Source organism: Rhizobium sp. 21-4511-3d (genome assembly GCF_053522545.1).
This window is the reverse complement of record NZ_JBNWCF010000002.1, coordinates 110,223-165,038: the sequence shown is the minus strand read 5'-3', so window position 1 is coordinate 165,038 and position 54,816 is coordinate 110,223. Positions and strand designations below refer to the sequence as shown.

General features: G+C 62.1%; 58 protein-coding genes and 1 pseudogene (1 of these 59 cut by a window edge). 28 read left to right on the top strand and 31 right to left on the bottom strand.

Translation table 11 applies throughout. From position 1 onward, the window contains the following. Window positions 1–460 carry the start of a pseudouridine-5'-phosphate glycosidase gene (locus ACQZ5H_RS06715; protein WP_112716525.1) on the bottom strand. 467 nt of this gene lie to the left of the window's left edge, so 460 of the gene's 927 nt are visible here — the first part of the coding sequence; the start codon lies at window positions 458–460; the stop codon falls past the left edge of the window. A gap of 30 nt (window positions 461–490) precedes the next feature. Beyond that, complete coding sequence (locus ACQZ5H_RS06710) at window positions 491–1,435, bottom strand: carbohydrate kinase family protein (RefSeq protein WP_449097112.1); 945 nt, start codon at window positions 1,433–1,435, stop codon at window positions 491–493. A 241-nt stretch (window positions 1,436–1,676) separates the two neighbouring features. Between ACQZ5H_RS06710 and recA the strand changes: the two genes are divergently transcribed. The 3 genes from recA (at window position 1,677) to ACQZ5H_RS06695 (ending at window position 6,149) form a co-directional block, all read left to right on the top strand. Further along, the gene (recA, locus tag ACQZ5H_RS06705; RefSeq protein ID WP_112716521.1) at window positions 1,677–2,765 is read left to right on the top strand and encodes a recombinase RecA; all 1,089 of its coding nucleotides are present in this window, start codon (window positions 1,677–1,679) and stop codon (window positions 2,763–2,765) included. 186 nt (window positions 2,766–2,951) lie between these two features. Next, on the top strand, window positions 2,952–5,615 hold the full coding sequence (gene alaS, locus ACQZ5H_RS06700) for an alanine--tRNA ligase (RefSeq protein ID WP_449097111.1): 2,664 nt from the start codon (window positions 2,952–2,954) through the stop codon (window positions 5,613–5,615). 33 nt (window positions 5,616–5,648) lie between these two features. Then, window positions 5,649–6,149: an STM3941 family protein gene (locus ACQZ5H_RS06695; protein WP_449097110.1), complete on the top strand. Its 501-nt coding sequence runs from the start codon at window positions 5,649–5,651 to the stop codon at window positions 6,147–6,149. Window positions 6,150–6,165: 16 nt separating this feature from the next. Here the strand turns inward: ACQZ5H_RS06695 and ACQZ5H_RS06690 are convergent, their stop codons facing one another. Next, window positions 6,166–6,798 carry a LysE family translocator gene (locus ACQZ5H_RS06690; protein ID WP_449097109.1) on the bottom strand — a complete coding sequence of 211 codons (633 nt, stop codon included), beginning with the start codon at window positions 6,796–6,798 and terminating at the stop codon, window positions 6,166–6,168. A 126-nt stretch (window positions 6,799–6,924) separates the two neighbouring features. On the opposite strand from ACQZ5H_RS06690, the gene ACQZ5H_RS06685 reads away from it, so the two are divergent. Further along, window positions 6,925–7,776 carry an AraC family transcriptional regulator gene (locus tag ACQZ5H_RS06685; RefSeq protein WP_449097108.1) on the top strand — a complete coding sequence of 284 codons (852 nt, stop codon included), beginning with the start codon at window positions 6,925–6,927 and terminating at the stop codon, window positions 7,774–7,776. On the opposite strand, the gene ACQZ5H_RS06680 is transcribed toward ACQZ5H_RS06685, so the two are convergent. After that, complete coding sequence (locus ACQZ5H_RS06680) at window positions 7,768–8,403, bottom strand: glutathione S-transferase family protein (RefSeq protein ID WP_449097107.1); 636 nt, start codon at window positions 8,401–8,403, stop codon at window positions 7,768–7,770. The two genes, ACQZ5H_RS06685 and ACQZ5H_RS06680, sit on opposite strands and share 9 nt — an antisense overlap. 87 nt (window positions 8,404–8,490) lie before the next feature. Beyond that, window positions 8,491–8,934: an N-acetyltransferase family protein gene (locus tag ACQZ5H_RS06675; RefSeq protein ID WP_449097106.1), complete on the bottom strand. Its 444-nt coding sequence runs from the start codon at window positions 8,932–8,934 to the stop codon at window positions 8,491–8,493. A 141-nt stretch (window positions 8,935–9,075) separates the two neighbouring features. On the opposite strand from ACQZ5H_RS06675, the gene ACQZ5H_RS06670 reads away from it, so the two are divergent. Beyond that, window positions 9,076–9,669: a hypothetical protein gene (locus tag ACQZ5H_RS06670; protein ID WP_449097105.1), complete on the top strand. Its 594-nt coding sequence runs from the start codon at window positions 9,076–9,078 to the stop codon at window positions 9,667–9,669. Window positions 9,670–9,744: 75 nt separating this feature from the next. Here the strand turns inward: ACQZ5H_RS06670 and ACQZ5H_RS06665 are convergent, their stop codons facing one another. Then, on the bottom strand, window positions 9,745–10,959 hold the full coding sequence (locus ACQZ5H_RS06665; protein ID WP_130278217.1) for an NADP-dependent isocitrate dehydrogenase: 1,215 nt from the start codon (window positions 10,957–10,959) through the stop codon (window positions 9,745–9,747). Window positions 10,960–11,150: 191 nt separating this feature from the next. Here ACQZ5H_RS06665 and ACQZ5H_RS06660 point away from each other — a divergent pair, with 191 nt between their 5' ends. The 6 genes from ACQZ5H_RS06660 to ACQZ5H_RS06635 all read left to right on the top strand — a co-directional run bounded on the left by ACQZ5H_RS06660 (window position 11,151) and on the right by ACQZ5H_RS06635 (window position 18,293). Beyond that, a complete protein-coding gene (locus ACQZ5H_RS06660) occupies window positions 11,151–11,672 on the top strand; it encodes a hypothetical protein (protein WP_112716503.1) in 522 nt (173 codons plus the stop codon). An 87-nt stretch (window positions 11,673–11,759) separates the two neighbouring features. After that, the gene (locus ACQZ5H_RS06655) at window positions 11,760–13,739 is read left to right on the top strand and encodes an FUSC family protein (protein WP_449097104.1); all 1,980 of its coding nucleotides are present in this window, start codon (window positions 11,760–11,762) and stop codon (window positions 13,737–13,739) included. Between the two features lie 56 nt (window positions 13,740–13,795). Next, window positions 13,796–14,626: an RNA methyltransferase gene (locus ACQZ5H_RS06650; protein ID WP_449097103.1), complete on the top strand. Its 831-nt coding sequence runs from the start codon at window positions 13,796–13,798 to the stop codon at window positions 14,624–14,626. Next, window positions 14,607–15,410, top strand: a complete 804-nt coding sequence (gene murI / locus ACQZ5H_RS06645; RefSeq protein WP_449097102.1) for a glutamate racemase — start codon at window positions 14,607–14,609, stop codon at window positions 15,408–15,410. The genes ACQZ5H_RS06650 and murI overlap by 20 nt, the downstream gene beginning before the upstream one ends. Window positions 15,411–15,508: 98 nt before the next feature. Beyond that, window positions 15,509–16,681, top strand: a complete 1,173-nt coding sequence (locus ACQZ5H_RS06640) for an MFS transporter (protein ID WP_354540996.1) — start codon at window positions 15,509–15,511, stop codon at window positions 16,679–16,681. A gap of 97 nt (window positions 16,682–16,778) precedes the next feature. Next, window positions 16,779–18,293 carry a helicase HerA domain-containing protein gene (locus ACQZ5H_RS06635; protein WP_449097101.1) on the top strand — a complete coding sequence of 505 codons (1,515 nt, stop codon included), beginning with the start codon at window positions 16,779–16,781 and terminating at the stop codon, window positions 18,291–18,293. Window positions 18,294–18,302: 9 nt separating this feature from the next. Here the strand turns inward: ACQZ5H_RS06635 and ACQZ5H_RS06630 are convergent, their stop codons facing one another. From ACQZ5H_RS06630 to ACQZ5H_RS06620, 3 genes are all read right to left on the bottom strand, one after another. Further along, window positions 18,303–18,734 carry a TA system VapC family ribonuclease toxin gene (locus ACQZ5H_RS06630; protein WP_449097100.1) on the bottom strand — a complete coding sequence of 144 codons (432 nt, stop codon included), beginning with the start codon at window positions 18,732–18,734 and terminating at the stop codon, window positions 18,303–18,305. Next, complete coding sequence (locus tag ACQZ5H_RS06625) at window positions 18,731–18,958, bottom strand: CopG family transcriptional regulator (RefSeq protein WP_449097099.1); 228 nt, start codon at window positions 18,956–18,958, stop codon at window positions 18,731–18,733. Before ACQZ5H_RS06625 ends, ACQZ5H_RS06630 begins: the two co-directional genes overlap by 4 nt. Before the next feature lie 65 nt (window positions 18,959–19,023). Beyond that, window positions 19,024–19,359: a cupin domain-containing protein gene (locus ACQZ5H_RS06620; protein WP_449097098.1), complete on the bottom strand. Its 336-nt coding sequence runs from the start codon at window positions 19,357–19,359 to the stop codon at window positions 19,024–19,026. A gap of 100 nt (window positions 19,360–19,459) precedes the next feature. Here ACQZ5H_RS06620 and ACQZ5H_RS06615 point away from each other — a divergent pair, with 100 nt between their 5' ends. The 6 genes from ACQZ5H_RS06615 to ACQZ5H_RS06590 all read left to right on the top strand — a co-directional run bounded on the left by ACQZ5H_RS06615 (window position 19,460) and on the right by ACQZ5H_RS06590 (window position 24,316). Further along, window positions 19,460–19,987 (top strand): MarR family winged helix-turn-helix transcriptional regulator, encoded by a 528-nt coding sequence (locus ACQZ5H_RS06615; RefSeq protein ID WP_449097097.1) that lies wholly within the window; start codon window positions 19,460–19,462, stop codon window positions 19,985–19,987. Window positions 19,988–20,185: 198 nt separating this feature from the next. Then, window positions 20,186–20,803, top strand: coding sequence for a 30S ribosomal protein S4 (rpsD, locus tag ACQZ5H_RS06610; RefSeq protein WP_112716485.1), 618 nt, complete (start codon window positions 20,186–20,188; stop codon window positions 20,801–20,803). A 69-nt stretch (window positions 20,804–20,872) separates the two neighbouring features. Then, window positions 20,873–21,802, top strand: a complete 930-nt coding sequence (locus ACQZ5H_RS06605) for a glutaminase (protein ID WP_449097096.1) — start codon at window positions 20,873–20,875, stop codon at window positions 21,800–21,802. A gap of 59 nt (window positions 21,803–21,861) precedes the next feature. Then, window positions 21,862–22,746, top strand: coding sequence for a tRNA 2-thiocytidine(32) synthetase TtcA (ttcA, locus tag ACQZ5H_RS06600; RefSeq protein ID WP_112716481.1), 885 nt, complete (start codon window positions 21,862–21,864; stop codon window positions 22,744–22,746). A gap of 30 nt (window positions 22,747–22,776) precedes the next feature. Further along, window positions 22,777–23,601: an inositol monophosphatase family protein gene (locus ACQZ5H_RS06595; RefSeq protein ID WP_449097095.1), complete on the top strand. Its 825-nt coding sequence runs from the start codon at window positions 22,777–22,779 to the stop codon at window positions 23,599–23,601. Between the two features lie 466 nt (window positions 23,602–24,067). Continuing rightward, window positions 24,068–24,316 carry a DUF982 domain-containing protein gene (locus ACQZ5H_RS06590; RefSeq protein WP_162708680.1) on the top strand — a complete coding sequence of 83 codons (249 nt, stop codon included), beginning with the start codon at window positions 24,068–24,070 and terminating at the stop codon, window positions 24,314–24,316. 36 nt (window positions 24,317–24,352) lie between these two features. Here the strand turns inward: ACQZ5H_RS06590 and ACQZ5H_RS06585 are convergent, their stop codons facing one another. The 4 genes from ACQZ5H_RS06585 to ACQZ5H_RS06570 form a co-directional block, all read right to left on the bottom strand. After that, window positions 24,353–25,633 carry a multidrug effflux MFS transporter gene (locus tag ACQZ5H_RS06585; RefSeq protein ID WP_449097094.1) on the bottom strand — a complete coding sequence of 427 codons (1,281 nt, stop codon included), beginning with the start codon at window positions 25,631–25,633 and terminating at the stop codon, window positions 24,353–24,355. A 36-nt stretch (window positions 25,634–25,669) separates the two neighbouring features. After that, window positions 25,670–26,875: a multidrug effflux MFS transporter gene (locus tag ACQZ5H_RS06580; protein ID WP_112716473.1), complete on the bottom strand. Its 1,206-nt coding sequence runs from the start codon at window positions 26,873–26,875 to the stop codon at window positions 25,670–25,672. A gap of 141 nt (window positions 26,876–27,016) precedes the next feature. Further along, entirely contained in the window at window positions 27,017–27,352 is a 336-nt protein-coding gene (gene grxD / locus ACQZ5H_RS06575; RefSeq protein ID WP_199629554.1) for a Grx4 family monothiol glutaredoxin, read from the bottom strand. A gap of 158 nt (window positions 27,353–27,510) precedes the next feature. Further along, the gene (locus tag ACQZ5H_RS06570) at window positions 27,511–27,735 is read right to left on the bottom strand and encodes a hypothetical protein (RefSeq protein ID WP_112716876.1); all 225 of its coding nucleotides are present in this window, start codon (window positions 27,733–27,735) and stop codon (window positions 27,511–27,513) included. A gap of 156 nt (window positions 27,736–27,891) precedes the next feature. Between ACQZ5H_RS06570 and ACQZ5H_RS06565 the strand changes: the two genes are divergently transcribed. Next, window positions 27,892–29,049 (top strand): hypothetical protein, encoded by a 1,158-nt coding sequence (locus ACQZ5H_RS06565; protein WP_449097093.1) that lies wholly within the window; start codon window positions 27,892–27,894, stop codon window positions 29,047–29,049. On the opposite strand, the gene ACQZ5H_RS06560 is transcribed toward ACQZ5H_RS06565, so the two are convergent. From ACQZ5H_RS06560 to ACQZ5H_RS06540, 5 genes are all read right to left on the bottom strand, one after another. Then, complete coding sequence (locus ACQZ5H_RS06560) at window positions 29,046–30,857, bottom strand: hypothetical protein (protein ID WP_449097092.1); 1,812 nt, start codon at window positions 30,855–30,857, stop codon at window positions 29,046–29,048. The two genes, ACQZ5H_RS06565 and ACQZ5H_RS06560, sit on opposite strands and share 4 nt — an antisense overlap. A 118-nt stretch (window positions 30,858–30,975) precedes the next feature. Further along, window positions 30,976–31,209 (bottom strand): BolA/IbaG family iron-sulfur metabolism protein, encoded by a 234-nt coding sequence (locus ACQZ5H_RS06555; protein WP_037061327.1) that lies wholly within the window; start codon window positions 31,207–31,209, stop codon window positions 30,976–30,978. Between the two features lie 20 nt (window positions 31,210–31,229). Then, window positions 31,230–33,464 (bottom strand): phosphoribosylformylglycinamidine synthase subunit PurL, encoded by a 2,235-nt coding sequence (purL, locus tag ACQZ5H_RS06550; protein WP_449097091.1) that lies wholly within the window; start codon window positions 33,462–33,464, stop codon window positions 31,230–31,232. Window positions 33,465–33,591: 127 nt separating this feature from the next. Continuing rightward, window positions 33,592–34,167, bottom strand: a complete 576-nt coding sequence (locus ACQZ5H_RS06545; protein ID WP_449097090.1) for an acyloxyacyl hydrolase — start codon at window positions 34,165–34,167, stop codon at window positions 33,592–33,594. 131 nt (window positions 34,168–34,298) lie between these two features. Next, complete coding sequence (locus ACQZ5H_RS06540) at window positions 34,299–35,717, bottom strand: aminotransferase-like domain-containing protein (protein WP_449097089.1); 1,419 nt, start codon at window positions 35,715–35,717, stop codon at window positions 34,299–34,301. 80 nt (window positions 35,718–35,797) lie between these two features. Here ACQZ5H_RS06540 and ACQZ5H_RS06535 point away from each other — a divergent pair, with 80 nt between their 5' ends. Further along, entirely contained in the window at window positions 35,798–36,052 is a 255-nt protein-coding gene (locus ACQZ5H_RS06535; protein ID WP_449097318.1) for a DUF1127 domain-containing protein, read from the top strand. Here ACQZ5H_RS06535 and ACQZ5H_RS06530 read toward each other — a convergent pair whose 3' ends face one another. From ACQZ5H_RS06530 to ACQZ5H_RS06500, 7 genes are all read right to left on the bottom strand, one after another. After that, on the bottom strand, window positions 36,053–36,451 hold the full coding sequence (locus tag ACQZ5H_RS06530; protein ID WP_449097088.1) for a hypothetical protein: 399 nt from the start codon (window positions 36,449–36,451) through the stop codon (window positions 36,053–36,055). 47 nt (window positions 36,452–36,498) lie between these two features. Next, window positions 36,499–37,170 (bottom strand): phosphoribosylformylglycinamidine synthase subunit PurQ, encoded by a 672-nt coding sequence (gene purQ, locus ACQZ5H_RS06525; RefSeq protein WP_112716457.1) that lies wholly within the window; start codon window positions 37,168–37,170, stop codon window positions 36,499–36,501. Beyond that, window positions 37,167–37,424, bottom strand: a complete 258-nt coding sequence (locus tag ACQZ5H_RS06520; RefSeq protein WP_199629561.1) for a hypothetical protein — start codon at window positions 37,422–37,424, stop codon at window positions 37,167–37,169. Before ACQZ5H_RS06520 ends, purQ begins: the two co-directional genes overlap by 4 nt. Before the next feature lie 19 nt (window positions 37,425–37,443). Continuing rightward, window positions 37,444–37,686 (bottom strand): phosphoribosylformylglycinamidine synthase subunit PurS, encoded by a 243-nt coding sequence (purS, locus tag ACQZ5H_RS06515; protein ID WP_112716453.1) that lies wholly within the window; start codon window positions 37,684–37,686, stop codon window positions 37,444–37,446. Between the two features lie 17 nt (window positions 37,687–37,703). After that, entirely contained in the window at window positions 37,704–38,468 is a 765-nt protein-coding gene (purC, locus tag ACQZ5H_RS06510) for a phosphoribosylaminoimidazolesuccinocarboxamide synthase (protein WP_112716451.1), read from the bottom strand. A gap of 228 nt (window positions 38,469–38,696) precedes the next feature. Then, window positions 38,697–40,919, bottom strand: coding sequence for a sensor domain-containing protein (locus ACQZ5H_RS06505; protein WP_449097317.1), 2,223 nt, complete (start codon window positions 40,917–40,919; stop codon window positions 38,697–38,699). Window positions 40,920–41,081: 162 nt separating this feature from the next. Beyond that, on the bottom strand, window positions 41,082–41,684 hold the full coding sequence (locus ACQZ5H_RS06500; RefSeq protein WP_449097316.1) for an RBBP9/YdeN family alpha/beta hydrolase: 603 nt from the start codon (window positions 41,682–41,684) through the stop codon (window positions 41,082–41,084). 117 nt (window positions 41,685–41,801) lie between these two features. Here ACQZ5H_RS06500 and ACQZ5H_RS06495 point away from each other — a divergent pair, with 117 nt between their 5' ends. Next, window positions 41,802–42,599 carry a DUF2189 domain-containing protein gene (locus ACQZ5H_RS06495; protein WP_449097087.1) on the top strand — a complete coding sequence of 266 codons (798 nt, stop codon included), beginning with the start codon at window positions 41,802–41,804 and terminating at the stop codon, window positions 42,597–42,599. Window positions 42,600–42,674: 75 nt separating this feature from the next. Next, a pseudogene (locus ACQZ5H_RS06490) lies at window positions 42,675–43,038 on the top strand (low affinity iron permease family protein); the annotation flags it as partial. Window positions 43,039–43,261: 223 nt separating this feature from the next. On the opposite strand, the gene purB reads toward ACQZ5H_RS06490, so the two are convergent. The 4 genes from purB to ACQZ5H_RS06470 all read right to left on the bottom strand — a co-directional run bounded on the left by purB (window position 43,262) and on the right by ACQZ5H_RS06470 (window position 46,984). Continuing rightward, window positions 43,262–44,563, bottom strand: a complete 1,302-nt coding sequence (purB, locus tag ACQZ5H_RS06485) for an adenylosuccinate lyase (protein ID WP_449097086.1) — start codon at window positions 44,561–44,563, stop codon at window positions 43,262–43,264. Window positions 44,564–44,628: 65 nt separating this feature from the next. Further along, a complete protein-coding gene (locus tag ACQZ5H_RS06480; protein WP_199629565.1) occupies window positions 44,629–45,114 on the bottom strand; it encodes a hypothetical protein in 486 nt (161 codons plus the stop codon). 28 nt (window positions 45,115–45,142) lie between these two features. After that, window positions 45,143–45,820, bottom strand: a complete 678-nt coding sequence (rpe, locus tag ACQZ5H_RS06475; protein ID WP_112716439.1) for a ribulose-phosphate 3-epimerase — start codon at window positions 45,818–45,820, stop codon at window positions 45,143–45,145. An 87-nt stretch (window positions 45,821–45,907) separates the two neighbouring features. Further along, window positions 45,908–46,984: a branched-chain amino acid ABC transporter substrate-binding protein gene (locus ACQZ5H_RS06470; protein WP_449097085.1), complete on the bottom strand. Its 1,077-nt coding sequence runs from the start codon at window positions 46,982–46,984 to the stop codon at window positions 45,908–45,910. 171 nt (window positions 46,985–47,155) lie between these two features. On the opposite strand from ACQZ5H_RS06470, the gene ACQZ5H_RS06465 reads away from it, so the two are divergent. From ACQZ5H_RS06465 to ACQZ5H_RS06435, 7 genes are read left to right on the top strand one after another with little or no spacing between them, the layout of a single operon-like run. Then, a complete protein-coding gene (locus ACQZ5H_RS06465; RefSeq protein WP_112716435.1) occupies window positions 47,156–47,650 on the top strand; it encodes a flavin reductase in 495 nt (164 codons plus the stop codon). A gap of 21 nt (window positions 47,651–47,671) precedes the next feature. Further along, window positions 47,672–48,601, top strand: a complete 930-nt coding sequence (locus ACQZ5H_RS06460) for an AAA family ATPase (RefSeq protein ID WP_449097084.1) — start codon at window positions 47,672–47,674, stop codon at window positions 48,599–48,601. Window positions 48,602–48,604: 3 nt separating this feature from the next. After that, complete coding sequence (locus ACQZ5H_RS06455; RefSeq protein WP_449097083.1) at window positions 48,605–49,867, top strand: vWA domain-containing protein; 1,263 nt, start codon at window positions 48,605–48,607, stop codon at window positions 49,865–49,867. After that, window positions 49,864–50,193, top strand: coding sequence for an XdhC family protein (locus tag ACQZ5H_RS06450; RefSeq protein ID WP_130278239.1), 330 nt, complete (start codon window positions 49,864–49,866; stop codon window positions 50,191–50,193). Before ACQZ5H_RS06455 ends, ACQZ5H_RS06450 begins: the two co-directional genes overlap by 4 nt. Beyond that, window positions 50,193–50,900: an XdhC family protein gene (locus ACQZ5H_RS06445; protein ID WP_413709570.1), complete on the top strand. Its 708-nt coding sequence runs from the start codon at window positions 50,193–50,195 to the stop codon at window positions 50,898–50,900. Before ACQZ5H_RS06450 ends, ACQZ5H_RS06445 begins: the two co-directional genes overlap by 1 nt. Beyond that, window positions 50,897–52,531, top strand: coding sequence for an NTP transferase domain-containing protein (locus tag ACQZ5H_RS06440; RefSeq protein ID WP_449097082.1), 1,635 nt, complete (start codon window positions 50,897–50,899; stop codon window positions 52,529–52,531). Before ACQZ5H_RS06445 ends, ACQZ5H_RS06440 begins: the two co-directional genes overlap by 4 nt. Before the next feature lies 1 nt (window position 52,532). After that, a complete protein-coding gene (locus ACQZ5H_RS06435; protein ID WP_449097081.1) occupies window positions 52,533–52,850 on the top strand; it encodes a TfoX/Sxy family protein in 318 nt (105 codons plus the stop codon). On the opposite strand, the gene ACQZ5H_RS06430 is transcribed toward ACQZ5H_RS06435, so the two are convergent. Then, complete coding sequence (locus ACQZ5H_RS06430) at window positions 52,851–53,273, bottom strand: NUDIX domain-containing protein (protein WP_449097080.1); 423 nt, start codon at window positions 53,271–53,273, stop codon at window positions 52,851–52,853. Between the two features lie 6 nt (window positions 53,274–53,279). Next, window positions 53,280–54,770 (bottom strand): DEAD/DEAH box helicase, encoded by a 1,491-nt coding sequence (locus ACQZ5H_RS06425; RefSeq protein WP_112716419.1) that lies wholly within the window; start codon window positions 54,768–54,770, stop codon window positions 53,280–53,282. Between the last annotated feature and the right edge of the window lie 46 nt (window positions 54,771–54,816).

The following is a 54,816-nucleotide window of genomic DNA, read 5'->3' as shown; positions in this document are numbered from 1 at the left end:
GGGCGAGTTCCTGCAGGTCGGCCGAAATATCGAAGCTTTCCTCAGCGCCGCGGTGAACGCCGCCGATGCCGCCTGTCGCAAAGACCTTGATGCCGGCACGCGCCGCGGCAATCATCGTTGCGGCAACGGTCGTCGCACCGGTGCGGCGCTCGGCGATCGAGAAGGCGAGGTCGGCGCGCGACACCTTCATCACGTCCTTTTCCTTGGCGAGCCTTTCGAGCTCCTCCGGCTCCAGGCCGATATGCAGCACACCGTGCATGACCGCGATCGTGGCAGGGATGGCGCCCTGTTCGCGGATGATCGCCTCGACGCTGCGGGCCATCTCGATATTGCCGGGGTAGGGCATGCCATGGGTGATGATGGTCGATTCCAGCGCTACCAGCGGGGCGCCGCGCTGCCTGGCGGCGGCAACTTCCTTCGAATAGGCAATCGGCAGCTGAGGGGAGATCGGTTTCGTCATTGTCTTTTCCAGTTCATCGATAAGCGCGCTTCAATGCAGAATTCTGGCGGCTGGAACAAGTGCCAGCGTGTCGCGGAGCAGTTCCGGCGTCAGATTTTCACTGACAGCAAGCGGTGACTGCACGGTGACAGCGGCGGCGGCGGCACCATGGCGCACGGCCTCTTCCAGCGGCAATCCCTGCATGATGGCGGAAAGCACGCCGGCTGCAAGGGAATCTCCCGCACCGGTGACATCCGCCACCGTTTCGATCGACGGCGGCTGCAGGGCAATCGCACCGCCGCCTGTAAAGGCGATCAGCTCGCGCTGACCGCGGGTGACGATGCCGCCTTTCAGGCCGATGTCACCGAGCAGGGACGCCCATTCGGCGGCATTCTCCGGCCGCTGTCCGGCAAGGGCCGCGGCCTCCGCCTCGTTGAGGAACAGATAATCGATACCTCCGGCCGATGACTTCAGCTTGACGACCTTGGCAGGTGAGATGGCGATGGCGGCAACTGGCTTGCCGAGGCTGTTGGCACGGGCAACGATCGCGGTGATCGTGTCCTCCGGCAGGTTGGCATCGAAGAGGATCAGATCCGTCGCCGCAAAGGCATCGCGCACCCAGCGGATCGCCAGGCGGCGGGGAACGAAGAGGCGGTAGAGATCCATATCGGCGAGTGCGATGACGAGGTTGCCGTCGCGCTCGAGGATCGCGGTATAGCTCGGCGTTTTGCGGTCGAGGAAGACGAAGGGGCGGTCGTTGATCCCGGCGGCATAGGCCGCCTCGGTGACCATTTCGCCGGTCGGGTCACCGCCGCGCGGCGAGATCATCGTGACGTCGAAGCCGAGGCGGGCGAGGTTGCGAGCGGCATTGAAGCCGCCGCCGCCGGCTTCCTCGAACCAGCTGCCGGGATTGCTGGAACCCGGCGCGGTGTCGCCGGAAATGCGGCCGCGGCGATCGACATGGGCGCCGCCGAGAACGAGAATCTTGCGCTTCACCGTGATGCTCCAGCCGCTCTTGTTTTAGCGAATCGTGCCTGCGGGAAATTCTCCGGCTGCCGATGCCCGGACGCGCTAAACCCTTGCTTCACATCGATAAAACAAAAGTAGAACACGTACTGATTTACCTTTTTCTTTCAACCGCTTGAACGCCTCTTGCGAAATGAGAACAAATCACGTACAAAATCGGCATCGGCGGCGACATTGCTAGAGCGGCTTCAATAACCTAAAGGTGGATCGAATGTCACAGAATACATTGCGGCTTGTAGAGGACAAATCGGTGGACAAAAGCAAGGCACTTGAAGCGGCACTCTCTCAGATCGAGCGGTCGTTCGGCAAGGGCTCGATCATGAAACTCGGCGCGAAGGACAGCGTCATCGAGGTCGAAACCGTATCGACGGGTTCTCTCAGTCTCGATATCGCGCTCGGCATCGGCGGTCTCCCGAAGGGTCGTATCATCGAAATTTACGGACCGGAAAGCTCCGGTAAGACGACGCTGGCGCTGCAGACAATCGCGGAAGCCCAGAAGAAGGGCGGCATCTGCGCCTTCGTCGACGCAGAACACGCGCTGGACCCGGTCTATGCACGCAAGCTTGGCGTCGATCTGCAGAACCTCTTGATCTCGCAGCCCGATACCGGTGAGCAGGCGCTCGAAATCACCGACACGCTGGTTCGCTCCGGCGCCGTCGATGTTCTCGTCGTCGACTCGGTCGCAGCGCTGACGCCGCGTGCCGAAATCGAAGGCGAAATGGGCGACAGCCTGCCGGGTCTCCAGGCACGCCTGATGAGCCAGGCGCTGCGCAAGCTGACGGCCTCGATCTCGAAGTCGAACTGCATGGTGATCTTCATCAACCAGATCCGCATGAAGATCGGCGTCATGTTCGGTTCGCCTGAGACGACGACGGGCGGTAACGCGCTGAAGTTCTACGCCTCGGTTCGCCTCGACATCCGCCGTATCGGCGCGGTCAAGGAGCGCGAAGAGGTGATCGGCAACCAGACCCGCGTCAAGGTCGTCAAGAACAAGATGGCGCCTCCCTTCAAGCAGGTCGAATTCGACATCATGTATGGAGAAGGCGTTTCCAAGACCGGCGAGCTCGTCGATCTCGGCGTCAAGGCCGGCATCGTCGAGAAGTCGGGCGCCTGGTTCTCCTATAACAGCCAGCGCCTCGGCCAGGGCCGTGAGAACGCCAAGATCTTCTTGCGCGACAATCCGGATGTTGCCCGCGAGATCGAGACGTCGCTGCGCCAGAATGCCGGCCTGATCGCCGACCGCATTCTGCAGAACGGCGGACCCGATGCCAACGACAGTGACGGTGACGGCGAGCCCTGATCCTTTCCTGACAATTTGAGTGCCAGCCGGCCGCATTCGAGACCCGAATGCGGCCGGTTTCGTTTGCGGATGCCTGTGTGCTCTAAGCTGTCTGACGTTTGCCTGCTGGACAGTGGTTAATGCGGGCGATAAAAGCCACTGGATTTAAAGTTTTGACCTGCCTTGGGCAGCATTGAAGGGCATAGCATGAGCGGTGTGAATGATATCCGGTCGACCTTCCTCGACTATTTCAAGACCAACGGCCACGAAGTCGTGCCGTCCAGCCCGCTCGTGCCGCGCAACGACCCGACGCTGATGTTCACCAATGCCGGTATGGTGCAATTCAAGAACGTCTTTACCGGTCTTGAAAAGCGTCCCTATTCGACGGCGGCGACGGCGCAGAAATGCGTGCGCGCCGGCGGCAAGCACAACGACCTCGACAATGTCGGCTATACCGCCCGCCATCACACCTTTTTCGAGATGCTCGGCAACTTCTCCTTCGGTGATTATTTCAAGGAGCGGGCGATCGAGCTTGCCTGGAACCTGATCACCAAGGAATTCGGCATCGATGCCAAGCGCCTGCTGGTGACCGTCTATCACACCGACGACGAGGCTTTCGGCCTGTGGAAGAAGGTCGCCGGTCTTTCTGACGACCGGATCATCCGCATTCCGACCAGCGACAATTTCTGGGCGATGGGCGATACCGGCCCGTGCGGTCCGTGCTCGGAAATCTTCTACGACCACGGCGATCATATCTGGGGCGGCCCTCCCGGCTCGCCGGAAGAAGATGGCGACCGGTTCATCGAGATCTGGAACCTCGTCTTCATGCAATACGAGCAGATCACCAAGGAAGAGCGCGTCGACCTGCCGCGCCCGTCGATCGATACCGGCATGGGCCTTGAGCGTGTTGCGGCGCTGCTGCAGGGCAAGCATGACAATTACGACATTGACCTGTTCCGGGCGCTGATCGAAGCCTCGGAAGAGGCGACCGGCGTCAAGGCCGAAGGTGACCAGCGCGCCAGCCATCGCGTCATCGCCGACCACCTGCGGTCCTCCGCATTCCTGATCGCCGACGGCGTTCTGCCTTCCGCAGAAGGCCGTGGCTATGTCCTGCGCCGCATCATGCGCCGCGCCATGCGCCATGCCGAATTGCTCGGCGCCCGCGAACCGCTGATGTGGAAGCTGCTGCCGGCACTGATCCAGCAGATGGGCCGTGCCTATCCGGAGCTGGTGCGCGCCGAAGCGCTGATCACCGAGACGCTGAAGCTTGAGGAAACCAAGTTCCGCACGACGCTGAAGCGCGGCCTGTCGCTGCTTTCGGATGCGACAACGACGCTCGGCAAGGGTGACATGCTCGACGGCGAGACGGCCTTCAAGCTTTACGACACCTACGGCTTCCCGCTCGACCTGACGCAGGATGCGTTGCGCGCCCGCGAAATCAGCGTCGATCTCAGCGGCTTCACCGATGCCATGGAACGCCAGAAGGCCGAAGCGCGCTCGCATTGGGCCGGCTCCGGCGACAAGGCGACCGAAACCATTTGGTTCGAGCTGCGCGAAAAGCATGGCGCAAGCGAGTTTCTCGGCTATGCCACGGAGAGCGCTGAAGGCGTCGTCCAGGCGATCGTCAAGGACGGTGCTGCCGTTGCTCAGGCTGCCAGCGGCGACAAGGTTCAGGTCGTCGTCAACCAGACGCCGTTCTACGGCGAGTCCGGCGGCCAGGTCGGCGATGCCGGCATCATTTCGTCCGATCATGCCAAGATCGAGATCACCGATACGCAGAAGCGCGGCGAGGGTCTGTTCGTGCATATCGGCACGGTCGTCGAAGGCACGATCAAGGCCGGCGATGCCGTGGCCTTGACGGTCGATCATGCCCGTCGCTCGCAGATCCGCGCCAACCATTCGGCAACGCATCTGTTGCATGAGGCGCTGCGCGAGGTGTTGGGTACCCACGTAGCCCAGAAGGGTTCGCTGGTCACGCCCGACCGCCTGCGCTTCGACGTGTCGCATCCGAAGCCGATGTCAGCGGACGAGCTCAAGGTGGTCGAGGATATGGCCAACGAGATCATTCTGCAGAATTCACCGGTCACGACGCGTCTGATGAGCGTCGACGATGCCCGTGCCGAGGGCGCTATGGCGCTGTTCGGCGAGAAGTACGGCGAGGAAGTGCGTGTCGTGGCCATGGGCCAAGGCCTGCACGGAGCCAAGGCCGGAAAGCCTTATTCCATCGAGCTCTGCGGCGGCACGCATGTGTCTGCGACCGGTGATATCGGGCTGGTGCGCATTCTCGGCGACAGTGCCGTCAGCTCGGGCGTGCGCCGTCTCGAGGCGGTTACCGGTGAAGCGGCCCGTATCTATCTCGCTGAGCAGGACGACCGCGTGAAGACGCTGGCGTCTGCCCTCAAGGTGCAGGCCGGCGATGTGGTTTCGCGCGTCGAAGCGCTGATGGACGAGCGCCGCAAGCTGGAGCGCGAATTGGCCGATGCCAAGCGTAAGCTGGCGATGGGCGGCGGCCAGGGCGGTTCCGCCGATGAGGCGGCTCGCGAGATCGCAGGCGTCAAGTTCCTCGGCAAGACCATTACCGGGGTCGATCCCAAGGATCTGAAGGGCATTGCCGACGACGGCAAGGCGAGCCTCGGCTCCGGCGTCGTGACGCTGATCGGCGTCTCCGAAGACGGCAAGGCGAGCGCAGTCGTCGCCGTTACCGAAGATCTGGTCGGCCGCTTCAGCGCCGTCGATCTCGTGCGCATCGCATCTGCCGCGCTCGGCGGCAAGGGCGGCGGCGGTCGTCCTGACATGGCGCAGGCCGGCGGTCCGGATGGATCGAAGGCCGATGAGGCGATCGAGGCTGTTGCCGCGGCACTCGCCGGCTGATCGATTAAAGGCCCGGAGGGCAGGAGGTTCTCGATGAAGGTCCACCGCTCTCCGGCCAAGATGATCGGCCTTGCCTTTCTCTCGCTGCTCATGACGGCGCTCGCGCTTTTTGTCGGCTTCACCGGCTATCAGAAGGAAGGCGCGGGCGGTTTTCCTGTTTTCATCGGCATTATCGGCGGGCTTTTCTTCCTGCTCGCCTTCATCGCGATCGCCTGGAAGGCCTTCGATCGCCGCCCAGTCCTGGATTTTTCCGACGAGGGCCTGCTGGCAACCGAGGTGGCGCCGCAGCGCATCGCCTGGCGCGATCTGCTGGCGGTGCGCGTCTTCCAGCTTCACAAGCAGCGTTTCATCGAACTTCAGGTGACGCCGCAGGCATCCGCCGCTTTGACGCTTTCGCGCATGGTGCGACTGAACAATCGTGCGCTTGGAAAATCCAACGAATATCTGACGCTTTCGACAAGCGGCCTCGACCGTTCCGTCGAGGAAATATTCTCGCTGATCCAGCAGCGGGCAGAGGCGGCGCGCCAGAGCTGAGCGCGCCGCAATCGGCTCAGTTCCTCGACTGCAGAGCAAGCCGGCAGGCGAGCCCGGTGAAGACCGCCGCCAGCGCATATTGCGGCAGCCGTGGAAACCGGCGCATCGCCCTGAGGCGATTGCGTATCTGGCTGCCGAGCAGGATCACCGCACCATTCACCGCAAAGCCGATGATGTTGAGGATGCTTGCCAGTACGAGCATCTGGCTCGCCATCGAACCGGCATTCGGCTGGATGAACTGCGGAAAGAGGGCGAGCACGAAAAGCGCCATCTTCGGATTGAGCAGGTTCGTTGCCAGACCCGTCGTGAAGATGCGGATGCTGGATATCCTCTGCGCCGTTGACGTGGGCTCGAAGGCGGCCGTTTGCGAGCGGATCGTCTTGTAGGCGAGGTAGAGCAGGTAGGCGCAGCCGGCCCAGCGGACGGCCTCATAGGCGGCGGGGACGGTGACGAAGAGCTGCGACAGGCCGAAGGCGGCGGCGAGCGCGTGGCAATAGGTTCCGGCGGCAATTCCGGCATAGGTGAGAAAGCCTGCGGCGCGGCCCTGGCTGATGCTGCGCGAGGCGATCAGCAGCATGTCGGGTCCGGGCGTCGCGGTCAGCACCAGGGCTGCAGCGGCAAAGAGCATGAGTGTTGAAAAATCCGGCATTATGAAATCCTCTTGGGTTCGAGCCGGAATTCCGGTCTATCAAGATTCGCGGGCCGCGCAAGTCCGCAGGATTTGTCAAATCGGGCTATGCTTTCCTGCAGTCGATCGATTTGCATGAGGTTTGACATGAACGGGCAAACGGCTTGGTCTCTCTATGAAAACCGCCTCCAGCGGGTTTCGGCCTATATCTACGACCACCTCGACGAGGAACTGGATATGGCGCGGCTGGCCGAGATTGCCTGCATGTCGAGCTATCACTGGCACAGGATCTATCGCGCGGTTCATGGCGAGACGCTGGCGGCCACCGTCAAGCGGCTGCGGCTGCATCGCGCGGCGGGCGATATCGTCCGCACCGATTTTGATATCAGCGAGATTTCGAAACGATCGGGCTATCCCAATCTCCAGTCTTTCAACCGGATCTTCAAATCGGTCTATGGCATGCCGCCGGCACGCTACCGGAAAGAGGGAAGCCACACAGTCTTCCAACCTCCGCTGCCAGGAAAGGCAACAGCCATGTTTGACGTGACCTTGAAGACCATCGAGCCGATCGACCTGATCGGCGTGCCGCATCGCGGATCCTACATGCAGATCGGCAAGGCGTTCGAGACGCTGTTCGGAACGCTGCATGCGCGCGGGCTGGCGAAACCCGACATGCGGATGATCGGCGTCTATTTCGACGATCCCGACATCGTGCCGGCCGACGAGCTGCGTTCGATCGCCTGCGTCACCGGCGGCGCGGATATTCCGGAAGAGGCGCCGTTCGAGCGCCTGCGGATCGATGGCGGCGAATATGCGGTTCTGCGCCACAAGGGACCCTATGCCGATATGCACAAGGCTTATCAGTGGCTCTATGGCGAGTGGCTGCCGGTTTCCGGCCGGCAGCTGCGCGATGCCCTGATGTTCGAGGATTATCTCAACAATCCGCGCGATACAGCGCCGACCGGATTGCTGACGGACATCTACATGCCGCTAGTATGAGGCGGCCTGCGGCATGCCCTTCAACGCTTCGTCGTCGATTGCGGCGGCGCGTTTGTAGGCCTCACGGCTGGTGACGCGGCCGAGATAATCGGCAAAGGCCGGCCGCTTTTCGATAGAGCCGAAATTCAAGCCCCAGCTGACATGCGAGCCGACATAGACATCGGCGGCCGTGAAGCGGTCGCCGGCGATATAGGGCGTCCGGGTCACTGCTTTTTCGAGCGTGTCCATGACATCGCCGAAGCTGCCATATCCGACGCTGCGGGCCTTGTCGGCAGGGGTGACGACGCCGAGCATACGGATGGTGACGACCGATTCCAGCGGGCCGGCGGCAAAGAACATCCAGCGGTAATAGGAGCCGCGCTCTTCGGGGCGCGGCGCCAGTTTATTCTGAGGGAAGGTATCGGCGAGGTAAGCGCAGATCGCGGCGCATTCGGTGACGACAGTGCCGTTATGGCGGATCGCCGGGACCTTGCCCATCGGGTTGACCGAGAGATAATCCTCGCCCTTCATTGTGCCGCCGAAGGTCAGGATCTCGGTGCGGTAGGGAACACCTGTTTCCTCCAGCATCCAGCGGGCAATGCGCCCGCGCGACATCGGGTTCGTGTAAAATACCAGCTCTTCGGTCATGACCTCTCCTTCTCCATTGTTCGTATCTGGCGCAGGCCAGCGATGCGGCAATGTCTAGAGGAGGCTGCTGCCAGATTCTGTCAGCAGTCAGAGCTGCTTGCGGTATTGGATGAAGCCAGAGCGTTCGGCGATCTGGTCGTAGAGGCGGCGTGCCCGCTCGTTGGTCTCGTGCGTCATCCAGTAGAGCCGGCCGGCGCCATGCTCGCGCGCCAGATCGGCGACGCGCTCGATCAAGGCTGCGCCGGTGCCAAGCCCGCGCTGGTCCGCCTCGACATAGAGATCCTGCAGGTAGCAGGTCCATTTCGGCAGCCATGTCGAGCGATGGAAGATAGCGTGGACGATGCCCTTCAGCGTGCCGTCATCGTCAAAGGCGCCGAAGGCATGCATCGGCTCGTTTGCGGCGTGGAAGCGCGCCCAGGTGAGATCGGTGGTCTCAGGCGGAATGACGACTTCGTAGAAACTCTGATAGCCCTTCCACAGCGGCTCCCATGCAGCGCGGTCGGAAGGCGTGAGCAGGCGGATCGTCATCATTCATCTCCAACAAGCGGTTTGATCATCTTCAGCGTGAATTCACCATGCTATGCAACTTTAGAGCCGCTTGATAGCCAGGCGTTGGGAAGGGTTCCGGTTTTGCTGCAGCATAGCGGATAGCTGATATAACAGAGAGTGAGAATGCCAGAAGAGTTCGCCGTTCATAAATCGAAGCGTATGGCGCTTCTACTAGGAGCCTTCGGCGCTCTTCTATGCTGTCTGTTGTTGTATCAGACGATTTCGTTCTACGTGAGCGACAAGGCGCCCAAGGAGATCCTCAGCGGGGTGGTGGCTGCCTTTATAGTCGGGCTCTCGTCAATTGTCCCCTATGTGACCGCGATCCAGCAACCGTTGGTGCTTGTGATATTTCGGCGCGGTTTGTTCTGGCCAACGCTGCAGCGAGAGGTGATCCCTTGGTCTGCCGTCGAAAGCGTTCGAATAACGCATATCGGGCGTGGGCGCAGCGTCGTGGTGGTCTTTTCCAAAGAGCTTACTGCGACGCTGGACTCGGTCTCGCGCATCCCGCCGATGTTGGCGAAGATCGAAGCATTGATCGGATGGAAAGGAAAAATTCTGTCCGCCCGAATGCTTGATCATAGTGTCGAGGAGATTGTTCACGTGATCGACGACTGGATACGATACGAGCGTGGGCTTCCAATCAAACCGCCGCGACGGCACGGACCTATCGACATGGTTTTCGATTGGATCCGCGGACGGGATGCAACACCCCAATAAAGGCAGCACGATCGAGCTGAAACAAAAAACGGCGGGAAGATCCCGCCGTTCTGCTGTTTGCTATTGCTGGCCGCCTCAGGCGCCCATGGCCTTCTGCAGGTTCTCGTCGATCTTGTCGAGGAAGGCAGTGGTGGAGAGCCAGGGCTGATCCGGGCCGATGAGCAGCGCCAGGTCCTTGGTCATGAAGCCGGCTTCGACGGTGTCGACGCAGACCTTTTCCAGCGTCGAGGCGAACTTTGCGAGTTCGGCATTGTCGTCCAGCTTGGCGCGGTGTGCGAGGCCGCGGGTCCAGGCGAAGATCGAGGCGATCGAGTTCGTCGAGGTTTCCTGACCCTTCTGGTGCTGGCGGTAGTGGCGGGTAACCGTGCCGTGCGCGGCTTCGGCTTCGACCGTCTTGCCATCCGGCGTGAGCAGAACCGAGGTCATCAGGCCGAGCGAACCGAAGCCCTGGGCAACCGTGTCGGACTGGACGTCGCCGTCGTAGTTCTTGCAGGCCCAGACGTAGCCGCCGGACCACTTCAGAGCCGAAGCGACCATGTCGTCGATCAGGCGGTGTTCGTAGGTGATGCCGAGTTCCTTGAACTGATCCTGGAATTCAGCTTCGTAGACTTCCTGGAAGATGTCCTTGAAGCGGCCGTCATAGGCCTTCAGGATGGTGTTCTTGGTCGACAGGTAGACCGGCCACTTGCGCATCAGGCCGTACATCATCGAGGCGCGGGCGAATTCGCGGATCGACTCGTCGAGGTTGTACATTGCCATGGCGACGCCGGAACCGGGGGCGTCGAAGACGTCCTTCTCGATGACAGTGCCGTCTTCGCCGACGAACTTGATGGTCAGCTTGCCCTTGCCCGGGAATTTGAAGTCGGTGGCGCGGTACTGGTCGCCGAAGGCGTGACGGCCGACGACGATCGGCTTGGTCCAGCCCGGAACGAGGCGCGGAACGTTCTGGCAGATGATCGGCTCGCGGAAGATGACGCCGCCGAGGATGTTGCGGATCGTGCCGTTCGGGCTCTTCCACATCTGCTTGAGGTTGAATTCCTTGACGCGGTCTTCGTCCGGGGTGATCGTCGCGCACTTGATGCCGACGCCGTGCTTCTTGATGGCGTTGGCGGCGTCAACGGTGACCTGGTCGTTGGTGGCGTCACGGTTTTCGACCGAGAGGTCGAAATAGTCGATTTCGAGGTCGAGATACGGATGGATCAGCTTGTCCTTGATAAGCTGCCAGATGATGCGCGTCATTTCATCGCCGTCGAGATCGGCGACGGGGTTAGCGACCTTGATCTTTTTCATGTATCTGCCTCGTAAGCTTGATGGGGACTGGGTCCCGTGGCGGGTGATTTCTAAAATCCCGAGGGCTATAGCATTGTGTGCCCGGAACGCAAAGCCGCAAGCGCCCCCGAAAGCGGATTTTGGGCCCCATTGCCAAGCGCGCGAATTCGGCTAGTGTCCGCGGCAATTGCTTCGTTAACGGACATTTCATCATGAAGACGATTGCCTTGCTGATCGCCGGTTTGGCCGGCCTGCCGACGCTCGCAACTGCTGCCGATATTCCGGCGCCGGTTCAGGAAATCATGGACGCGACGGTCAACAACTGGTCGGGCGACGACATCGAATGGGTCGACATTTTCGATGCGGCAAAACTCGACAAGCTCTACAGCAAGGATTTCGCCGCCAAGTATCGTGAAGCGGCCAAACATCCGGCCGTCGACGACGGCATTTCGCCCTTCGATTACGATGTGATCATCAATGGCCAGGATGCTTGCCCGCTCGAGGATCTGAAGCTGACGCCGCAGAAGACGGCCGAGGGAGAGGACGAGGTCGTCGTCTCGTTCCGGAAGATGGGCTGCGCCGATGGCGACGAGGCGAAGGCCGTCTCGACCGTGCGTTTCGAGATGGTGACCGAGGACGGCAAGCCTGTCGTCGACGACATCATGCTGCAGGATGACGAGACCAAGGAGACGAGCTCACTGAAATCGACGATGGACGAGATCGCCAAACAGTAGGCGCCGTCAGCCGTTTGATTTTGGCCTTTGCGGCGGTATGTCCGGGTAGCGCATCTTTCGAGATTCCGGTGCGTGAGGGCTTATCTGTTGTTTTCGGGTTTCGATCTTCGCGATTGGTTGCTTGCCAACGATCCGGCGCTGTCGCGCTTGCGGATGGCATCGCGCGTGACGCTGACGATCGTCATCTCCTTCGCCATCCTGTTTGCCATCCATCTCTTCGCCGTGCCGCTGCCGACGGCGTCCTACGGTCTCGGTATCCTGCTCTCGATCGAGGGTGGGGTTGCCGTGCGCGACAAGGGCAATGCGCAGCAGCTGGTGACGCGGCTGCTTGGCTGTGTCGCCAGTCTGGTGGTGGTCGGGGTCGCGGCGGCGCTGGAGGGACACCGGGTCCTCTCGGACCTTGCCTTTCTCGTGGTGATCTTCCTGGCGGCGTCCGCCCGCGTTTTCGGGGTACGCGGCTTTGCGATCGGCATGTTCGCCTTCACCTCCTATTTCATGGGTGCCTATTTCCAGCCTGATATTGCGGAACTGCCGCTGGTGGCGGTCGGTCCCGTCGTTGCGGCGCTGACGGGGCATGTCATGCGCGTCATGGTCATGCCCGAGGATTGGCGCCGCGACCTTCTGCGATCGCTGGAAAGCGTGCAGGGCAGGGTGAACCAGATCCTCTTCAAGCTCGCCGCCCTCGCATCCGAAGGGGAAGTCGCCGAGCATGATCGCCGGGAACTGCGGGTGCTGGAGGAGCGGCTGAAGGAAGTCGTGCTGATGGCCGAAAGCTTCATTCCTCGCCCGGCCGGCGGCGTGTTCGACAAGGGCGGCGATCCGGCAGCGGAACTGGCGATCCGGCTCTTCGATCTGCACCTTGCCGCCGAAAGCGCCATCGTGCTCAGCCTGCAGAGTGTTCCGGATTTCGCTCTTGTCCATGCCATTATCGAGGGCCGGCACAGGGGGCTCGATGAGGACAGGGACGCATCGCCCGATGCTGCATCGGAGACGCGTCGGGCGCTCTTCTGGCTCGGTGAAACGAAATGTCATCTGGGGGAGACAATAGCCGAGGCGCGGCTGACCAATTTTGCCGGGATACTGCCCGTGGAGGACCAGGCTACCGCCACCGGGATCGACTTCTCGCTCAACAACCCGCAGATCAGGTCGACGCTGCAGATCACGCTCGCGGCGGCGCTGGCGATGAGCTTCGGTCTGCTCCTGTCGCGCGAGCGGTGGTTCTGGGCCGTGCTGGCCTCGTTCCTGGTGTTCACCAATACCAATTCGCGCGGCGACACCGCGATGAAGGCGCTGCAGCGCTCGCTCGGCACGCTGTTCGGCATTGCGATCGGTCTCGGCCTTGCGACGCTGATCGGCGGAGAGGATGCGATCGGCATCCCCGTCGCCATCGTCTGCATTTTTCTCGCCTTCTACTTCCTGCAGATTTCCTATGCGACGATGACCTTCTTCATCTCGATCGTGCTCTGCCTCGTCTACGGGATGACCGGGGCTTTGACCGTCGATCTCCTGGCGCTGCGCTTCGAGGAGACGCTGATCGGCGCGATTGCCGGGACGGCGGTTGCCTTTCTTGTCTTCCCGGCGCGCACCCGCGGCGCGCTCGATGCTGCCCTCCGGAAATGGTTCGATGCGCTCGACGCGCTGCTTTCCGCCACTGTGGACGGCAAGCCGCGCTACGAGCTGATCGGTCTGTCGCAGACTCTCGATGCGGCCTATCGGGATGTGACGGTTGCGGCGCGGCCACTCGGCTCCACCTGGTCTGTCGTGACGCGGCCGGGACCCATCCGCCAGACGCTGGCGATCTTCCTGTCGGGGACCTACTGGGCGCGGATCGTCGCGAGTTCGCTTGGTGGCAATATGGGCGCTGAGGACCACGAGCAGATCGTTGTTGCGCTGAGACAGGCGCGAGCGCGGATCGCCGAGATCGCGCCTCGCGGTTCCGAGTGCTTCTTCGTCGAGCGGCAGTCGCCGTCATCTGCGGCACGCAATCTGCCGATCTCGGCTCAGGGGTCGCGGCTGGGCGTCGAGATGATCGGCGGCGTGCTCGATCGGCTCTATCCGGCGGCATAAGCCTTGCCGTTTGCTGCCAGCGGGGCTATTCCGGCTCGAAAGCAAGGACGGCGTAGATGGCAGGCACAAACAGCGAGCGGCAACTTCTGACCGAGGGACCGGCGATCATTCTGGTCGAACCGCAGATGGGCGAGAATATCGGCATGGTGGCACGCGCCATGGCGAATTTCGGCCTTTCGGAGCTCCGGCTCGTCAATCCGCGCGACGGCTGGCCGAACGAGCGGGCGCAGGCGACGGCGTCCAAGGCCGATCACGTCATCGAGGCGACCAAGGTTTACGACACGCTGGAAAAGGCTATTGCCGACCTCAATTTCGTCTATGCGACGACGGCGCGCGAACGCGACGGTTTCAAGCCCGTACGCTCTCCCGTCGTTGCGGCGGAAACGTTGCGGGCGAAATTTCGGGCAGGCGAGGGCACCGGCATCCTCTTCGGCCGCGAGCGCTGGGGCCTCACCAATGAGGAAGTGGCGCTGGCCGACGAGATCGTCACCTTCCCTGTCAATCCCGCCTTCGCCTCGCTGAACATCGCCCAGGCGGTGCTGCTGATGTCCTATGAGTGGATGAAGTCGGGCATGGAAGATCTCTCCGACGTGCCGTTCCAGGCTATGGAGCAGACGCAATCGACCAAGGAGCAGCTCTTCGGTTTCTTCGACCAGCTCGAGGAGGCGCTGGAAGCGCGCAATTATTTCCATCCGCCCGCGAAAAAGCCCAAAATGGTGGACAACCTCCGGGCCGTCCTCTCACGCCGCGCCTTCACGGAACAGGAAATCAGCGTGCTGCGCGGCGTAATCTCCTCCCTCGACCGTTTCTCGCGGCAATATCCGCGCGGAAGCCGGTCTCCCGCAGTTGCCAAGGAACAGCCGAAAGATGACGTCAGCGGCGAATGAGCTGAAACCGGTCCTGGTCTTCGATTCCGGTATCGGGGGCCTGACCGTGCTGCGCGAGGCGCGCGTGCTGATGCCCGAGCGCGGCTTCATCTATGTCGCCGACGATGCCGGATTTCCCTATGGCGGCTGGGAAGAGCAGGCCTTGAAGGAGCGCGTCATAGCGCTTTTCGGTAAACTGCTGAATGACTATGACCCTGAAGTGTGCATCATCGCCTGCAACACGGCCTTCACGCTTGTCGGCGCCGATCTCAGGGCGGCCTTTCCGCAGATGACCTTTGTCGGCACCGTGCCGGCGATCAAGCCCGCGGCGGAGCGTACGCGCTCCGGTCTGGTCTCCGTGCTGGCGACGCCCGGAACGGTCAAGCGCGCCTATACGCGCGATCTCATCCAGTCCTTCGCGCAGCAATGCCACGTTCGTCTCGTCGGTTCGGAGAACCTTGCGCGGATGGCGGAGGCCTATATTCGCGGCGAGACGGTTTCGGATGAGGCCGTGACCGCCGAAATCGAGCAGTGTTTCGTCGAGAAGGATGGGCACAAGACCGATATCGTCGTGCTCGCCTGCACGCATTATCCGTTCATGGCCAATCTTTTCCGCAGGCTCGCGCCCTGGCCGGTCGATTGGCTCGATCCGGCCGAGGCGATCGCGCGGCGCGCCCGCAGCCTGGTGCCGCAGGTGGCCGACGCCGTTCACCCTGACAATTTCGACTTTGCCGTCTTCACGTCGGGCAATCCTGATTTCGCGACGGCGCGGCTGATGCAGGGTTTCGGCCTCAGCACGCGATAGGTGATCCGCGCTTTCCTTAGGCGCGGCAATGACGCAGATTTGTCGATGGGGAATCAGAAGCGGCGCCTTCCGCCTCTGAGAATGAAGGGATGCGCGCCGTGCCGCTTCAAAGACTTGTCATGCTGATTTTCTTCCTGCAGCCGATCGCCTTCGGGGCATGGCTGCCGCGTATCCCGGACGTGCAGGCGAAGCTGAACCTCGGCACCGCGGATCTGGCGATCGCACTTCTCGGGTTGCCGATCGGTACGCTGCTGACCCTGTCTTTCGCCGGCCGCGTCGTCTCGCGCATCGGGGGACGGGCGGCGATCATCTATGGCTTTGTCTTCTTCCTCGCCGTCGTCTCGCTGCCGGCCTTCGCGCCGACCGTGACGCTTCTGTTCTTCTCGCTGATGATCCTCGGTGTGGCGCTCTCGACCGTCGAGCTCGGCATGAATGTCGAGGCCGACCTGACGGAGAAGGTGACGGGCCTGATCATCATGAGCCGCTCGCACGGCTTCTGGAGCCTCGGCATCATGTTCGGCAGCCTGCTCGGCGCCGGCGCGATTGCCATCGGCGCGCCGCCGCATTGGTCGATCCTCGCCATTGCTGTCGTCGTGCTGCCGATTGCGCTCTTCGTCAGCACGCGACTGCCGAAACTGCCGGAAAGTCACCATGCGGAGACCGCCGCGACTTACCGCTTCAAGCTGCCCGGTCTGGCACTGATCGGCATCTGCGCCTTCGTCTTCGGCGTGACGATGACCGAGGGGGCTATTGCCGACTGGTCGGCGGTCTATCTTCGCGATGTCTTCGGCTCCGAGGGCGCGCAGATGGGGCTGGGCTATTCCGTCTTCGCCTTCATGGTGGCGGCGGGCCGCTTCAGCGGCGATTACATGAAGGGCCGCTTCGGGCCTGTGGCGATCGCGCGCGGATGCGGCATTGCCTCGCTTGCGGGGATGCTGATCATTCTCGTGGCGCCGGCGCCGCCGTTTGCGTTGCTCGGCTTTGCGGCGATCGGCGTCGGCGTCTCCGTCGGCTTTCCGCTCGCTGTGACGGCGGCCGCGGCGCTGACCGACCGCCCGGCGGCTGCGAGCCTGGCGATCCTGTCCTTCGTGGCGCTGCTCGGCTTTCTCGTCGGGCCGCCGATCATCGGTTTCATCGGTGAATATTGGGGCTTGCGGATCGGGCTTGCGGTGCTGATGGTGCCGCTGTTCGTCAGCCTGATCTTCACGCATATGCTGACGCCGCGCGCTACCGAGAATAGCGGCCGGCTGGTCGAGCGCGAGGCCGTCTGAACGCTCGCGTCTTTCTGTGGGTTTTTGCGCCAAACGGGTAACAATCGCGGCGGCGAATATGCTAGACACGCCGGTGAAATCTTAAGGGGAATCAGACTTGCAGGTTGGCATCGATATGGGAACGGCGTCCGGCAGCAGCCCGGCGACACTCGATATCGAGGAGCTGCTGGCAACGCGCCTACTCGTCCAGGGCAATTCCGGCTCCGGCAAGTCGCACCTTCTGCGGCGCCTGCTAGAGCAATCCGCCCAATGGGTTCAGCAGGTCATCATCGATCCCGAAGGCGACTTTGTGACGCTCAGCGACCGTTTCGGCCATATTGTCGTCGATGGCGAGCGCACCGAAGCAGAGCTTGCCGGTATCGCCAATCGTATCCGCCAGCACCGCGTTTCCTGCGTGCTGACGCTTGAAGGCCTTGATATCGAGCAGCAGATGCGCGCTGCCGCTGCCTTCCTCAACGGCATGTTCGATGCCGACCGCGAATATTGGTATCCGGTTCTCGTCGTCGTCGACGAAGCACAGATGTTCGCGCCTTCTGTTGGCGGCGATGTCTCGGAAGACGCGCGCAAGATGTCGCTCGGCGCGATGACCAACCTGATGTGCCGCGGCCGTAAGCGCGGTCTGGCGGGCGTCATCGCCACGCAGCGTCTGGCAAAGCTCGCGAAGAACGTCGCTGCGGAAGCCTCGAACTTCCTGATGGGCCGCACCTTCCTCGATATCGACATGGCGCGCGCTGCCGACCTGCTCGGCATGGACCGGCGCCAGGCGGAAATGTTCCGTGACCTCAAGCGTGGCAATTTCGTTGCTCTCGGTCCAGCGCTGTCTCGTCGTCCACTGCCGATCCAGATCGGTAACGTCGAGACCTCGGCGCGTTCGTCGAGCCCAAAGCTGATGCCGCTGCCGGATGCGCCGCAGGATGTCGAAGACCTGATCTTCACGCCGGATCCCGAAGAGTTCCAGCGGCCGCTCGTTCGCCGCGCGCCGCCGGCACCGCGCCCGACCACCGATATTCTTGCCGAGCTGTCGCGCTCGGCGCCCGCCGCAGTCCCGGTGCCTTCCGAGCCGCGCTCCAGCCAGCCGGAACTGTCAGCCGAGGAGCGCGAAGAGCGGCTGTCGGCCGTGCTCGCCGAAATCCTCGACGACCCGGCCTCGGGCTTCCGGACGGATTCGGTGCTCTACCAGGAATTTCTCGTGCGGCTGCGTATGCGCCGGGTGCCTGGTCCGCCGCTGTCGCTGCAGGACTTCCGCCGCCGCGTGGCCGTATCGCGCTCGGGCGTCGATCCCGAGATGGCAGCCAGCGAAGGCTGGGCCACGGCGCTCTCGCTGTCGAATGGCGTGACCGACGATCTGCAGGGCGTGTTCCTGATGATGGCGAAGGCAGCGCTCGGCGGCGAACCATGCCCGTCCGACGCCCGCATCGCCCGCGCTTACGGCACCCATTCTGCCCGCCGCGCCCGCCGTCTACTCGGCTATTTCGAAGAACAGGGCCTGATCGTCGTCCACACCGATTTCACCGGCAAGCGCATCGTCGCGTTCCCCGATCTGCAGGTCGAGACAGCGCCGGGTTCAGCCGATGCGCCTGATGACGATGCGCTGAAGAGCGCTGCCGAGTAGGGCTCCGAACTAAATTTTGATCTGATAGAGCGCGCTGCTGCCACCGATAACGGGATCGGTGCTGATGTGCCGGTCAAAGGTAGCGAGGTGGCCGCCATGTCGCACCGCCAAACCGAGCAGATAGGTATCGGTAATCTGCTGGTATGAGCGCAGCTGGTTCGGCCTGAAGATACTGCCTTCCAGAATGCTTATTGCTTCCGGCCAGAATTCATAGCCGGGAAGCGCTTTGAGCGTGGCGAGCATTTCGGCGACGACGACAGGCGAGTTCGTACTGTTCGGATAGCGCGGGTTGGAGACAATTCTGATCAGGCCGTTCTCGGTGATCGCGCATGTCGCCCATCCATCCCGGTTTTTCTCGAACCATCGATGGGCGGGCTCATGATGTTCGTGATTGCGGTCGATGAGCGCGATCAGCACGTTGACGTCGAGCAGATAGCTCACGAATTCTCATCTCGGAGAGAGTTGACGATCTGCATGGTGACGGGCTTTCCCTCGGCGTGCTGCGGCAGCAGGGGGATATTGTTGCGCGTCTCCCGCGGACGGCTCTCCTCGATGGAGCGACGTGCGAGTTCGGAAATGACTTCGTCGACCGTCTTATGCTGCTCTTCGGCCATGGCCTTCGCAGCTTCCAGGACGTCGTCATCGATTGCCAGAACGGCCTTCATCCGAGATCTCCAATTGTCCAGAATGAAATATAGCGGCGAACGCCATATTTCTCAACGGATGTAGCTCAAACCCAGCTCTGAATGACTTCCGGGCCGGCGTGGATGCAGGTCAGTTCCAGCCGTGTGGTGCCGACATTCTTGAAGCAGTGGGGTGTCTCGGCGTTGACGACGACGATGTCGCCGGGGTTGGGGTCTAGGGTCTCTTCGCCGACGGTGAAGCGCGCCTGTCCCGAGCGGACGATCCACATTTCGGTATAGGGATGGATGTGAAGGGCAGGGCCTTGGCCCGGCTCGTTGTCTATGAGGAAGATCGAGACCGGTGCGCCGAACGCGCCGCCTTCAAAGAGAATGGTTCGGTTCGGGGACTGTTTCTGATTTTCGCGGCTGATGACGTGGAACATGATTTCCTCCCTTGGAACCTGAACCGGATTTCGCTATCAATTTATCTTAGTGAGAAGATAATCCGATTTATCTTCTCGTCAAGATAAATCGGATTTGACCATGACGACTGAAGACCATGTCGACCGCCTGCGTGCTCTCTGGGCCCAGGAACTGCCGGATCTCGATACGACGCCGATGAGCATTCTCGGCCGCATCTACCGGCTGTCCAATCTTGTGCGGCCGTCGATCGAGGCGACCTTTGCGGAATTCCATCTCGATCGCGGCGAGTTCGACGTGATCGCGACGATCCGCCGGTCCGGGCCGCCTTACCGGATGATCCCGACTGAGCTCTACCGTCACCTGATGATCTCCTCCGGCGGGTTGACCCACAGGCTCGACCGGCTGGAGAAGGCTGGGCTGGTCACGCGCGAGCGCTCCGATCAGGACAAGCGCAGTTTTGTCGTGGTCCTGACCGCCGAGGGCATCCGACGCGCCGAGGCTGCCTTCCGCGAGGACATGGGCCGCGAGCTCCGCCTCCTCGATGCCCTCGATGAGGGGGAGCGCCGGGCGTTGTCCGGTCTGCTGCGCAAGCTTGCGGGTTCGCTCGAACCGGCCGAGGGCGAGGCATCAGCGGCAGATTCCGTTTGACAATCCCGTGACTTATCCATAAAGACCGCGCCAGCACCGGGCAGCAATGTCCGGTGTTTCATTTGACATGTCCCGTGGATTCGTCCCGTTCGCGTAATGGGTTGGTCCTGTCGGGCTTTCGAGAGAAAGCCAAAGGAGGGCGTGTTTCCTTCGCGCGGTTTGGCAACAAACCGTTCTAACACTCTGAAAGGAAATACGATGAGCAAGCGCGAATCGTCCAAGTACAAGATTGACCGCCGTATGGGCGAAAACATCTGGGGCCGTCCTAAGTCCCCGGTGAACCGCCGCGAATACGGCCCGGGCCAGCATGGTCAGCGCCGCAAGGGCAAGCTCTCTGACTTCGGTGTGCAGCTGCGCGCCAAGCAGAAGCTGAAGGGCTACTACGGTGACCTGCGCGAAAAGCAGTTCCGTGCGATCTTCGACGAAGCCAACCGCCGCAAGGGTGACACTTCCGAAAACCTGATCGGTCTTCTGGAGTCCCGTCTCGACGCGATCGTTTATCGCGCCAAGTTCGTCCCGACCGTTTTCGCTGCCCGCCAGTTCGTGAACCACGGCCACGTGACCGTGAACGGCGTCCGCGTCAACATCGGTTCTTACCGTTGCAAGGCCGGCGACGTCATCGAAGTTCGCCAGAAGTCGAAGCAGCTCGTAACGGTTCTGGAATCCATCTCTCTCGCTGAGCGTGATGTTCCTGACTACATCGAAGTTGATCACAACAAGATGGTTGCGACCTTCGCACGCGTTCCTTCGCTCTCCGACGTTCCGTACCCGGTCGTCATGGAGCCGCATCTGGTGGTCGAATTCTATTCGCGTTAATCGCGAGGCGTTTTCGCATACGGAAAAGCCGCCTCACAGGGCGGCTTTTTTGTTCTCTGGAGAGAAGTCATGGTGGATTTGCAGGCAGTCCTCGACAGCATCTACAAGGAACTGACGCCGCGGATCGGCGAGGGCAAGGTTGCGGATTACATTCCCGAGCTCGCCAAGATCGATCCCAACCAGTTCGGGATGACGATCGCCACGACGGACGGCAAGATCTACAGCGTCGGCGACGCTGCCGTAGCTTTCTCCATCCAGAGCATTTCCAAGGTCTTCATGCTGACGCTGGCGCTCGGCAAGGTGGGCGAGAGCCTGTGGAAGCGCGTCGGCCGCGAGCCGTCGGGCTCGGCCTTCAATTCCATCGTCCAGCTGGAACACGAAAGCGGTATCCCCCGCAATCCCTTCATCAATGCCGGCGCCATTGCCGTCACCGATGTCGTCATGGCCGGCCATGCGCCGCGCGAGGCGATCGGTGAGCTGCTGCGCTTCGTGCGCTATCTGGCGGACGACGAATCCGTGACCATCGACGAGAAAGTGGCGCGCTCGGAAACGCAGACGGGCTACCGCAATTTCGCGCTCGCCAATTTCATGCGCGCCTACAAGAATATCGATCATCTGGTCGAGCATGTGCTCGGCGTCTATTTCCATCAATGCGCGCTGTCGATGACCTGCGAGCAGCTGGCCCGCGCCGGGCTGTTCCTGGCGGCGCGCGGCAGCAACCCGGTCACCGGCCATTCCGTGGTTTCGCCGAAGCGGGCGCGGCGCATCAATGCGATGATGCTGATGTGCGGCCATTACGACGGATCGGGCGATTTTGCCTATCATGTCGGTCTGCCCGGCAAGAGCGGCGTCGGCGGCGGTATCTTTGCGGTGGCGCCCGGGATCGCCTCGATTGCCGTCTGGTCCCCGGGCCTCAACAAGGTCGGCAATTCGCAGCTTGGCGCCGTTGCGCTGGAAATGCTGGCGGCGCGCACCGGCTGGTCGGTTTTCGGCGATTGATGCTGTGTCCTGCCGCTGCTTTCTGCTAAGGCAGATCAACTGACGATCCGGAAGAGACGATGAATATCGCTGCCAACATTGCCGACGCCCTCGATGAAACCACCGAAGACGGTGGTATCGCTCACGCGCTGTTTGCCGATGCGCCGCGTTCGGTCTCGTTCAACAAGCTCCGTAAGCGTCTGCTGCGCAATGTGCGTCAGGCATTCGACGATTTCGATATGCTGAAGGGCCAGAAGCGCTGGCTGATCGGCGTTTCCGGCGGCAAGGATTCCTACGGTCTGCTCGCGCTGCTGCTCGATCTGCAGTGGCGCGGCCTGCTGCCGGTGGAGCTGGTCGCCTGCAATCTCGACCAGGGCCAGCCGAATTTCCCGAAGCATATCCTGCCGGAATATCTGACCGGTATCGGCGTGAAGCACCGGATCGAGTATCGCGACACCTATTCGATCGTGAAGGAGAAGGTGCCGGAGGGGGCGACCTATTGCTCGCTCTGTTCGCGTCTGCGCCGCGGCAATCTCTACCGGATCGCCAAGGAGGAGGGTTGCGATGCGCTGGTGCTCGGCCACCACCGCGAGGACATCCTCGAAACCTTCTTCATGAACTTCTTCCATGGCGGGCGTCTTGCCTCCATGCCGGCGAAGCTGCTGAACGATGAGGGCAACCTCATGGTTCTGCGACCGCTGGCCTATTGCGCCGAAGACGACATGGCGAAGTTCGCTTCTGCCATGCAGTTTCCGATCATTCCCTGCGATCTCTGCGGTTCGCAGGACGGCCTGCAGCGCAATGCGATGAAGGATATGCTCGCCGATATCGAGCGGCGCATGCCCGGCCGTAAGGATACGATGCTCAGGGCACTCGCCCACGTGAACCCGTCGCATCTTCTCGATCCCAAGCTTTTCGATTTTTCGTCCCTGATGGTCACCGAACCGTCATCGAAGAGCGAGTAACTGGGCGGACGCCCGAAACAGGAACATGCCATGACCTCGAATATTGATGTAACGACGCTCTCCGATCTCCTCCGGCGGGCGGCGAAGGCCGAGATATTGCCGCGCTTCCGCCGCCTCGGCAGCGGCGACGTCCGCGCCAAGACGGAAGCGACCGATCTGGTGACGGAGGCCGACGAACAGGCCGAGCGGATGATCAAGGCGGAGGCTGCAAAGCTGTGGCCCGAGGCGCTGTTCATCGGCGAGGAATCGGTCGCGGCCGATCCGGCATTGCTCGACCGCCTCGAAGGCGCCGATCTCGCGATCATCGTCGATCCCGTCGATGGCACCTTCAATTTCGCCTCGGGCATCCCGGCCTTCGGCGTGATGGCGTCCGTCGTCTCGAAGGGCGAGACCGTGGCCGGCATCATCTATGATCCGATGGGCGACGACTGGGTGCTGGCGGAGAAGGGCGGCGGCGCCTGGCTGAAGCGCCCGGATGGCGAGACGGAGCGGCTGAAGGTTGCCGAGCCCGTCGAGCTCGGCCAGATGGTCGGCATGGCTTCGACCGGTTTCTTCGCCAAGGAGAAGCGTGCCGAGATCCTCGCCAATCTCGCCAAGGTCCGCTTCCTGGCCAATTATCGCTGCGCGGCGCATGAATACCGCGCCTTCGCGTCAGGCCATGTGCACTATCTCTCGTACAACAAGCTGATGCCATGGGATCACCTGGCGGGGACATTGATCTCGCAGGAAGCCGGCGCCTATGCTGCCCGTTTCGACGGCTCGCCCTATCTGCCGCACCATGTCGGCGGCGGACTGCTGATCGCACCGGACAAGGCGTCGTGGGAGTTGCTGCGGAAAGAGGTCTTCACCGTCTAAGTTGGTGAGGGCGCAAGCTTCGGTCCAGCCCGGATAGATAGGAGGAAACGTATATTTCCTCCCAAGCATTTTGATCACGAACCGGCCCCGCTCATTGAGCGGGGTTTTTCGTTTGCGCGACGGCTCAGTTCGTCGAGCTGGTCGTCAGCTGATCGACCGGAACAATCGGATTGCTCTGGGGAGGGAGGCGATGGCGAACATCGCGAAAGCATAAGCGGCAAACACAGAAGCCGCGATGGTGGTCTTGATCATGTCTTGCTCCATCGTTGCCTGCTAAAACTAACCCTAAAGAGCGATGGCAACAAGGAATATGAACGCCAGATGAACGGAATGTCATCGCAATGCGACCTTTTGGTAGTCTCTGTGTGGTTCCTGCACCATGAATGGTTGCGGTGAACCCCGGCACGGAAGGAACGAGTCGCGCGGTGATTCGTTGAGTCGCGTGTTTTGCGTGAGGTATTGCGTCATGGAAAAGACTGACATCCGGAAATTCGATCCCGTCAGGCTGAAGCTGCGTGGCCGCAACCGCGTCGTCCGTTCGGTGCACGATGCCTACAGGATGATGGTCACCGAATGGCCGGTTGCCGATGGGCCGGCCCTCTATCGCGCCGAGGTGACCTGCCTCGATGTCTTCAATGGCGCGGTCGGCGCCAGGGAGGCGCGCAAGAAGTTCATCGCCGCCGTCAACGAGGCGCATCTGCCCTATATGGACTGACAGCGAAAGGCCCGCTCGAGAGCGGGCCTTTGTTTATTAAAAATGTGCGGCACCCGCATCCAGCTGCGGGCTGTCGCCGGGATGGGTGAAGAGCTTGCCCTTCTCTGCCCAGAGTGTGGCGGCAACGCTGGTGGCACCGAAGATCGCAAAGCCGGCGAAGAGCGGCTGGACCGTGCCGTTGAACATCTGGCCGACGGCGCCGCCGAGCACGGCACCGAAGGTCGTCGAGACGAAGCCGGTGATGGCAGTGGCGGTGCCCGCAAGATTGCCCATCGGCTCGAGGCTGATTGCCGTGAAATTGGTGGCGATGACGGCAAACATCATCAGCAATACGGTGAAGAGCGTGTAGTCGAGCACGAAATTGACCGTGCCGCCGAGCGCCATCACGTAGCCGAAAGCCGAGACCAGCGTGAAGAGGATGACCGCTGCATGCGAAATGCGACGCATGCCGAAGGTGCGGACGAAGAAGCCATTGGCGAAGTTGGCGACGGCGATACCGCCGGCCGTCGCCGCAAAGGCGATCGGCAGCCAGTCGCCGAGGCCGTAGACCTCGCCGAAGACCTGCTGGACGGAGATGACGTAGGCGCTGATGACGCCGGTGAACATCGTCAGGCCGATCATGTAGCCGCAGGTGATGCGGTTGGTCAGCACGGTCTTGAAACCGTCGGTGACGGCGCGGACGGAGAGCGGGATGCGCTCCTCACGCGGCAGGGATTCCTTCAGGCGGCTTGCGGCCCAGATGAACAGGATCGAGCCGACGAGACCGAGCAGGATGAAGATCCAGTGCCAGTTGGCGTAGCTGATGATCAGCTGGCCGACCGACGGCGCGACGATCGGCACGATCATGAAGACGATCATGACGAAGGACATGACGCGCGCCATCTCGCGGCCGCCGAAGCAGTCACGGACGATCGCCATGCTTGTGATGCGCACGGCAGCACCGCCGATGCCCTGGACGAAACGCATGACGAGCAGCATTTCGAAGCTTGAGGTGGCGGCCGCGCCGAACATGGCGAGCACGTAGACGGCGAGACCGCCGAGCAGGATGTTGCGGCGGCCGAAGGCATCGCAGAGGCTGCCGAACAGGATCTGCGAGACGCCGAAGCCGAAGAAGAACACGGCGATGACGAGCTGGGCGTCATTGGTGTTGGTGACATTGAGCGAGTGCCCGATGGCGGGCAGGGCAGGCAGCATGCTGTCGATCGCCATGGCGATGCTAGCTGTCATGATCGCGATGGTGATGACGAATTCCGCAAAGCCCATGCCGATGCGGCGCGAGCCCTGGTTTTCGACGTGCGGCGTGTGATCCGGCGCCATGATGAATTACCCCCAAGAAAGAATGCGTCCGGCGGATCAGACCGCCGGATTATGTGGCTGGAACAGCCGTCCCTTTTCGGCAACGAGCACGAAGGCAAGGCCGATGAAGGCGACGGTGAAATAACCGATGACCATCGGCAGCGCCGTGCCGTCGAATGCCTGGCCGATGGCTGCGCCGATCGCCGCGCCGCCGATCGTGCTGGTGAAGCCGAGCACCGACGAGGCGGTGCCGGCGACATGACCGAGCGGCTCCATGGCGAGCGAATTGAAGTTCGAGCCGATCCAGCCGAACTGGAACATCGCCAGACCGAACAGGCAGATGAAGACCGGGAACGGCGTCGGCTGCGGCCCATAGAGCTGGACGAGCAGCCAGATCGTGTTGACGACGATGAAGCCGACCAGCGAGGCATGCGACAGGCGCCGCATGCCGAAACGGCCGACAAGGCGCGCATTCAGGAACGACGAGAAGGACATGAAGATCGCCACACCTGCAAAGGCGAAGGGAAAATAGACCCCGAGCCCGTAGATGCCGACATAGATCTGCTGTGCCGAGTTGATGAAGCCGAACAGCGCGCCGAAGACGACGGTGGTTGCCAGCGTGTAGCAAAGCGCGCTGCGGTTGGTCAGAACCACCTTGAAACCGCCGATGACGGACTTGGCCGTGAACGGACGGACATTGGCGGGCGCCAGCGTTTCCGGCAGACGGTTATAGGCCCAGAGCAGGATCAGTGTCGCCATTACCCCAATGAAGACGAAGATCATGTGCCAGGTCGAAAACAGCATGACGAGCTGTCCGGTGCCTGGCGCGATAACCGGCACGATCATGAACGTCATCGAGATTAGCGACATCACTTCGGCCATCTGGCGGCCGCCATAGATGTCGCGGACGATCGATATCGTGATGACGCGGGTGGCCGCAGCGCCGATGCCCTGGATGAAACGCAGGACGAGAAGGCCGCCGAAGGACGGGATGAGCGCAATGCCGAAGGCGGAACAGATATAAATGACGAGGCCGATAAACAGCGGCTTGCGGCGGCCGAACCGGTCCGAGATCGGGCCGAAGAACAGCTGCGCGAGGCCGAAGCCGAAGAGATAGGCCGAGACGACGAACTGGCGGTGATTTTCGCTTTCGACCCCCAGATTTGCGCCGATCTGCTGGAGGGCAGGAAGCATGACGTCGATGGCGAGAGAATTGACCGCCATCATGAAGGCAGCCAGAAAGATGAACTCTCGCTTGCCCATAGGTGTTCGACCCGCGGCAACGGTGGGAGAGGTGTCCGTCACTTTAGAAATTCCCATAAACAGGCCAAGGCGCTGTTCAGCACAGCGCCTCGGACTCAAATCAAATCAGGTTTGGAAACCGGGCGGACGCCCGGTGCCCGGTCAGGAGGCGGCGCGAACCGCGACGCCGTTTTCCTGCAGATGCTGCTGCAATTCGCCAGCCTGGAACATTTCCCGGACGATGTCGCAGCCGCCGATGAACTCACCCTTCACGTAAAGCTGGGGGATCGTCGGCCAGTTGGAGTAATCCTTGATGCCCTGGCGGATTTCCGAATCGGCGAGCACGTTGATGCCCTTGTAGTCGACGCCGATGTAATCGAGAATCTGCACGACCTGGCCGGAGAAACCACACTGGGGAAACTGCGGCGTGCCCTTCATGAAAAGGACGACGTCGTTGCTCTTGATTTCGTTGTCGATGAATTCGTTGATGCCGCTCATGGGACCTAATCCTTTCAACAGGCGGGTTAAAGGCCCACCGTTTCAATCGTTAGCTTTAGATAGCATGCGCCGGATCAAATTCCAGCAGTCAATGCCAAAAAAAGACCAATCGTAAGCATGCTAGGTAATGCTGTTGCGCTTTCGTTACGCCTGCGGTGTCAGCGGCTGCGCTGCTTGCTGCGAACGGCGGCGGTGCGGCGTTTGCTGACCTGCTTCTTGGCGGTCTTGCGGGGTGCGGCGGCCTTCTTGAACCGGCCAGTCGTTGCAGAGCGAGTCTGCCGCTTGGTGCGCTTCGTCGTCGAACGGCCGGTCGTCTTCTTCAGGATCTCCTTGAGGACGCTTTCGACCACGCCGTTGACGATTTCCTTCATGAGATCGGCCATCATTCACCTTCTGCGATAGAAACTGGTTTTCCGGCTATTGAATTCCGGATGTTTTGCGTTAGCAAGCGCTGTTCGTGCCCGTCCGTGTTTTTTCCGCCTCATTTGGCGTGCAAGGCGCCGCCGATGGCGCCATGGGGGCTTGCCGGAAAGACTGTGATGGAATTGATCAGGAAGCGGGTCGTGCTGCACTTCCCGGGCTTCGAACCGCTGGATGGCCGCGCGCAGCGTGCGCGCTACGAGCGTTCGGCAAAGCAGAGCGGCAAGGTATGGGGCTTCGAGACTGAGATCGGCGAAGTCGAGAATGCCGGCTATCCCGTCTCCTTCACGGTCGACGCCAAGAGCGCGGCCTGGCAGACGCAGAACCGCATCCATATCCTCGATCACGACGAACTCGTGCAGTCCCTGCGCAACAAACCTCTCGCACGGCGGATGATCGCTGGCTTCACGGCAGCCGCAGGGATCATCGGCGACGGCGCCATGACTGCCTATTTCCGCCATGCCTGGCGCTTCGGCCTGTTCTTCATCTTCCCGTTTCTGCTGATGACGCTGGGGATGCTGCTGACGGCAACGATCGGCCTTGCGCCTCTCGGTTTCGACTTGCCGGCATGGAACCTGATCTGGAGCCTGCCGCTCGCCGCCGCATTCTTCGCCTTCGTCTTCCTGCCGTTCACAGAGCGGTTCCACACGCTGCATCTCTTCGCCGATTGGGAAATGGCAGTCGCGCTCGGACGGATGAACCGCCCCGAATTCAGCGCGTTCCTCGAACGTTGCGCCGTGGCTGCACGCGCTGCCCTTGCGGAAGAGGCAGATGAATACGTGATCTCCTCGCACAGCATGGGCTCCAGCGTTGCCGCCCATGTGCTCGGCCTGCTCCTGGAGCGGGAACCGGATCTGCTTGCCGGAAAGCGCGTCGTCTTCGCTTCGCTCGGCTCCGCCGTGCTGCAATGCGCGCTTCTGAAGCCCGCCAGTGTCCTGAGATCCCGCGTCGGCGCCATCGCCCGAAATCCGGCGATCTTCTGGCTCGACGTCCAGTGCCTGACCGACGCCATCCACTTCTACAAGGTCCCGGTCGCCGCCGTCACCGGCCACCCCGACGCACCGCCCGCCAAGATGTTGTTCATCCGCGTCAAGCAGATGCTGACGCCGGAGCATTACAAGAAGATCAAGCTCGATTTCCTGCGCGTCCACCGCCAATACGTGCTGGGGCCGGATCTGCAGGCGCCGTTCGATTTCACCTTGCTGACGGCGGGGCCGCTGGCGGGTGCGGCGATGGCCGACGGTGCGCTGAAAACCGGATTGAGCCAGGCGGCCTAACGAAACAGGCTATGATCGATCCGGAACAACTGGAAGTCTGAAACGACCGGATTTTCGATCCTTATAAGCCCCGGCCATGAGCCGCCGGCCGCCAGCGCGGCGTAGAGCGGCGCCTGATCGACATCGACCGGTAGCGGAAATTTGCACACGGCGACGTAATCGAACGGAGCGGCTGCGGCTTTGCGCGTCTCGCTGTCGGCTGACGTGAAGAGTTCGAACATGCGCTTCATGCCCGGAGACGCGCGATGGAACGGGACGGCGGCGACGGAGAAGCCGGAAGGTAGCGCAAAGGCCAGCGGAATGGACAGCCCTTGCGGCACGGCGATCCCGCCCGGCGCGACCGAACTCAGGGCTGAAAAATCCTGCCCTTTGCATTCGCTATAGCCCATATAGTCGATCGCATCGTAGGTTTGCTCCTGGGGCGGAAAGATAAAGCGCAGCGCGATCGTGATACCGATGATCGAGGCCAGCGCTCCACCGACAAGACGTTTCAGCTGTCCGCCGCTTGGCCTGAGAAAACCTTCTGGAGCCGTGACCACCTGCAGCGCATGCGGCAGGAAGAGCGGCACGAAGGCGAAGGCAAAGCGGATATTTCTGGTCTGCAGCAGCGTCAGCACAAGGCTCGCCGCGGCGACGGCAAAGAGGATCGCCAAGCCGGCACGTCCCTTGCCACTATCGCGGACGATGGCCGGCAGTGCCGCGACGGCGATGCACACCAGCACCGCAAGCATCATCACCATGGCGGTCTGATTGTGCTCGAAATAGTAGAGAAAGCTGTATTCCTGGGCGACGCGGTCGAACCAGTCGCGGCGTGATAGCGGGTCGATCATCCAATAGGGGCCGGACAGACAGCGCGGGAACAGATATGCCGATCCGCCGAGAAAAACGGCGCCTGCCGATGCCAGAGCCGCAATTCGAGCCAGCGGCCTTTGCCGATCGAGCGCCAGTGCACCAACCACCAAGATCGCCGAACAGCCGAGCGCGAGAACGATGTAGGGTGCAGAGAAGGCATCGCAGTGGGTGGACATCATGCCGGCGAGGCCGAGAAATGCGAAGCCTGCCGGCAATGTCAGCGCCATGATCGTCGCGGCTGCAGCGAGGAGGACGTCCCGGGAGCCGGCCACGCCGAAGATGTAGCATCCGACCAATCCGACGAAGGCTACCGCGATGAGCGGCAACCCTTCAAGGCCGATGATAACGCAGATCAAAGTGCCCAGACCGATCAGGATGCCTCCGGCCCGGTTCCATCGCTCCAGGCCGATCCCGATCATCGACAGTCCGATGATCTGCATATTGTGATGATCGATCCGATAGGGAACGAATTCCCATATGGCGTAAGTCATCAAGATGATGCTTGTGATGAGTATTGGATAGGAGACGCCGGCGCCGGCACGCGTCTGCCGCGAAAAGAAACTGGCGATCAATGCACTGAAGCCGATAAGCATCAATGGCGGCCAGACCTGGAAGGCGATCTGAAGTGCGCGTTCACCACCAAAGGCGGGGGAAAGCAACGAGGCGATTGTGACGTAGGGTAGATCGACCAGCCGCGACCAGGGGGAAGTGTAGGGTTCGGGTGTCGCGATGACCGGCAGTCCGAGGTCGAACCAGCGCCCGCCGCCGAAGAAAAGATGGCGGATTTGCAGCTCACGCATCTTGTCGTCGATGTCGCCGAGGAAGTTCTGGCCATCAATGCGGTCGAGCAGGGCGATGACGAGGCAGAGCGATGCGACCGTCAGGAACACGCGCAGCCATGCCGATCCGTGACCGGCCTTAGCCTTATCTTCAATGCCGAGAAAATCCGAAGCCATGCCGCTATCCACCGCTACGATCGTGCGAAGGAATATGCGCGGCAGACAATTAAGATTGCGCTAGGGAACAGCGAGGCCGAAAAACAAAAATGCCCGGCAGTGCCGGGCATTTTGCATTTCACTCAGGTGCTGATGTCTGCAGCGCGAGGGCGTGCAATATGCCGCCCATGTTGCCTTTCAGCGCTTCGTAGACCATCTGGTGCTGCTGCACGCGGCTCTTGCCGCGGAAGGCTTCGGCGACGACTTCGGCGGCGTAGTGGTCGCCGTCTCCTGCCAGATCGCGGATTGTCACCTTGGCACCGGGGATCCCGGCCTTGATCATGTCTTCGATATCGCCGGGTTTCATGGGCATGATCGATTACTCCTTGCGCATCATTCCGCAGCGGCGAGTGCGCCGCGGCCATCCATGAATTCAGGGAACCACGATTCATGGGCGTTGCGCAATTGCTGAATGGGCAGTGCGATCAGATCATCGACGACGAGGCTCTGGCCGGAAACCGTGCCAAGGCGCCGGAAGGGGACGCCAGCGCCTTCCGCATTGGCGCAGACGAAATCGGCGACATCTGCCTTCACGGCGACGACGTAACGGGCCTGGTCTTCGCCGAAGAGCAGCGCATGCGGCGCGCCCTTGCTGTCCGAGAGGCTGACATCGAGACCCTTGCCCGAGGACATCGCCATTTCAGCCAACGCCAGCGCCAGACCGCCCGACGAAATGTCGTGGCAGGCGCTGATCTGGCCGTTGCGGATCGCGGAGCGGACGAAGTCGCCGTTGCGGCGTTCGGCGAAGAGATCGACCTCCGGCGCACCGCCATCGGTGCTGCCGATGATGTCGCGCAGGTAGATCGACGAGCCGAGATGGCTGCCGTCGGTGCCGATCAGGATCAGCTGGTCGCCTTCGGCGGCGCTGCCGATGCGGGCCATCGACTTCCAGTCGGGCAGCAGCCCGACGCCAGCGATGGTCGGGGTCGGCAGGATGGCGACGCCGTTGGTTTCGTTATAGAGCGAGACATTGCCCGAGACGATCGGGAAATCGAGGGCGCGGCAGGCTTCGCCGATGCCCTTGATGGATTCAACCAGCTGGCCCATGATTTCGGGCTTTTCGGGATTGCCGAAGTTCAGGTTGTCTGTCGCAGCCAGCGGCTCGGCGCCGGTTGCGGTGATGTTGCGCCAGCATTCGGCTACGGCCTGTTTACCGCCTTCGAACGGGTCGGCCTCAACATAGCGCGGCGTGACGTCTGAGGAGAAGGCGAGCGCCTTGGTCGGATGGCCCTCGACGCGGACGACACCGGCGTCGCCGCCCGGCAGCTGCAGCGAGTTGCCCTGGATCAGCGTGTCATACTGCTCGTAGACCCAGCGGCGGCTGGACTGGTTGGCGGAACCGACGAGGTCGAGCACGGCCTTGTTGTAGTCTTCGGGGGCAGCGACGAGTTCGGCCGGCAGCGGCGCGCGCTTGCCGGATTCGCGCCACGGGCGATCATATTCCGGAGCCTGGTCGCCGAGATCCTTGATCGGCAGGTTCGCGACTTCCTCACCCTGGTGGACGCAGCGGAAGCGCAGGTCATCGGTGGTCTTGCCGACGATCGCGAAATCGAGGCCCCACTTGACGAAGATCGCCTTGGCGACCTCTTCCTTCGATGGTTCGAGAACCATGAGCATGCGCTCCTGGCTTTCCGACAGCATCATTTCATAGGCGGTCATCTGCTCTTCGCGGACGGGAACCGTGTCGAGGTCGAGCAGGATGCCGAGATCGCCCTTGGCGCCCATTTCGACAGCCGAGCAGGTGAGGCCGGCGGCACCCATGTCCTGGATGGCGATGACGGCGCCGGTCTTCATCAGCTCAAGGCAGGCTTCCAGCAGGCACTTTTCGGTGAAGGGGTCACCGACCTGCACGGTCGGGCGCTTTTCTTCGATCGACTCGTCGAACTCGGCCGATGCCATGGTCGCACCACCGACGCCGTCACGGCCGGTCTTGGCGCCGAGATAGACGACGGGCAGGCCGACGCCCTTGGCTTCCGAGAGGAAGATGGCGTTCGACTTGGCGAGGCCAGCGGCAAAGGCGTTGACGAGAATGTTGCCGTTATAGCGGGCATCGAATTCGACTTCGCCGCCAACGGTCGGGACGCCGAAGGAATTGCCGTAGCCGCCGACACCGGCGACGACGCCGGAAACGAGGTGACGGGTCTTCGGGTGGCTCGGCTCGCCGAAGCGCAGCGCGTTCATCGCGGCGATCGGGCGGGCGCCCATGGTGAAGACGTCGCGCAGAATGCCGCCGACGCCGGTCGCAGCGCCCTGATAGGGCTCGATGTAGGACGGGTGGTTATGGCTTTCCATCTTGAAGACGACGCAGTCGCCATCATCGATATCGACGACGCCGGCATTTTCACCCGGACCCTGGATGACGCGCGGTCCCTTGGTTGGCAGCGTGCGCAGCCACTTCTTGGAGGACTTGTAGGAGCAGTGCTCATTCCACATGGCCGAGAAGATGCCGAGCTCAGTAAAGGTCGGCTCGCGGCCGATCAGATCCAGGATCCGCTGATATTCATCCGGCTTCAGGCCGTGGCTGGCGATGAGTTCGGGGGTGATCGGGCGGGTATTGGATATGGTCATGAGCTCTCGAAAGTCCCTGCCGTTGCGCGTTTTGCGGTGTCTTTAACCCAAGTTGGCCGCGCGCGCGACAGGAAAATGGCCGCCGTCAACAATGAGGGTCGGTGGCGCCTTTCGAAGCGGCAGATGCCTAGAATTTGTAGCCGAGCTGCAGGCCAGCGCGGGTCATCCCTTCGTTCGGGCCGTCGCAGAGATTGGCATGCGAGGAATGGGCGACCTGAGCCATGACATTCCAGTGATTGTCGAAGCGATAGCCGGCGCCGATATATTCGTGGAACAGGACGCGGCAGCCGAGCGCCGGGCCGTCGTCGTTGTGATCGAACTCGCCGGTATGGATGACGCCGCCGAAACCCGCCTCGGCGAAGAGCTTCTCGGAAAAGTCCGCAGTCCAGGAGAAGCCGGTGAAGACCTGCGTGGCGGAGCCGGAGGTGCCAATCGAGGTACCCAAATGGATGCGCGGCCGCGCAAGCTTCTGCAGGCCGGTGGCTTCGTCATGGCCGAATGGATCGAAGAAGAGGGTCACTTCGGGAAAGACGCCGTCTTCATGTTCGCTGCCACCCTGGATGGAGGCGGAAGCGCCGAAGCGCAGTTCGTCGAATATCTGATCCTGCGCATGCGCGGGCAGGCTCGATGCGCCGGCGGCGAGAACCGCGACGGTGGATGCAGACAGGAAACGCAGGACCACTTTGCGGATACAAGCGTTCATCGGTTTCCCTCGCGCCGACCGAATCGCAGCGTGCGCTGCTGATCAATTGGTAGCCAGCGAGGGGCAAAGGTAAAGCCGCCCCTAAAATATGACGGTTTTTGGCGGCGTGCTGAGTCTGAAATGCAACAGGATCAGACTTCGCTGTCGTAGGAGGAGACGCCGCTTTCGAGCAGACGCCGCAGTGTCGTCAGTCCGCGGGAGAGCTCGGTGACATCGGCCGGCGAAGAGAAGGAGACGCGGACGCGGTGATAGACGCGTTCGGAGCGCGCCGATTTGAACTCGTCCTCGTCGTCGATCAGCACGCCTTCCTGATAGGCGGCATTCTTGAAGGTGCCGGAATGCCAGGGGTCGGGAACCTTCAGCCAGAGGAAGGGCGCGTGCGGATGGGAGACGAAATCGAAGCCGGCGAGATGTTCGCGCACGATCGCCTCGCGGCGCGCGAGCTCCTTGACGCTTGCCGCGCGGACGCTGTGGGCCTCACCTGACTCGACGAGCCGCGCGGCTGTCTCCGCCAGAATGAAGGGCAGGCCGCCGGTGATCATCTTGTGCGTCACCTTGATGCGCTGCGCAAAATGAGGCGGGCAGGCGGCCCAGCCGCCGCGAACACCGGCGGCGACGGATTTCGACAGGCCATTGATCAGGAACGTTCGCTCCGGCGCGAGCGAGGCGAGCAGCGGCGTCGTATCACCGGTCATGCCGCCATAAAGATCGTCTTCGATCAGCCAGACGCCGTGGCGCCGCGCGATCTCCGCGATTGCCTGGCGCCTGTCGAGCGGCATGGTCGCGAGCGTCGGATTGTGGGCGGTCGGCATCAGGAAGGCGAGCTTCGGATGCTGCTGGTGGCAGACACGCTCGAAATCCTCGGGGATGACGCCGTGTTCGTCGGAATCGACGATGATCGTGCGGCGGCCGAGGATGCGGGCGCTGCGACTGACCTGCGTATAGGTGAGGTTCTCGAAAACGATCTTGTCACCGGGTGAGGACACGGCGGAGATGATGGCGATTGCTGCGGCGTGGACGCCAGAGGTCGGGACAATATTGGCGGCATCCGGAGACCAGCCATTGCGCGACAGCCACGTGCGTCCCGCGGTGAACCAGTTCTGCGGAAAGGTTCGCGAATACGACGAGACCTCGGACATATGCTGCTCACCGATCTCGCCGAGGATGCGCCCGATGATTCTGCCCTGGCCGAGATCGGGTGCCGCTGTCGTATCGAAGCGGATCTTATTCGGCGGTGCGTCGATGGCGCGGGTGCCGCCGAGCGAAATCGTCAGCGGGTCGACCTGTTCGCTTGGCGAGGCCTGATTGCGGTCGATGACATAGGTGCCGCGGCCGACTTCGCCGGCGACGAGGCCCCGTTCGTGAACAAGCGCATAGGCCCGGCCGATCGTGCCGATTGTCACCCCGATATCATAAGCGAGATTTCGCTGCGGCGGCAGCTTGCTGCCGGCGGGCAGGGCGCCGCTGGCGATGGCGGATTCGATGCTGTCGGCGAGCCGCATATAGACCGGGCCGGAACCGTGCGAGAGATCTGGGAGCCAATTTGTCATGGTGACAATGAATAGATTGTCACCCTTGTCCCGTCAAGAATATGAGACATTTACGCCGACCGAATGATAGGAGGATGGCGATGTCGATAATGTCTCAGATAAGGGGTGAAATTGTACCCATTGCATCGGTAAGCGATCCGCGCGTCATTGCGCCCCGCGTCACAACGACCGGCGGGACATGGCTTGAGCGTCTCTGGAATGGATTTATCGAATGGCACAGCAAGCGCGAGGGACGCCGGGCGCTACGCGAGCTGACGGCTGATCAGCTCAAGGATATCGGCATGTCACGGTCCGATGCGGCCCGTGAAGTCGGCAAATCGTTTTTCTGGGATTGATCAGCTGCAGGCTTTGCTGCCTGCGGACCAGCGGTTCACGTCGGCGGCAATGCGGGCGGAGACCGGCTGGGACATCAGCGGGCCGAAAGCCTGCAGGCGGGCCGGATTGCCTTCCGCCTGGACGACGAGATGCGGCAGCCCGGCAGGGCTGTTCTTGTGAACGACGAGAATGCGGGGACGGCCGGAGAAGGAATTGAGCTCCGGCGCCAGGCGATAGGTCGCGAAGGATGCATCGCCCGACTTGAACCAGCAATTATTGGCGCCGACGGCAACACGCTCCATGGTGGAGAGCGCGTCGCGGTTGGCGCTGACGGGCGGCGCCTTGGACTGGCAGGAGGCCGCCAGCATTCCGATGACAGCAAGAGCGGCGGCAGCCGTGAGGGTGGTCGCAAAGCGCATCGGTGGTCTCCAGCGGTGGTTTAGATCCACCTGATATCCGGCGAAGGTTAAGCGGCGATTACATCCAGCGCCGACGCGAAGAGACCGCGGCCGTCGGAGCCGCCATGGGCTGCTTCGATCAGGTTTTCCGGATGCGGCATCATGCCGAGAACATTGCCGCTCTCGTTCATCACGCCGGCGATATCATTGATGGAGCCGTTCGGATTGGTGCCTTCGGCATAGCGGAAGACGACCTGGCCGTTGCCTTCGATCTTCGCCAGCGTTTCGGCATCTGCGAAGAAGTTGCCGTCGTGGTGGGCGACCGGCGAACGGATGATCTGGCCCTTGGCATAGGCGCGGCTGAAGTCGGTATCTGCGTTGACGACCTCGAGCTTGACTTCGCGGCAGACGAACTTCAGCGAGGAATTACGCATCAGCGCGCCGGGCAGGAGTCCTGCCTCGACGAGGATCTGGAAGCCGTTGCAGACGCCAAGAACCTTGGTTCCCTGCTTGGCCTTCTCGATGATCGCCTGCATGACCGGCATGCGGGCAGCAATCGCGCCGCAGCGCAGATAGTCGCCGTAGGAGAAGCCGCCGGGGATGACGATCAGGTCGACATCCGGGATCTGCGTTTCAGTCTGCCACACCGTCACCGGTGCGTGACCGGAAATCTTGGTGAGCGCAGCGATCATGTCACGATCGCGGTTGAGACCAGGGAGCTGAACGACGGCGGACTTCATGGGTGCGGTTCAAACCTTGCTTGTGCTTCTGCCAGTTCTCGGAGTTCGAGACGGTTTTCAATGCGATCAAGACGCTGCTCGTGACGATCCAGAATACCGTAAATATTATGGAGATCCTGATGGACCGAAATCATCGTGCCGCGCATGCTTTGCATTTCGCTGCGAATTTCTGCCAGCGAAATGTCAATCTTGTCGAAGCGCTGATGCATCTTCTTCAGAAGCTCATACATGAAGTCCTGAGTTACATCAGCCATCGCGCATTCTCCACAACCTTCAGTCGAGAGAAATAGTATAGTTCTCGATCACCGTGTTGGCGAGGAGTTTCTCGCACATGGCCTTGAGGTCGGATTCGGCCTTGGCCTTGTCTGCGCCTTCGAGCTGCAGGTCGAAGACCTTGCCCTGGCGGACCTGGCCGATGCCGGAAAAGCCGAGGCCGCCGAGGGCGCCTTCGATTGCCTTGCCCTGCGGGTCGAGAACGCCATTCTTGAGCGTGACGGTTACACGAGCTTTGATCACTTGCCGATTTCCCTGACTTACTTGACCAATACAGGCCCGGTGCCGCGCACGGGCTCGTTTTCATTTATGATGCCGAGGCGCCGCGCGACTTCGGAATAGGCTTCCAGCAATCCGCCCATATCACGGCGGAAGCGGTCCTTGTCCATCTTTTCGCGGGTCTCGATGTCCCACAGACGGCAGCTGTCCGGAGAGATTTCGTCGGCGAGGATGATGCGCATCATGTCGCCTTCGAAGAGGCGGCCGCATTCGATCTTGAAATCGACGAGCTGGATGCCGACGCCGAGGAAGAGGCCGGTCATGAAGTCGTTGACGCGGATGGCGAGCGCCATGATGTCATCCAGCTCGGCAGGGTTGGCCCAGCCGAATGCCGTGATGTGTTCTTCGGAGACCATCGGATCGTCGAGCGAATCCGACTTGTAATAGAATTCGATGATCGAGCGCGGCAGGACCACGCCTTCCTCGATGCCGAGGCGCTTGGCGAGCGAGCCGGCGGCGACGTTGCGCACGACGATCTCGAGCGGGATCATCTCGACTTCGCGGATCAACTGCTCGCGCATGTTGAGGCGGCGGATGAAATGCGTCGGGATGCCGATCTTGTTCAGATGGTTGAAGATGAACTCGCAAATGCGGTTGTTCAGAACGCCCTTGCCGTCGATAACTTCATGCTTCTTCTTATTGAAGGCGGTGGCATCATCCTTGAAGAACTGGATCAACGTACCCGGTTCCGGTCCCTCATATAGAATCTTGGCCTTGCCCTCGTAGATACGGCGGCGACGGTTCATTTTAAGCTTTTCTCTGTCTTGGCGCTCTTGGGATAGCGCAGTGGATCGATCTCGTGGCGTCCCCATAAAGGAAAAGAGTGACTTTCACAATGCGCCAGTAGCTCCTTCCCCGGATTCCCAAGATATAGGGATGCCGCCTGAGAGAATCGAAGATATTGCGGATATCAGCCTACAGAGTTTTGGTGACTGTTGGAAATCAAAGCCGCGTGGCGGGCCGGTTATGCAGGCTTATTTGGTGCCGTTGCGCTTGATCTCGCGGCTGAGGCCGCTTTGCAGCGCGCGTGCGCCGCCTTCCGGATGACGCCAGCTTGCCGCCTGGACATAGGCCGGGACCTGCGCCGCGGGCATCGGACGTGCCAGCGCATAGCCCTGGAGGACGTCGCAGCCGAGATCGGCGAGGATGCGGACGTGATCCATGGTCTCGACGCCCTCGGCGGTGACCAGGATGTTCAGCGAGCGGCCGATATCGATGATCGAGCGCACCAGTTTGCGCTGTTCGGCGGACTGCGGCAGCATGCGGATGAGCTCGCGATCGATCTTCAGGGTGCGCGGGCTGAGCTTCAGCAGGCTGACGATCGAGGCGTGGCCGGTGCCGAAGTCATCGATCTCGATGTCGATGCCAAGGCGGCGAATCTGCCTCAGATTGGCGGTGACCGCGTCGTCGCAGTCGTCGAGCGAGATCGATTCCAGGAGCTCGAAGGAGAGGGTGCCGGGCTCGACCTTCAGCGCCTTCAATTTCTTGCCGAGCGTCGGGTCGTTGAGGCGGCCGGAGGAAACGTTGACCGAGATTTTCGGTGTCCGAAAGCCCTGCTTGGCCCAGGCGGCGCGGTCGGCAAGCGCGTGCTCGAGGATGAGGCCGTCGATCGTCGAGACGACGTCGAGGTCCTCGGCGATCTTCAGGAAGCGATCCGGCGCCATCAGGCCGTGTTCGGGATGCTGCCAGCGGGCAAGCGTTTCGACGCCGGCGACTTCAAGTGTCCGGGCATTGAACTGCAGCTGGTAGACCGGCACGAATTCGTGGCGTTCCAGGCCCTGCAGGATCTCGTCGGCAAGGCGCTTTGCGGCAATGATGCTGCGGCGGGCGTCCTTGGAGAAGAATTCATGCCGGTTACGGCCGGCACCCTTGGCGCGGTAGAGCGCGATATCGGCGTTCAGCAGCAGTTGCTTGGCATCGAGATCGGCGCCGCTATCGGCGGCAATGCCGATGCTCGCGCCGAAGCGGCATTCGTGTCCCTCGTAGCGGATCGGCTTGGAGAGTTCGCGGATGATGCGGGCGGCCATGTTCGACAGTTTTTTGGTGCCGCTGTCGATGGCGCAGAGGACGACGAATTCATCGCCGCCGATACGAGCGACGAAATCGGTCGAGCGGACGCAATCCTTCAGGACCTTTGCTGCGTGTTTCAGCATCGCGTCACCAGCGCGGTGGCCGAGCGTGTCGTTGATCTGTTTGAAGCGGTCGAGATCGATATGCAGGACGGCGAGCGTCAGGCTGCCGTTGCGGCATTCCTCGGCGCGCTCTTCCAGGGTGCGGTCGAGATAGCGGCGGTTCGGCAGGCCGGTCAGGTAGTCGTGAAGCGCCAGATGCTCGATGCTTTCCTTGGCGGCCTCAAGTTCCTGGTTGCGCGCCTCGGCGAGGTTCTTGGCATTCTGCAGATCGTTGCGGAGCTTGACCTCTTCGGTGACGTCCCAATTGGCGCCGATCAGCTTCCGCTTGCCTTCGGCATCGACGAAAAACGCCGAGCGGGCGCGGATGACGCGCTCGATGCCATCGGCCCGAATGATGCGGAATTCGTGCAGCAGACCCTGGTCCTTGTCGAGGCTCTCGTCGAGGCGGGAGAGCGCGCGGACGCGGTCATCAGGGTGCAGCATCTTTTCCCAGGCTTCGCCGGGTTTGACGCGCGACGTGCCTTCGAGCCCGTACATGGCCAGCAGACGGTCGTCCCATTCGACGGCATCGGCCTCGAGATCGGCTTCGAAAACGCCGATGCGGGTGATGTCGAGCGCCAGATCGAGGCGGCGGGAGAGGTGCTCCAGCATTTCCTCGGCGCGCTTTCGGGCGGTGATATCGGTGTCAGTACCGACGATGCGGGCGGGGTTGCCGTTCTCGTCCCATTCGACACAGGCGCCGCGGCATTCGATCCAGACCCAGTGGCCGTCCTTGTGGCGTTCGCGATATTCGAAGACCTGAAAATCGGGATCGCCGGCGATCTGCTTGTCGATCGCCTCGATGACGAAGTCGCGATCGTCAGGGTGGAGAAGCGCCAGCCATTCTTCGTAGTCGCCGTCGGCGCTCTCATCCGGGCCCATGCCGCGGATTTCTTTCCAGGTCTCTGAGTAGTATTTGGTGCCGGCGCGGTGATTGTGATCCCAGACGCCGAGACCCGAGCCGATTAGCGCGTAGTTCCAACGGCTCTCGCGCTCTGCAAGATCAGGCGTGTCGTGGATTTCCAGCCGCCGTTTCTCGTCGGGCTTGGCCTGCTGTGCCGCGGTCTTCGCCTTAGGGTCTTTGCTGGATTGCTTCAATGCGCGCACTCGATCTGCTGATTGCGCGCATTATCCATGTCTTCGCTAAAATAACTATTAAACCCCAAATTTTAGAGGGGAGGCAGGGCTTTACGGCTTCAGCTTCGAGAGAAACTGGGCAAAGACCATCGTGCCTTCGGGCCAGGGACCGTGGCCGGACTCCGAATTGATATGACCGGATTCGCCGGCGTCGATCAGCAGCGAACCCCAGCTTGCGGCGATGTCATCGGCATGTTCGTAGGTGCCGAAGGGATCGTTGCGGCTGGCGACGGTGATCGCCGGGAAGGGCAGCGGATCGCGCGGATAGGGGCCGAAGGTCATCAGATGCTTCGGGCGGATTTCCGGATTTGCAACATCGGGCGGTGCCACGAGGAAGGCGCCGGCAACTTTGTTCTTGAAATGCGGGATCGCGTGGATCGTCGAGGGGATGCCGAGCGAGTGGGCGACCAACACGACCGGGCGCGTCGAGGCGTTGACCTCCTCGGCGATGCGGGCGATCCAATCGTCGCGGACCGGCTTCGACCATTCGGCCTGCTCGACACGGCGCGCCGTGCTCAGCTTGGCTTCCCAGCGGGTCTGCCAGTGATCGGGACCGGAATTGGTGTAGCCGGGGATGATGAGAATATCTGCGTCTGAGGCTTTCATGATGCCGCCGATGTGAGAAGGCTTGAACGTTCTGTCAAGGGAAAGCAGGACACGGGCGGTCAAATTTGTTATTCTTGGCCATTGCCGGTTGCGGATTTCGTGTCGGCCTGTTCAAAGCCGATGCTTTTTCCGCCGCCGGATGAACGGCTCACGGAGGAGAAAGCCATGACGGCATTTCATGTCATGACGGGAGCAGGCGAAGCCTACGCGCATCCCGCCATCAACAAGATCAGCATTGACGATGTGTTCGACGCGCTCAGGCGCGGCCTGGACGATTTTCGCGAGAAGCCGTCTCACTATGTCTTCCTGTGTCTGATGTATCCGATTGCCGGCGTGTTCCTGGCGGTTGCGACATCGAGTGCCAATCTGCTTCCTATGATCTTTCCGTTGATCTCGGGCTTCGCGCTGATCGGCCCGATCGCAGCGATCGGCCTCTATGAGATCAGCAAGCGGCGCGAGATGGGCGAGGACACGTCCTGGCGGCATGCGTTCGACGTACGCCATTCGCCGGCGCTGCCGTCAATCATTGCCGGCGGCCTACTGCTGTTCGCCTTCTTCGTTGTCTGGCTGGTGGCAGCGCAGACGCTCTATAGCAACCTCTTCGGCGACGTCTTCCCGCGGTCGATCGATACGTTCACCGCGCAGATCTTTGGCACGCCTGAGGGCATGCAGCTGATGATGTGGGGCAATCTGCTCGGCCTCGCCTTCGCAGTGATCGTGCTGGCAACGACGCTGGTGACGTTCCCGATGCTGCTTGACCGGGATGTCGGGCTTGTCGCGGCGATGAGCGCCTCGATCCGCGCCACGCTGACCAATCCCATTCCGGTACTGGTGTGGGGCTTCATCATCGCCGCGCTGCTGGTGATCGGTAGCATCCCGCTCTTTGCCGGCCTGGCGCTGGTGATGCCGATCCTCGGCCATGCGACCTGGCACCTCTATCGCAAGCTGATCGGACCGGCATAAGCCTGTCAGCAAGCGTACCGGAACTTTGCTGCCTCTCTCAGAGTTGTTTTGTCATGTCTTTGAGGGAGGCAACTCATGGAAGGTGCGAAGAAGCTTTTCGCGCATTTCGCAACGAAGGTGTCGGAGCTGGCAGGTGCGCCGGTCACCTTCGTTCTCGCTGTCATTTCCGTCCTGATATGGGCCGCACTCGGGCCCGTCTTCGATTATTCGGAGACGTGGCAGCTGGTGATCAATACCGGCACGACAATCGTCACCTTCCTGATGGTCTTTGTGCTGCAGAACGCGCAGACCCGTGATACCCGCGCCATTCAGGCGAAGCTCGATGAAATCATCCTGACCAGCCATGCCGAAAATCGCTTCATCGGCATCGAGAATCTCGATGAAGACGATCTGAAGCATCTGGACCGGCTGGTTGCCAAGGCAGCGAAGGGGCGGACAAATCAGACCAATGGCGACGTGGCGCTGGCGGACGAGCCGAGGAGGCAGAAGGGCAACAAACGCGCCCGGGCGGCCGCCGAGCTGAAGATCAGCCAGGCGACGATAAGCCTGCGGCACGGCGCAAGGCCACTCCGCAGAAGGCGACAGCCGCGAAACCCAAGCCGCGCAAGCAGAAAACAAAAACGGCGCCCTGAGGCGCCGTTTCATTGTCCTGTGACCGGCAATCAGCCGAAGACGCGCTTGAAGATCGTGTCGACATGCTTGGTGTGGTAGCCAAGGTCGAACTTCTCGCGGATATCGGCTTCGGAGAGCGCGGCGCGCACTTCCTGGTCGGCCAGCAGCTCTTCGAGGAAGTCCTTGCCCTGTTCCCAGACCTTCATGGCGTTGCGCTGCACGAGGCGGTAGGCGTCTTCGCGGGACACGCCGGCCTGGGTCAGCGCCAGGAGAACGCGCTGGGAGTGCACGAGGCCGCGGAACTTGTTGAGGTTCTTTTCCATGTTCTCGGGATAGATAACCAGCTTCTCGACGACGCCAGCGAGGCGGTTCAGCGCGAAGTCGAGGGTGATCGTCGTGTCCGGGCCGATGGCACGCTCGACGCTCGAGTGGCTGATATCGCGCTCATGCCAGAGGGCGACGTTTTCCATGGCGGGGACAACCGACATGCGCACGAGGCGCGACAGGCCAGTCAGGTTTTCGGTCAGGACCGGGTTGCGCTTGTGCGGCATGGCCGACGAGCCCTTCTGGCCCGGCGAGAAGAATTCTTCGGCTTCCAGCACTTCGGTGCGCTGCATGTGGCGGAATTCAATGGCGATGTTCTCGATCGACGAGGCGATGACGCCGAGCGTTGCGAAGAACATGGCGTGGCGGTCACGCGGGATGACCTGCGTGGAGACCGGCTCCGGGGTGAGGCCGAGCTTGGCGCAGACATGCTCTTCGACGCGCGGATCGATATTGGCGAAGGTGCCGACGGCACCCGAGATCGCGCCCGTTGCGATTTCGGCGCGGGCAGCGACGAGGCGGGCGCGGTTGCGGTCCATCTCGGCATAGAAGCGGGCAAGCGTCAGGCCCATCGTCGTCGGCTCGGCATGGATGCCGTGGCTGCGGCCGATGCGGACGGTGTCCTTGTGCTCGAAAGCGCGGGTCTTCAGCGCTGCGAGAACGCGATCGACGCCGGCAAGCAGGATATCGGCAGCGCGCACCAGCTGCACGTTGAGCGTCGTGTCGAGAACGTCGGACGAGGTCATGCCCTGGTGCACGAAGCGGCTGTCGGGGCCGACGAATTCGGCGAGATGAGTCAGGAAGGCGATGACGTCATGCTTGGTGACGGCTTCGATCTCGTCGATGCGGGCGACGTCGAAGTTCGCGGCGCTGCCCTTTTCCCAGATGGTCTTGGCAGCTTCCTTCGGGATGACGCCGAGCTCGGCCAGTGCATCGCAGGCATAGGCTTCGATTTCGAACCAGATGCGGAACTTGGTTTCGGGCGACCAGATGGCGACCATCTCTGGGCGGGAGTAACGCGGGATCATGGCTCACTGCTTTCGTTGGGAGGTAAAACTTGCTGGCGCCCCTGTAGCAAAGACGCGCGGCAATCTCAACGCATGCGTTTCGCAAGCACCAAACTGGTGGCCAGCAGGCAGACGAGGCCGAAGGGCAGAAACAGGCGAACGCCGAGCACCGCAAACTGGTAGACGGCATTGGCGCCGGTGAAGATGAACTCGAAAATCCAGATGACGCTGCCGAAAGGCGCATGCCAGCGCGAATAGAAGATGCGGTAATCCATCGAGAACAGGAAGGCCGTCATCAGGATGGTACCGGCCGTCAGGCAGGCGAAGAAGGCGGCAAAGCGCGTCTCGACCGGGCGCTGCCAGGCGAAGAAGCGGGCGAGCGGCAGCATGAAGGGCCAGGCGAACAGGCCGCCGAAGAAATAGAGCAGCGCCAGTTCAGCCAGGTGGCTGGTTTCGAAGCGGTTTCGGGCATAGAGCGCCGCCATTGCCGACGCCGTCATCATCAGGGCCCAGAGGAGGGCGCCTGCGAAGAAATCGGCGGCGGGCGGTTTGGCGGCGCGCAAGCGTTCCATCGTCAGAGCGAACCCCGGACGGACCGGATCATGCGCGGCCGGCTTCGGCAGCGCGGCGCAGGCCGTCGATCTCGGCGCGGTAGCCTTCCAGCGATCCCGCCTTGAAGATCGCCGATCCCGCGACGAGGACGTTGGCGCCGGCTTTGCCAACGATCGGGGCGGTTTCGAGCGTAACACCGCCATCGACCTGCAGTTCGATCGGCCTGTCACCGATCAGCGATTTGGCGGCGGCGATCTTGCCGGCCATGGCAGGAATGAATTTCTGGCCGCCGAAACCTGGATTGACCGACATGATGAGGATGAGGTCGATATCATCCAGCACGTTCTCGATGACGGAGAGCGGCGTTGCCGGGTTAAGGGTGACGCCGACCTTCTTGCCGAGATTGCGGACGGTCTGCAGCGAGCGGTGCAGGTGCGGGCCGGACTCCGCATGAACGGTGATGCGGTCGCAACCGGCCTTGGCGAAGGCTTCGAGGTAAGCATCGACCGGCGAGATCATCAGATGGCAGTCGAAGGTCGCATCCGTATAGGAGCGGACGGACTTGATGACATCGGGGCCGAAGGAGATGTTCGGGACGAAATGGCCGTCCATGACGTCGAGGTGGATCCAGTCGGCACCGGCCGCGGTCACGTCTCGGACTTCCTGGCCGAGCTTGGCGAAGTCGGCGGCGAGGACGGAGGGGGCGATGCGGATCGGCAGCGTCATATGGAACTCTCTCTCGTTAAGATGCTCGCCGCGGATTTAGCAGTGCGCGGCGCAGCGGGCAACTGATCGCAGCGCGATGACGCAGCCTCACTCCGAGGCGGTGCCGAGGATCTGGAAGGTGCCGTTGCGCCATTCCTGCAGGCGGTAGGGGTTGTCCGTCAGTTCGTGATTGGCGCCGAAGGTGACGGGGCCGATCGGGGTCATGAAATTCGTGCCGGTCAGGACATCGGCAAGCGGCTTGCCGTTTGCTGCCGTTACCGCCTGTTGGGCGATCGCCGCGGCTGCGGCGGCGGGAAGCACGTAGCCTTCCGGCTCGATGCCTTCAGCGCGCATTGCCTGCACGGTATCGCGGGCTTCCGGCTGGTTCGCATATTCCGGGATTGCGACGGCACGCACGCCATCTGTCAGTGCTAGCGGCTGATTGGCGGCGCGCATCGCATCGCCGCCGAGAATATCGAGCGGGATCTTTTCGGCTGCCGCATCGCGGGCGATGATCGCGACGTCGGATCGGTCGCCGCCGACGAAGACTTTGGTGGCGCCGGCGCGCTTCAGGCGGCGAACGAGGGCAATCTGCTGTTCCTGGCCTGGCCTGTAGGTGTCAGTGAAGGCAGGCTTTAGCCCGTTCTGCTCCAGCGCGTTGCGGACGGCTTCGGTCAGTTCGCGGCCATGGATGGTGCCGTCCTCGATGAGAGCGATCGGGGCTGCTGCCCAGTCGCGGAGAATGACCTCGATGATCTTGGCGGCCTCGGCGCCATCGGGCGGACCAAGGCGGAAAAGCGGCCAGCCGTTTTTCAGCGAATCCTCCATCAGGATGCGCGAGCGCGCGGAGATGGTGATTGCCGGGATATTGGCGTCCTTCAGCTTCGGCAGGGCGCCTTCCAGCGTCTCACTGCAGAGGAAACCGATGGCGATCTGCACCTTGGCACTGATCAGCTGGTCGGCGAGCGCTCCGCCGCTGTTTTCCTCGCAGCTCTCGTTGATCGCGACGAAGGTATTGCCGTCCCTGGTGATCTGAAAATTGGCGCCGGCGAAAACCTGGGTGCCGAGCTGCTGCAGGCTACCGCCCTGTGGGGCGACGACGCCGATCGTCACGCCGGCTGCATGGCCCGCCGATGCCGCCATCAGCAGCATCGAAACAGCAGCTATGCCACGCAGAATATTCATAAAAGTCGCCGGCTCCTGACCTTCTTCATGCCCTTTTATCCGGCGATTGGTAATCGTCAAAGAAAAACAGCGGAATAGGCAGCATTTCGTCGCGTTCATTGTAGAAAAGGTAACCGATGACCGCCATATTAGCGGAAGAACAACAAGCGGCGAGGCCGCGGGAGACACCTTTTGTTGAGCAGACAGCCGATCGATCCCAAGCTTTATCGTGATGCCATGAGCCGTTTCGGCGGCCACGTGCAGCTCGTGACGACGGCGCTTGGCGATCAGGTGCGGGGCGTGACGATCACCGCCGCCTGCTCGGTCTCCGACAGCCCGGCCTGCGTGCTGGTCTGCCTCAACAATTCCAACCCGAAGAACGAGATCTTCTTCCGCAGCGGCATCTTCGCTCTGAATACGCTCGGCGCCCATCACCAGGGGCTGGCCGATGCGTTTTCCGGCCGGACGCAGCTCAGCAACGAAGAGCGGTTCGCGACCGGCAAGTTCGAGAAGCTGGTAACCGGTGCGCCGGTGCTTTCCGACAGCCTGGCCTCCTTCGATTGCCGCGTCATGGAAATCAAGGAGATGTCGACGCATCACGTCATCTTCGGGGAGGTCGTCGGCGTCCGCTTCGACGAAACAAAACCGGCGCTCCTCTATATGAACCGTGACTATCACACGCTATAACTTCCCCAAAAGGGAGGAGACATGGCTGATCAGACCGCGCCGCTTCTGCCGCAGTCGATCGACGAGACGATCGCGCTGCTCGGCGAGCAGGACTATCTTGCGGGCCGGGCGCTCGGCACCGTGCTTTTCCTGGCGTTGAGAATGAAGCGGCCCTTGTTTCTCGAGGGCGAGGCGGGCGTCGGCAAGACCGAGATCGCCAAGGTTCTGTCAAAGGCGCTCGGGCGCCCGCTGATCCGGTTGCAATGTTACGAGGGGCTGGATGTCGCCTCTGCGGTCTACGAGTGGAACTACCCGGCACAGATGCTCGAGATTCGGCTGGCCGAAGCATCGGGTCTGACGGATCGCGGACGGATCGAATCCGATATTTTTTCCGAGCGCTATCTCATCCGACGTCCGGTGCTGCAGGCTTTGTCCTCCGAAAATGGCCGTGCCCCGGTGTTCCTGATCGATGAGCTCGACCGCACCGACGAGGCCTTCGAAGCGTTCCTCCTTGAAGTGCTCTCGGATTTTCAGGTGACTATTCCTGAGCTCGGGACGATCAAGGCCGCCGAGCCGCCGATCGTGATCATTACCACCAACCGGACGCGCGAGGTGCATGACGCGCTGAAGCGGCGGTGCCTCTACCATTGGGTCGATTATCCGCAGGCGCAGCAGGAGCTGGAGATCATCCGCCGCAAGGTGCCTCACTGCAACGAGACGCTGTCGCGCGAAATCGTTGCTTATGTGCAGCGCCTGAGGACGCTCGATCTCTTCAAGAACCCCGGTGTCGCCGAGACCATCGATTGGGCGACGGCGCTGACCGAGCTCGACCGGCTGGCACTCGATCCCGAGACCATTTCCGACACGATCGGAACGTTGCTGAAATATCAGGACGACATCGCCCGCATCCAGGGCGGGGAGGGCGCGCGGGTGCTGAAAGACGTGCAGGACGAGTTGCGGGCAGCGGGATAGGCGATGCAGGGCGGAAAGGCTGAAGATGGTATCGTCGTTCCGCCGCTTCCGCTGGGTGACGGCCGGTTTGCCGATAATATCGTTTTCTTCGGACGGACGCTGCGCAAGGCGGGACTGAAGGTTGGCCCCGCGGCGATTGCCGACGCCATCGAGGCGGTCGAAGCCATCGGCATGGGATCGCGCGACGAGTTTCATGCGGCGCTTTCGGCCGTCTTCGTCAAGCGGCACGAGGATGCTGCCGTCTTCGACGAGGCATTCCGGCTCTTTTGGCGCTCCCGAAATCTCGTCGAGAAGATGATCGCGATGATGTCGCCGCGGGCGCCGGATACGCGGGAGAAGGAAATGCAGAAGCCCGGCGAGACGCGCGCCAGCGATGCGTTGCTCGGCGACCGCCGCCCCGATAAACCGCCGCGTGAAGAGCCCGATATCGAGATCGACGCGCGTTTCACGACCTCGGGCAACGAGATCATCCGGCGCATGGATTTTGCGCAGATGTCGGCGGCGGAGATGGCGCTCGCCAAGAAGGAGCTGTCGCGGCTGCAGCTGCCGCTCGACCGTGTCACCACCAGGAGATTCAAGCCATCGCATCGCCACGCGACGGTCGATCCCCGTGCAACGATGCGTGCCGCACTTCGCACCGGCGGGTCGCTGATCCTGCCGCGCTACCGCGAGCGCAAGGAGATACAGCCGCCCTTGGTGGTGCTTGCGGATATCTCGGGCTCCATGAGCCAGTACACGCGGATCTTCCTGCATTTCCTGCATGTGCTGACGGAGCGGCGGCGCCGCGTCAGCACCTTTCTGTTCGGGACGCGGCTCACCAATGTGACGCGGCAGATGCGCAACAAGGATCCGGATCAGGCGCTGGACGAATGCGCGGCTGCCGTCAACGACTGGTCGGGAGGAACGCGGATCGGGGAAACGCTGCACGAGTTCAACCGGCTCTGGGGCCGGCGTGTACTGGGGCAGGGCGCCGTGGTGCTGCTGATCACCGATGGGCTGGAGCGCGAGGGCGTCGAGCAGCTTTCGGCCGAAATGGACCGATTGCACCGCTCCTGCCGGCGGCTGATCTGGCTCAACCCGCTGCTGCGCTTCGACGGATTCGAGCCGCGGGCGCGCGGCGTTCGCGCCATGCTGCCGCATGTTGACGAATTCCGGCCGGTTCACAATCTATCTTCCTTGAGCGACCTTGCTGCGGCGCTCGGTTCCGGACGCGCCGGTACCTACGAACCGCGGCGCTATCTGGAGCGATTGAGAGGCCCGGCATGAGCGAAACGTCTATCGGCCTCGATCCGCTGGTGACGGCGGAAGCCTGGAGGAAGAGCGGCCGCGATGTGGCGATCGCTACCGTCATCGAGACATGGGGGTCTGCGCCGCGCCCGGCCGGCAGTCATCTGGTGATCGATGCCGACGGGAATTTCGAAGGATCGGTTTCCGGCGGCTGCGTCGAAGGCGCGGTCATCACTGAAGCGCTCGATGTCATCGGCAGCGGTGAGCCAAAGATGCTCGAATTCGGCGTTGCCGACGAGACGGCATGGCGTGTCGGGCTTTCCTGCGGCGGGCGCATCCGCGTCTATGTGGAAAGGCTCGGCTGATGGAGCTTGCGACGCTCGAGAGGCTGAATGCCTGCCGGCAGGCGCGGATCGCGGCCGTCCTGGTCACGGATCTCGGTGGTGGCCGGGCGAGCGTCGTTGCGGAAGGTGATCAGATCGATGGGGCGCTTGGCGAGGCGGTGGCTACGGCCTTTCGCTCCGGGCGCTCCGGTGTGATCGAGGCTGATGGCGGGCGCTACTTCCTCAATGTCCATCTGCCACCGGCCGCCATCGTCATCATCGGTGCGGTCCATATCAGCCAGGTGCTTGCGCAGATGGCGGCGCTTGCAGGCTTTGACGTCAGGATCATCGATCCCAGGACGGCCTTCGCGACGCCGGAGCGTTTCGCCGGGATCGATCTCACGGCCGATTGGCCCATCGACGTCTTGAAGGACAAGCCGCTCGACGCCTATACGGCGCTGGTCGCGGTGACGCACGATCCGAAGATCGACGACTTCCCGATTGCAGAGGCGCTGCGCCGAGGCTGTTTCTATGTCGGGGCGCTCGGTAGCCGGAAGACCCATGCGTCGCGTATCGAGCGGCTGAAGGCCGAGGGCTTTCCAGATGAGGCGCTAGCACGCATCAACGGACCGATCGGGCTCCATATCGGCGCCGCCAGTCCCGCGGAAATCGCCGTTGCAATTCTGGCGCAGATCATCGAGGCGTTGCGCTCGCGCGATGTCGTGTCGCCGAAGGGTGACATGCGATGAAGTTCGGCGAATTTCCGGTGGCCGGTGCTGAAGGGCTGATGCTCGCACATGCGGTGAAATTGCCGGAGCGGACCTTGCACAAGGGGCACCGCGTGTCGTCGGCGGATATCGAGGCGCTCACTGGTGCCGGTGTCGCCAGCGTCACCGCAGCGCGGATCGAGGACGGGGATCTCAGCGAGGACGAGGCCGCCCGGCAGCTTGCAGCAGCGATCGCGCCGGATCACCTGCGCTTCTCCGAGGCTGCGACGGGGCGGGTGAATGTCTATGCAGCGGCTGACGGGCTCTTCGTCGCCGACCGCGATGTCGTCGATCGCGTCAACCGCATCGATCCGGCGATCACGCTTGCCTGTCTCGCCGACCATGCACGCGTGCGGGCGGGCGATATGGTTGCGACGTTCAAGATCATTCCGCTGGCTGTGCCGGGCCGCAAGGTAGAGGCAGCGTGCGAGGCTTTGAGGGCGGCCGTGGCTTTCGAGGTCAAGCCCTTTGCCGACTACGCGGTGTCGCTTGTCGCCACCGAACTGCCATCGCTGAAGCCTGCGGTCATGGACAAGACGGCGCGCATTCTGGCGCATCGGCTTGCGGCATCCGGCAATCGGCTGGTCCGCGAGCAGCGTGTGGCGCACCGGAGGGATGCCGTTGCCGTTGCAATCAGCGAGGCCATGAGCGCCACTGATCGCTTGCCGAAGCTTGTGATCGTCTTTGGGGCCTCGGCGGTGATCGATGAGGACGATGTGATCCCTGCGGCGATCCGGCAGGCGGGCGGCGAGATCCTCAGCGTCGGGATGCCGGTCGATCCCGGCAACCTGATGGTGCTCGGGCGGATCGGCGAGACCTATGTCGTGGGGGCGCCTGGCTGCGCGCGGAGCCCGAAAGAAAACGGCTTTGACTGGGTGCTGGATCGCATCCTGGCAGGCGAAAAGCCCGATGCGCGCGATCTGACGGGCATGGGCGTCGGAGGACTGCTGATGGAGATCGAGACACGGCCGCGGCCACGCGACAGCGCCGAGGAGCGTCACCTGCCGGTGACGGTTGCAGCCGTCATCCTGGCTGCCGGCAAAGCCAGCCGGATGGGCGAGGGCGGCGCGCACAAGCTGCTGGCCGAATTCGATGGCGAGCCGCTGGTGCGTCGCACTGCGGAGACTGCGCTCGCTGCCGACGCGGCATCGGTGATCGTCGTGACCGGTCACCGGCGGGGCGAGATCGAGGCTGCGCTCTCCGGATTGGCTGTCACGGCAGTCGAGAACCCGGATTATGCATCCGGCATGGCAAGCTCGCTGATCTCCGGATTTTCGGCCTCGTCTGCGCGTGATGCGGATGGCGTTCTCGTCATGCTCGCCGATATGCCAGGCGTGACGTCCGCCGATCTCGACATGCTGATCGCGGCCTTCCGTGCGGCTTCCGGGCGGGCGATCGTCCGTGCCGTCTCTCGCGGCAAGCGCGGCAACCCGGTCATTCTTCCGCGATCGCTCGGCGATGCCGTGATGCGGCTTGAAGGCGATGTCGGGGCGCGGCATATCATCGAGACATCGGGGCTGCCGGTGATCGATGTCGATATCGGCGATGCGGCGCACCTGGACGTGGATACGCCCGAGGCCGTTCTGGCGGCCGGTGGCGTTTTGAGGGGATAGAATGGATACGGCGGCGATCGAGGAAATGTTTCATGGGCTCGGCCCTGTTACCATCAAGCGGATGTTCGGCGGCAAGGGGATCTATCACCTTGGCCGGATCGTCGCGATCGAGCTGCGCGATGAAATGCTCCTGAAGGCCGACGAGAAGAGCGCGCCGGAATTTGCAGATGCCGGCGCCATCCAATGGTCCTACGAGGGCAAGAAGGGCAATCCGGTGAAGATGCCCTACTGGTCGATCCCCGAGAATGCCTATGACGATCCGGACGAGATGGCGAAATGGGTCAGGCTTGCCTATGAGGCGGCGCTGCGGGCCGAATGATCAGGAGATTGCTGCGTCGGGAAGCAGCGCGATTGCGGCTGCGGCAAATTCCGACAAAGGCTGCGGCAACTCGCCCAAGCCGAACCAGCCGAAATCGGTGAGCTTGTCCGGCTCGGTCAGCTGAGGTTCGCCCTCGAAGCTTTCCGCCAGATAGAGGAGTGAAATCCAGTGCTGCTTGTCGGCGGCGCTCAGGACTTCCGATGGGCCGAGAAGCCTGACCTTGCCGATCGCAAGGCCGGTTTCTTCTTCCGCTTCGCGGCGTGCGGCGTCTGCCGCCTTCTCCATGAAGTCGACCTTGCCGCCCGGAATGCTCCAGTGGCCCGGTTCCGGCGGCTTGACGCGCTTGTAGAGCAGAATTTTTCCGTCACGCACAATCACCAGGCCTACACCGAGGCCTGGGAAGTCGATGCCCGGCTTTCCCATAAGGGATCAGGCCTTGGCGCCGGCTGCAATCAGCATGAACGCCGGAATGTCGTCACCGAAACCGACCGGAGTCGGGCCGTCATCGTGATCGCGATAGCGGCGGCGATCGCGGGAGTCGTCGTTTGCCGGGTAAGGGCGAGCGTGGCGCGCGTTGTTCTGCTGCTTGTTTTCTGCTTTGCGCTCTTGCTTCACGCTTTCGACCTTTGCTGGTGCTGCTGCTTCAACGACTTCGGCGGCATTATCTTCCGCGGCGATATCAGATTTATGACCACGGCGATCCTTGCCGCGGCCACGGTCCCTGTCACGATCACGGCCGTTGCGGCGAGGACGATCGCTTTCCTTGCTTTCCTCAGCGGGAGGCAGGGCGTTGAGATCGCCGTTCAGCCACTCGACTTTCTCGCCGATCAGCTTTTCGATCGCATCGGAAAACTTCGTGTCGCGCTTGGTCACCAGCGTGAACGCGGCACCGGTGCGGCCCGCACGGCCGGTACGGCCGATGCGGTGGACATAGTCTTCCGAATGGATCGGTACGTCGAAGTTGAAAACGTGGCTCACGTCAGGAATGTCGAGGCCACGAGCAGCCACGTCGGAGGCTACCAGAAGCTGGAGCTGGCCGTCGCGGAAATTCTGCAGCATTGTCGTCCGCGAACGCTGGTCCATGTCGCCGTGCAGGGCACCGACGGAAAAGCCGTGGCGTTCCAACGAGCGGAAGAGATCAGCGACATCCTTCTTGCGGTTGCAGAAGATGATCGCGTTCTTCAGGTCTTCCTGGGCGCGGATGAGATCACGCAGGGTGGCGCGCTTTTCGTAGTCCTTGCCATGGGTGGCAACGAAGCGCTGGGTAATGGTCTTGGAAGCCGATGCCGGCTTTGCGACTTCGACACGTTCCGGGTTCTGCAGGAAGCGGTCCGCGAGCTTCTGGATTTCCGGCGGCATGGTGGCCGAGAAGAACAGCGTCTGGCGCGTGAACGGGATCAGCTTGGCGATGCGCTCGATATCCGGGATGAAGCCCATGTCGAGCATGCGGTCGGCTTCGTCGATGACGAAGATCTCGACTGCGGACATCAGGAGCTTTCCACGCTCGAAATGGTCGAGCAGGCGGCCGGGCGTGCAGATCAGAACGTCTGCGCCACGCTCAAGCTTGCGGTCCTGGTCTTCGAAGGACACGCCGCCGATCAGCAGGGCCACGTTGAGGCGGTGGTTCTTGCCGTACTTTTCGAAGTTTTCTGCAACCTGGGCCGCGAGTTCTCGCGTCGGCTCCAGGATCAGCGTACGGGGCATGCGAGCGCGGGCGCGGCCTTTTTCCAGCAGCGACAACATTGGCAGAACGAAGGACGCCGTCTTGCCCGTACCCGTCTGCGCGATGCCGCAAATATCGCGGCGCTGCAGGGCAAACGGGATCGCGCCCGCCTGAATAGGGGTTGGGGTCGTGTAGCCGGCGTCGGTAACGGCGGAAAGCACTTTTTGGCTCAGGCCAAGATCAGCAAATGTCGTCAAAGGGAAAACTATTTCCGTTCAGGTTCGGCCGAACTCTGGCTGAGTC

Bases quoted from the DNA above. Each gene is read 5' to 3' on its own strand.
- ACQZ5H_RS06495 (WP_449097087.1), top strand. From the start codon at position 41,802: ATGACGGCATTTCATGTCATGACGGGAGCAGGCGAAGCCTACGCGCAT.
- ACQZ5H_RS06560 (WP_449097092.1), bottom strand. From the start codon at position 30,857: ATGGCTTCGGATTTTCTCGGCATTGAAGATAAGGCTAAGGCCGGTCAC.
- ACQZ5H_RS06695 (WP_449097110.1), top strand. From the start codon at position 5,649: ATGAAGGTCCACCGCTCTCCGGCCAAGATGATCGGCCTTGCCTTTCTC.
- alaS (WP_449097111.1), top strand. From the start codon at position 2,952: ATGAGCGGTGTGAATGATATCCGGTCGACCTTCCTCGACTATTTCAAG.
- ACQZ5H_RS06445 (WP_413709570.1), top strand. From the start codon at position 50,193: ATGGAGCTTGCGACGCTCGAGAGGCTGAATGCCTGCCGGCAGGCGCGG.
- ACQZ5H_RS06520 (WP_199629561.1), bottom strand. From the start codon at position 37,424: ATGGCTGATGTAACTCAGGACTTCATGTATGAGCTTCTGAAGAAGATG.
- ACQZ5H_RS06540 (WP_449097089.1), bottom strand. From the start codon at position 35,717: ATGACAAATTGGCTCCCAGATCTCTCGCACGGTTCCGGCCCGGTCTAT.
- ACQZ5H_RS06455 (WP_449097083.1), top strand. From the start codon at position 48,605: ATGCAGGGCGGAAAGGCTGAAGATGGTATCGTCGTTCCGCCGCTTCCG.
- ACQZ5H_RS06440 (WP_449097082.1), top strand. From the start codon at position 50,897: ATGAAGTTCGGCGAATTTCCGGTGGCCGGTGCTGAAGGGCTGATGCTC.
- ACQZ5H_RS06675 (WP_449097106.1), bottom strand. From the start codon at position 8,934: ATGATGACGATCCGCCTGCTCACGCCTTCCGACCGCGCTGCATGGGAG.
- ACQZ5H_RS06480 (WP_199629565.1), bottom strand. From the start codon at position 45,114: ATGGAACGCTTGCGCGCCGCCAAACCGCCCGCCGCCGATTTCTTCGCA.
- ACQZ5H_RS06670 (WP_449097105.1), top strand. From the start codon at position 9,076: ATGCCAGAAGAGTTCGCCGTTCATAAATCGAAGCGTATGGCGCTTCTA.
- ACQZ5H_RS06620 (WP_449097098.1), bottom strand. From the start codon at position 19,359: ATGTTCCACGTCATCAGCCGCGAAAATCAGAAACAGTCCCCGAACCGA.
- recA (WP_112716521.1), top strand. From the start codon at position 1,677: ATGTCACAGAATACATTGCGGCTTGTAGAGGACAAATCGGTGGACAAA.
- ACQZ5H_RS06665 (WP_130278217.1), bottom strand. From the start codon at position 10,959: ATGAAAAAGATCAAGGTCGCTAACCCCGTCGCCGATCTCGACGGCGAT.
- purB (WP_449097086.1), bottom strand. From the start codon at position 44,563: ATGATCCCGCGTTACTCCCGCCCAGAGATGGTCGCCATCTGGTCGCCC.
- purC (WP_112716451.1), bottom strand. From the start codon at position 38,468: ATGAACCGTCGCCGCCGTATCTACGAGGGCAAGGCCAAGATTCTATAT.
- ACQZ5H_RS06690 (WP_449097109.1), bottom strand. From the start codon at position 6,798: ATGCCGGATTTTTCAACACTCATGCTCTTTGCCGCTGCAGCCCTGGTG.
- ACQZ5H_RS06595 (WP_449097095.1), top strand. From the start codon at position 22,777: ATGACCTCGAATATTGATGTAACGACGCTCTCCGATCTCCTCCGGCGG.
- ACQZ5H_RS06625 (WP_449097099.1), bottom strand. From the start codon at position 18,958: ATGAAGGCCGTTCTGGCAATCGATGACGACGTCCTGGAAGCTGCGAAG.
- ACQZ5H_RS06430 (WP_449097080.1), bottom strand. From the start codon at position 53,273: ATGGGAAAGCCGGGCATCGACTTCCCAGGCCTCGGTGTAGGCCTGGTG.
- ACQZ5H_RS06580 (WP_112716473.1), bottom strand. From the start codon at position 26,875: ATGGGCAAGCGAGAGTTCATCTTTCTGGCTGCCTTCATGATGGCGGTC.
- ACQZ5H_RS06450 (WP_130278239.1), top strand. From the start codon at position 49,864: ATGAGCGAAACGTCTATCGGCCTCGATCCGCTGGTGACGGCGGAAGCC.
- purQ (WP_112716457.1), bottom strand. From the start codon at position 37,170: ATGAAGTCCGCCGTCGTTCAGCTCCCTGGTCTCAACCGCGATCGTGAC.
- ACQZ5H_RS06555 (WP_037061327.1), bottom strand. From the start codon at position 31,209: ATGCCCATGAAACCCGGCGATATCGAAGACATGATCAAGGCCGGGATC.
- ACQZ5H_RS06680 (WP_449097107.1), bottom strand. From the start codon at position 8,403: ATGACCGAAGAGCTGGTATTTTACACGAACCCGATGTCGCGCGGGCGC.
- ACQZ5H_RS06570 (WP_112716876.1), bottom strand. From the start codon at position 27,735: ATGGCCGATCTCATGAAGGAAATCGTCAACGGCGTGGTCGAAAGCGTC.
- purL (WP_449097091.1), bottom strand. From the start codon at position 33,464: ATGACCATATCCAATACCCGCCCGATCACCCCCGAACTCATCGCCAGC.
- ACQZ5H_RS06435 (WP_449097081.1), top strand. From the start codon at position 52,533: ATGGATACGGCGGCGATCGAGGAAATGTTTCATGGGCTCGGCCCTGTT.
- grxD (WP_199629554.1), bottom strand. From the start codon at position 27,352: ATGAGCGGCATCAACGAATTCATCGACAACGAAATCAAGAGCAACGAC.
- ACQZ5H_RS06685 (WP_449097108.1), top strand. From the start codon at position 6,925: ATGAACGGGCAAACGGCTTGGTCTCTCTATGAAAACCGCCTCCAGCGG.
- ACQZ5H_RS06460 (WP_449097084.1), top strand. From the start codon at position 47,672: ATGGCTGATCAGACCGCGCCGCTTCTGCCGCAGTCGATCGACGAGACG.
- ACQZ5H_RS06545 (WP_449097090.1), bottom strand. From the start codon at position 34,167: ATGAACGCTTGTATCCGCAAAGTGGTCCTGCGTTTCCTGTCTGCATCC.
- ACQZ5H_RS06660 (WP_112716503.1), top strand. From the start codon at position 11,151: ATGAAGACGATTGCCTTGCTGATCGCCGGTTTGGCCGGCCTGCCGACG.
- ACQZ5H_RS06605 (WP_449097096.1), top strand. From the start codon at position 20,873: ATGGTGGATTTGCAGGCAGTCCTCGACAGCATCTACAAGGAACTGACG.
- ACQZ5H_RS06585 (WP_449097094.1), bottom strand. From the start codon at position 25,633: ATGGCGCCGGATCACACGCCGCACGTCGAAAACCAGGGCTCGCGCCGC.
- ACQZ5H_RS06615 (WP_449097097.1), top strand. From the start codon at position 19,460: ATGACGACTGAAGACCATGTCGACCGCCTGCGTGCTCTCTGGGCCCAG.
- rpsD (WP_112716485.1), top strand. From the start codon at position 20,186: ATGAGCAAGCGCGAATCGTCCAAGTACAAGATTGACCGCCGTATGGGC.
- ACQZ5H_RS06470 (WP_449097085.1), bottom strand. From the start codon at position 46,984: ATGAATATTCTGCGTGGCATAGCTGCTGTTTCGATGCTGCTGATGGCG.
- murI (WP_449097102.1), top strand. From the start codon at position 14,607: ATGACGTCAGCGGCGAATGAGCTGAAACCGGTCCTGGTCTTCGATTCC.
- ACQZ5H_RS06590 (WP_162708680.1), top strand. From the start codon at position 24,068: ATGGAAAAGACTGACATCCGGAAATTCGATCCCGTCAGGCTGAAGCTG.
- rpe (WP_112716439.1), bottom strand. From the start codon at position 45,820: ATGACGCTGCCGATCCGCATCGCCCCCTCCGTCCTCGCCGCCGACTTC.
- ACQZ5H_RS06535 (WP_449097318.1), top strand. From the start codon at position 35,798: ATGTCGATAATGTCTCAGATAAGGGGTGAAATTGTACCCATTGCATCG.
- ACQZ5H_RS06530 (WP_449097088.1), bottom strand. From the start codon at position 36,451: ATGCGCTTTGCGACCACCCTCACGGCTGCCGCCGCTCTTGCTGTCATC.
- ACQZ5H_RS06650 (WP_449097103.1), top strand. From the start codon at position 13,796: ATGGCAGGCACAAACAGCGAGCGGCAACTTCTGACCGAGGGACCGGCG.
- ACQZ5H_RS06565 (WP_449097093.1), top strand. From the start codon at position 27,892: ATGGAATTGATCAGGAAGCGGGTCGTGCTGCACTTCCCGGGCTTCGAA.
- ttcA (WP_112716481.1), top strand. From the start codon at position 21,862: ATGAATATCGCTGCCAACATTGCCGACGCCCTCGATGAAACCACCGAA.